Annotated in this window: 47 protein-coding genes, 1 tRNA gene and 2 pseudogenes (1 of these 50 running past the window's edge); 32 read left to right on the top strand and 18 right to left on the bottom strand. The window is 51.7% G+C overall.

All coding sequences use genetic code 11. The features are described 5' to 3' along the window. From ABLU73_RS21315 to ABLU73_RS21295, 5 genes are all read left to right on the top strand, one after another. Positions 1 to 1,026 carry the 3' portion of an efflux transporter outer membrane subunit gene (locus ABLU73_RS21315; protein ID WP_064178660.1) on the top strand. 360 nt of this gene lie to the left of the window's left edge, so only the last 1,026 of its 1,386 coding nucleotides appear in the window; the start codon falls outside the window, past its left edge; it ends in the stop codon at positions 1,024 to 1,026. Positions 1,027 to 1,043: 17 nt separating this feature from the next. Continuing rightward, a complete protein-coding gene (cusF, locus tag ABLU73_RS21310) occupies positions 1,044 to 1,388 on the top strand; it encodes a cation efflux system protein CusF (protein WP_017900885.1) in 345 nt (114 codons plus the stop codon). Between the two features lie 44 nt (positions 1,389 to 1,432). Next, the gene (locus ABLU73_RS21305) at positions 1,433 to 2,704 is read left to right on the top strand and encodes an efflux RND transporter periplasmic adaptor subunit (protein WP_062914085.1); all 1,272 of its coding nucleotides are present in this window, start codon (positions 1,433 to 1,435) and stop codon (positions 2,702 to 2,704) included. A gap of 11 nt (positions 2,705 to 2,715) precedes the next feature. Then, positions 2,716 to 5,865: a CusA/CzcA family heavy metal efflux RND transporter gene (locus tag ABLU73_RS21300; RefSeq protein ID WP_264924798.1), complete on the top strand. Its 3,150-nt coding sequence runs from the start codon at positions 2,716 to 2,718 to the stop codon at positions 5,863 to 5,865. A gap of 72 nt (positions 5,866 to 5,937) precedes the next feature. Beyond that, positions 5,938 to 6,285, top strand: coding sequence for a DUF1294 domain-containing protein (locus ABLU73_RS21295; RefSeq protein WP_017900888.1), 348 nt, complete (start codon positions 5,938 to 5,940; stop codon positions 6,283 to 6,285). A 9-nt stretch (positions 6,286 to 6,294) separates the two neighbouring features. On the opposite strand, the gene ABLU73_RS21290 is transcribed toward ABLU73_RS21295, so the two are convergent. Beyond that, positions 6,295 to 6,828 (bottom strand): lipocalin family protein, encoded by a 534-nt coding sequence (locus ABLU73_RS21290; RefSeq protein WP_002887259.1) that lies wholly within the window; start codon positions 6,826 to 6,828, stop codon positions 6,295 to 6,297. Positions 6,829 to 6,945: 117 nt separating this feature from the next. On the opposite strand from ABLU73_RS21290, the gene ABLU73_RS21285 reads away from it, so the two are divergent. The 10 genes from ABLU73_RS21285 to ABLU73_RS21240 all read left to right on the top strand — a co-directional run bounded on the left by ABLU73_RS21285 (position 6,946) and on the right by ABLU73_RS21240 (position 14,760). Then, the gene (locus ABLU73_RS21285; RefSeq protein ID WP_004206722.1) at positions 6,946 to 7,674 is read left to right on the top strand and encodes a MerR family transcriptional regulator; all 729 of its coding nucleotides are present in this window, start codon (positions 6,946 to 6,948) and stop codon (positions 7,672 to 7,674) included. A 231-nt stretch (positions 7,675 to 7,905) separates the two neighbouring features. Further along, the gene (locus ABLU73_RS21280; protein WP_016946719.1) at positions 7,906 to 8,340 is read left to right on the top strand and encodes a nuclear transport factor 2 family protein; all 435 of its coding nucleotides are present in this window, start codon (positions 7,906 to 7,908) and stop codon (positions 8,338 to 8,340) included. Further along, positions 8,337 to 9,056 (top strand): SDR family NAD(P)-dependent oxidoreductase, encoded by a 720-nt coding sequence (locus ABLU73_RS21275; protein ID WP_023342511.1) that lies wholly within the window; start codon positions 8,337 to 8,339, stop codon positions 9,054 to 9,056. Before ABLU73_RS21280 ends, ABLU73_RS21275 begins: the two co-directional genes overlap by 4 nt. Next, complete coding sequence (locus ABLU73_RS21270) at positions 9,053 to 10,312, top strand: FAD-dependent oxidoreductase (protein WP_264924799.1); 1,260 nt, start codon at positions 9,053 to 9,055, stop codon at positions 10,310 to 10,312. The genes ABLU73_RS21275 and ABLU73_RS21270 overlap by 4 nt, the downstream gene beginning before the upstream one ends. Position 10,313: 1 nt before the next feature. After that, positions 10,314 to 11,036, top strand: a complete 723-nt coding sequence (locus ABLU73_RS21265; RefSeq protein ID WP_004888758.1) for a DUF1365 domain-containing protein — start codon at positions 10,314 to 10,316, stop codon at positions 11,034 to 11,036. Beyond that, the gene (locus ABLU73_RS21260; protein ID WP_023319628.1) at positions 11,033 to 12,253 is read left to right on the top strand and encodes a cyclopropane-fatty-acyl-phospholipid synthase family protein; all 1,221 of its coding nucleotides are present in this window, start codon (positions 11,033 to 11,035) and stop codon (positions 12,251 to 12,253) included. Before ABLU73_RS21265 ends, ABLU73_RS21260 begins: the two co-directional genes overlap by 4 nt. After that, complete coding sequence (locus ABLU73_RS21255) at positions 12,250 to 12,735, top strand: DUF2878 domain-containing protein (protein WP_023317475.1); 486 nt, start codon at positions 12,250 to 12,252, stop codon at positions 12,733 to 12,735. Before ABLU73_RS21260 ends, ABLU73_RS21255 begins: the two co-directional genes overlap by 4 nt. Continuing rightward, positions 12,732 to 13,256 (top strand): hypothetical protein, encoded by a 525-nt coding sequence (locus tag ABLU73_RS21250; protein ID WP_032412917.1) that lies wholly within the window; start codon positions 12,732 to 12,734, stop codon positions 13,254 to 13,256. Before ABLU73_RS21255 ends, ABLU73_RS21250 begins: the two co-directional genes overlap by 4 nt. Further along, positions 13,253 to 13,804, top strand: a complete 552-nt coding sequence (locus ABLU73_RS21245) for a DUF3833 domain-containing protein (RefSeq protein ID WP_119620992.1) — start codon at positions 13,253 to 13,255, stop codon at positions 13,802 to 13,804. Before ABLU73_RS21250 ends, ABLU73_RS21245 begins: the two co-directional genes overlap by 4 nt. Beyond that, positions 13,801 to 14,760 (top strand): DUF523 and DUF1722 domain-containing protein, encoded by a 960-nt coding sequence (locus tag ABLU73_RS21240; protein WP_119620991.1) that lies wholly within the window; start codon positions 13,801 to 13,803, stop codon positions 14,758 to 14,760. The genes ABLU73_RS21245 and ABLU73_RS21240 overlap by 4 nt, the downstream gene beginning before the upstream one ends. A gap of 293 nt (positions 14,761 to 15,053) precedes the next feature. Here the strand turns inward: ABLU73_RS21240 and ABLU73_RS21235 are convergent, their stop codons facing one another. Further along, positions 15,054 to 16,436: a carbohydrate porin gene (locus ABLU73_RS21235; RefSeq protein WP_101994203.1), complete on the bottom strand. Its 1,383-nt coding sequence runs from the start codon at positions 16,434 to 16,436 to the stop codon at positions 15,054 to 15,056. 330 nt (positions 16,437 to 16,766) lie between these two features. After that, positions 16,767 to 18,086 carry a xylose isomerase gene (gene xylA, locus ABLU73_RS21230; RefSeq protein ID WP_017900971.1) on the bottom strand — a complete coding sequence of 440 codons (1,320 nt, stop codon included), beginning with the start codon at positions 18,084 to 18,086 and terminating at the stop codon, positions 16,767 to 16,769. Positions 18,087 to 18,512: 426 nt separating this feature from the next. Between xylA and ABLU73_RS21225 the strand changes: the two genes are divergently transcribed. Beyond that, positions 18,513 to 19,952 carry an MFS transporter gene (locus tag ABLU73_RS21225; protein WP_072206957.1) on the top strand — a complete coding sequence of 480 codons (1,440 nt, stop codon included), beginning with the start codon at positions 18,513 to 18,515 and terminating at the stop codon, positions 19,950 to 19,952. Between the two features lie 58 nt (positions 19,953 to 20,010). Continuing rightward, entirely contained in the window at positions 20,011 to 21,690 is a 1,680-nt protein-coding gene (locus ABLU73_RS21220) for a glycoside hydrolase family 43 protein (protein WP_080841799.1), read from the top strand. Positions 21,691 to 21,772: 82 nt separating this feature from the next. On the opposite strand, the gene ABLU73_RS21215 is transcribed toward ABLU73_RS21220, so the two are convergent. Next, on the bottom strand, positions 21,773 to 22,411 hold the full coding sequence (locus ABLU73_RS21215; protein ID WP_264924776.1) for an HNH endonuclease: 639 nt from the start codon (positions 22,409 to 22,411) through the stop codon (positions 21,773 to 21,775). Positions 22,412 to 22,590: 179 nt separating this feature from the next. On the opposite strand from ABLU73_RS21215, the gene ABLU73_RS21210 reads away from it, so the two are divergent. After that, positions 22,591 to 23,460: a phosphorothioated DNA-binding restriction endonuclease gene (locus tag ABLU73_RS21210; protein WP_264924777.1), complete on the top strand. Its 870-nt coding sequence runs from the start codon at positions 22,591 to 22,593 to the stop codon at positions 23,458 to 23,460. A 496-nt stretch (positions 23,461 to 23,956) separates the two neighbouring features. Here the strand turns inward: ABLU73_RS21210 and ABLU73_RS21205 are convergent, their stop codons facing one another. Then, positions 23,957 to 25,837 (bottom strand): DUF4209 domain-containing protein, encoded by a 1,881-nt coding sequence (locus ABLU73_RS21205; RefSeq protein ID WP_117363022.1) that lies wholly within the window; start codon positions 25,835 to 25,837, stop codon positions 23,957 to 23,959. Positions 25,838 to 26,251: 414 nt separating this feature from the next. Between ABLU73_RS21205 and ABLU73_RS21200 the strand changes: the two genes are divergently transcribed. The 3 genes from ABLU73_RS21200 (at position 26,252) to ABLU73_RS21190 (ending at position 30,062) form a co-directional block, all read left to right on the top strand. Beyond that, positions 26,252 to 27,262: a LacI family DNA-binding transcriptional regulator gene (locus tag ABLU73_RS21200; RefSeq protein ID WP_165708263.1), complete on the top strand. Its 1,011-nt coding sequence runs from the start codon at positions 26,252 to 26,254 to the stop codon at positions 27,260 to 27,262. Positions 27,263 to 27,369: 107 nt separating this feature from the next. Beyond that, complete coding sequence (locus tag ABLU73_RS21195; protein WP_348850428.1) at positions 27,370 to 29,094, top strand: GH32 C-terminal domain-containing protein; 1,725 nt, start codon at positions 27,370 to 27,372, stop codon at positions 29,092 to 29,094. Positions 29,095 to 29,096: 2 nt separating this feature from the next. Then, complete coding sequence (locus ABLU73_RS21190) at positions 29,097 to 30,062, top strand: carbohydrate kinase (RefSeq protein ID WP_165708259.1); 966 nt, start codon at positions 29,097 to 29,099, stop codon at positions 30,060 to 30,062. Positions 30,063 to 30,152: 90 nt separating this feature from the next. On the opposite strand, the gene ABLU73_RS21185 is transcribed toward ABLU73_RS21190, so the two are convergent. Continuing rightward, on the bottom strand, positions 30,153 to 31,505 hold the full coding sequence (locus tag ABLU73_RS21185; RefSeq protein ID WP_165708257.1) for a NosD domain-containing protein: 1,353 nt from the start codon (positions 31,503 to 31,505) through the stop codon (positions 30,153 to 30,155). A gap of 80 nt (positions 31,506 to 31,585) precedes the next feature. After that, positions 31,586 to 33,019, bottom strand: a complete 1,434-nt coding sequence (locus tag ABLU73_RS21180; RefSeq protein WP_165708256.1) for an MFS transporter — start codon at positions 33,017 to 33,019, stop codon at positions 31,586 to 31,588. A 324-nt stretch (positions 33,020 to 33,343) separates the two neighbouring features. Between ABLU73_RS21180 and ABLU73_RS21175 the strand changes: the two are divergent. Continuing rightward, a pseudogene (locus ABLU73_RS21175) lies at positions 33,344 to 33,958 on the top strand (LysR substrate-binding domain-containing protein); the annotation flags it as partial. A 111-nt stretch (positions 33,959 to 34,069) separates the two neighbouring features. On the opposite strand, the gene ABLU73_RS21170 reads toward ABLU73_RS21175, so the two are convergent. The 6 genes from ABLU73_RS21170 to ABLU73_RS21145 all read right to left on the bottom strand — a co-directional run bounded on the left by ABLU73_RS21170 (position 34,070) and on the right by ABLU73_RS21145 (position 37,570). Beyond that, on the bottom strand, positions 34,070 to 34,903 hold the full coding sequence (locus ABLU73_RS21170; protein WP_165708254.1) for a DUF4942 domain-containing protein: 834 nt from the start codon (positions 34,901 to 34,903) through the stop codon (positions 34,070 to 34,072). Positions 34,904 to 35,017: 114 nt separating this feature from the next. Continuing rightward, the gene (locus ABLU73_RS21165; RefSeq protein ID WP_130951580.1) at positions 35,018 to 35,359 is read right to left on the bottom strand and encodes a TA system toxin CbtA family protein; all 342 of its coding nucleotides are present in this window, start codon (positions 35,357 to 35,359) and stop codon (positions 35,018 to 35,020) included. Between the two features lie 23 nt (positions 35,360 to 35,382). After that, positions 35,383 to 35,709, bottom strand: coding sequence for a type IV toxin-antitoxin system YeeU family antitoxin (locus ABLU73_RS21160; RefSeq protein WP_040189932.1), 327 nt, complete (start codon positions 35,707 to 35,709; stop codon positions 35,383 to 35,385). Positions 35,710 to 35,722: 13 nt separating this feature from the next. After that, a complete protein-coding gene (radC, locus tag ABLU73_RS21155; RefSeq protein WP_045411015.1) occupies positions 35,723 to 36,199 on the bottom strand; it encodes a DNA repair protein RadC in 477 nt (158 codons plus the stop codon). A gap of 11 nt (positions 36,200 to 36,210) precedes the next feature. After that, a complete protein-coding gene (locus tag ABLU73_RS21150) occupies positions 36,211 to 36,657 on the bottom strand; it encodes an antirestriction protein (RefSeq protein ID WP_048964040.1) in 447 nt (148 codons plus the stop codon). Between the two features lie 223 nt (positions 36,658 to 36,880). Then, positions 36,881 to 37,570 carry a hypothetical protein gene (locus ABLU73_RS21145; RefSeq protein ID WP_165708252.1) on the bottom strand — a complete coding sequence of 230 codons (690 nt, stop codon included), beginning with the start codon at positions 37,568 to 37,570 and terminating at the stop codon, positions 36,881 to 36,883. Positions 37,571 to 37,890: 320 nt separating this feature from the next. On the opposite strand from ABLU73_RS21145, the gene ABLU73_RS21140 reads away from it, so the two are divergent. Beyond that, entirely contained in the window at positions 37,891 to 38,244 is a 354-nt protein-coding gene (locus ABLU73_RS21140) for a hypothetical protein (RefSeq protein WP_165708250.1), read from the top strand. Positions 38,245 to 38,280: 36 nt separating this feature from the next. Here ABLU73_RS21140 and ABLU73_RS21135 read toward each other — a convergent pair whose 3' ends face one another. Then, a complete protein-coding gene (locus ABLU73_RS21135) occupies positions 38,281 to 39,171 on the bottom strand; it encodes a YfjP family GTPase (protein ID WP_165708248.1) in 891 nt (296 codons plus the stop codon). Positions 39,172 to 39,253: 82 nt separating this feature from the next. Next, a complete protein-coding gene (locus ABLU73_RS21130) occupies positions 39,254 to 40,342 on the bottom strand; it encodes a hypothetical protein (RefSeq protein WP_165708246.1) in 1,089 nt (362 codons plus the stop codon). 369 nt (positions 40,343 to 40,711) lie between these two features. Between ABLU73_RS21130 and ABLU73_RS21125 the strand changes: the two genes are divergently transcribed. The 9 genes and pseudogenes from ABLU73_RS21125 to ABLU73_RS21085 all read left to right on the top strand — a co-directional run. Further along, positions 40,712 to 40,954, top strand: coding sequence for an AlpA family phage regulatory protein (locus ABLU73_RS21125; RefSeq protein ID WP_038434587.1), 243 nt, complete (start codon positions 40,712 to 40,714; stop codon positions 40,952 to 40,954). A gap of 306 nt (positions 40,955 to 41,260) precedes the next feature. Continuing rightward, complete coding sequence (locus ABLU73_RS21120) at positions 41,261 to 41,860, top strand: inovirus-type Gp2 protein (protein WP_165708244.1); 600 nt, start codon at positions 41,261 to 41,263, stop codon at positions 41,858 to 41,860. Positions 41,861 to 42,116: 256 nt separating this feature from the next. Further along, positions 42,117 to 45,530 (top strand): DEAD/DEAH box helicase family protein, encoded by a 3,414-nt coding sequence (locus ABLU73_RS21115; protein ID WP_098947930.1) that lies wholly within the window; start codon positions 42,117 to 42,119, stop codon positions 45,528 to 45,530. Between the two features lie 63 nt (positions 45,531 to 45,593). Then, a complete protein-coding gene (locus tag ABLU73_RS21110; protein WP_098947932.1) occupies positions 45,594 to 47,228 on the top strand; it encodes a class I SAM-dependent DNA methyltransferase in 1,635 nt (544 codons plus the stop codon). Then, positions 47,225 to 48,394, top strand: coding sequence for a restriction endonuclease subunit S (locus tag ABLU73_RS21105; protein ID WP_117065130.1), 1,170 nt, complete (start codon positions 47,225 to 47,227; stop codon positions 48,392 to 48,394). The genes ABLU73_RS21110 and ABLU73_RS21105 overlap by 4 nt, the downstream gene beginning before the upstream one ends. Positions 48,395 to 48,406: 12 nt before the next feature. After that, a complete protein-coding gene (locus ABLU73_RS21100) occupies positions 48,407 to 51,688 on the top strand; it encodes a DEAD/DEAH box helicase family protein (RefSeq protein WP_100097721.1) in 3,282 nt (1,093 codons plus the stop codon). A gap of 12 nt (positions 51,689 to 51,700) precedes the next feature. Further along, on the top strand, positions 51,701 to 52,885 hold the full coding sequence (locus ABLU73_RS21095) for a hypothetical protein (RefSeq protein ID WP_348850427.1): 1,185 nt from the start codon (positions 51,701 to 51,703) through the stop codon (positions 52,883 to 52,885). A gap of 182 nt (positions 52,886 to 53,067) precedes the next feature. Then, positions 53,068 to 54,390: a hypothetical protein gene (locus tag ABLU73_RS21090; RefSeq protein WP_117093123.1), complete on the top strand. Its 1,323-nt coding sequence runs from the start codon at positions 53,068 to 53,070 to the stop codon at positions 54,388 to 54,390. 40 nt (positions 54,391 to 54,430) lie between these two features. Beyond that, a pseudogene (locus ABLU73_RS21085) lies at positions 54,431 to 54,640 on the top strand (5'-nucleotidase); the annotation flags it as partial. A gap of 77 nt (positions 54,641 to 54,717) precedes the next feature. On the opposite strand, the gene ABLU73_RS21080 reads toward ABLU73_RS21085, so the two are convergent. The 3 genes from ABLU73_RS21080 to ABLU73_RS21070 all read right to left on the bottom strand — a co-directional run bounded on the left by ABLU73_RS21080 (position 54,718) and on the right by ABLU73_RS21070 (position 57,331). Beyond that, a complete protein-coding gene (locus ABLU73_RS21080) occupies positions 54,718 to 55,593 on the bottom strand; it encodes a phosphorothioated DNA-binding restriction endonuclease (RefSeq protein ID WP_098947939.1) in 876 nt (291 codons plus the stop codon). A 201-nt stretch (positions 55,594 to 55,794) separates the two neighbouring features. Then, a complete protein-coding gene (locus tag ABLU73_RS21075; protein ID WP_098947940.1) occupies positions 55,795 to 57,060 on the bottom strand; it encodes an integrase arm-type DNA-binding domain-containing protein in 1,266 nt (421 codons plus the stop codon). Positions 57,061 to 57,246: 186 nt separating this feature from the next. Next, positions 57,247 to 57,331 (bottom strand) — tRNA-Leu (locus ABLU73_RS21070). Positions 57,332 to 57,671: the final 340 nt, after the last annotated feature.

The following is a 57,671-nucleotide window of genomic DNA, read 5'->3' as shown; positions in this document are numbered from 1 at the left end:
ACCAGCAACGATTACGCTGCCGGCCTGAATCTCAGCTATGACCTCGACTTCTTTGGCCGGCTGACAAACCTTAGCGAGGCCGACCGGGAGAACTTCTTCGCCAGCGAAGAGGCCCGGCGCGCAGTGCATATCCTGTTGATTGCTAACGTTTCACAAAGCTACTTCAACCAGCGGCTGGCGGCAGCGCAGCTGCAGGTGGCCAACGATACCCTGCAAAACTATCAGCAGTCTTACGCGTTCGTTGAAAAACAGCTGCTGACCGGGAGCACTACCGTGCTGGCGCTGGAGCAGGCGCGGGGGATGATCGAGAGCACCCGCGCCGATATCGCCAGACGGCAGGGCCAGCTGGCGCAGGCTAATAACGCTCTGCAGCTGTTGCTCGGCAGCTATCAACCTCTGCCGGACGATAGCGCCAGCAGCGCCGTCGATCTGCAAGGCGTTACCCTGCCGCCATCGCTCTCCTCAGCGATCCTGCTGCAGCGGCCGGATATTTTAGAGGCCGAACACAGCCTGCGGGCGGCCAACGCCAACATCGGCGCCGCGCGGGCGGCCTTCTTTCCGTCGATCACCCTGACCAGCTCGCTCTCCGGTAGCAGCAGCGAGCTCGCCAGCCTGTTTAACGCCGGCAGCGCGATGTGGAACTTCATCCCCAAAATCGACATACCGATTTTCAACGCCGGGCGCAATCAGGCCAACCTCGATCTGGCGGAGATCCGCCAGCAGCAGCAGGTGGTCAACTACGAGCAAAAAATCCAGTCCGCCTTTAAAGAGGTAGCCGACGCGCTGGCCCTGCGCCAGAGCCTGGCCGATCAAATTGCCGCACAGGAGCGCTATCTCGCGTCGCTGAATATCACCCTGCAGCGCGCCACCGCGCTCTATCGCCACGGCGCGGTCAGCTACATCGAAGTGCTGAGCGCCCAGCGCGATATTTTCACCACCCGACAAACCCTGCTGGAACTCAACTATTCCCGTCAGGCAAATGAAATCACCCTGTTCACCGCCCTCGGCGGCGGCTGGATGGAATAACCCAAGGAGTCCCGATCATGAATTCACTGTCTAAAGTCGCCCTGTTCACTCTGATTTCTGGCGCGGTGTTCGCCGTCCAGGCCGCCGACCCGCACGCCGGCATGGCGATGCACGAACAGCCCGCCGCCGCGCAGACGCAAAGCATCAGCGGCAAAGGGGTCATTAAAGCCATTGATATGGATAGCAAAAAAATCACCATCGCCCACGAAGCCATCCCGGCGGTGAACTGGCCGCCGATGACCATGCGCTTCACCATCACCCCGCAGACCCAGCTCAACAATGTGAAGGACGGCGACAGCGTGGACTTCACCTTCGTTCAGCAGGGCAACCTGTCGCTGCTGCAGGATATTCGCGCCCACTAATGGCCCGGCGACGGCAAGCCTCTCAACGACGGAATGGACAACACATGGCATCCCTGACACTGAAAAACACGGCGCTGATCCTCGGCAGCATGGCGATCGGCGGCGCGCTCACCGCAGCGCTGTATACCCGGACTGCGGCGCCCCACGATGCTGCCGCAGCCGCCCCGACGGCCGAGCAGCAACGTAAAGTGCTGTTCTGGTACGATCCGATGTACCCGAACACCCGCTTTGATAAACCGGGTAAATCGCCGTTTATGGATATGGACCTGGTGCCGAAATACGCCGATGAGGAGAGTGCCGCCGCCGGGGCGCCGGGGGTGCGTATCGACCCGACGCAGACCCAGAATCTTGGGGTGAAAACCGCCGCCGTCACCCGCGGGCCGCTGCGCTACGCCCAGACATTCCCGGCCAACATCAGCTACAACGAGTACCAGTACGTGATTATGCAGGCGCGGGCGGCGGGCTTTATTAATAAAGTCTATCCCCTGACCGTCGGCGACAAAGTGCAACAAGGTACGCCGCTGCTGGAACTGACCATCCCGGACTGGGTGGAAGCGCAGAGCGAATACCTGCTATTGCAGGAGACCGGCGGCACCGCCACCCAGGTCGAGGGGATCCTCGAGCGGCTGCGTCTCGCCGGAATGCCGGACGACGATATCCGCCGCCTGAAAGCCACGCGCAAGATCCAGACCCGTTTCACCCTCAAGGCGCCCATCGACGGGGTGATCACCGCCTTCGATCTGCGCGCCGGAATGAACATCGCCAAAGATAACGTGGTGGCGAAAATTCAGGGCATGGATCCGGTGTGGGTCAGCGTGGCGGTCCCCGAGTCCATCGCCTGGCTGATCAAAGATGCCTCGCAGTTCGCCATTCAGGTTCCCGCCTGGCCGGACAAAACCTTCCGCATCAGCAAATGGACGATCCTCCCCAGCGTCGATAGCGCCACCCGCACCCTGCAGCTGCGCCTGCAGGTCAACAACCCGGATGAAGCGCTGAAGCCGGGGATGAACGCCTATCTGCAGCTGACCAGTGAAAGCGAACCGATGCTGCTGATCCCCTCCAAAGCGCTGATCGACAGCGGCAGCGAGCAGCGGGTAATCACCGTGGATAACGAGGGCCGCTTCGTGCCGAAGCGGGTCCAGGTCTTCCATGAATCCAATGGCGTCACGGCCATTCGCAGCGGGCTGCAGGAGGGCGAGAAAGTGGTCGCCAGCGGCCTGTTCCTGATCGACTCGGAAGCCAATATCGCCGGCGCGCTGGAGCGCATGCGCGCGCAGGCCCCGGATGCCGTTGCCCCTGCCGCCCACGCGCACTGAGGAAAGGAACCATGATTGAATGGATTATCCGCCGCTCGGTGGCCAACCGCTTCCTGGTGATGATGGGCGCGCTGTTTCTCAGCCTCTGGGGGACCTGGACCATCGTCCATACGCCGGTGGACGCCCTGCCGGATCTCTCCGACGTACAGGTGATTGTCAAAACCAGCTACCCGGGACAGGCGCCGCAGATCGTCGAAAACCAGGTCACCTGGCCGCTAACCACCACCATGCTGTCGGTGCCCGGCGCCAGAACGGTGCGCGGCTTCTCGCAGTTTGGCGACTCTTATGTGTATGTGATTTTTGAAGACGGCACCGATCCTTACTGGGCGCGCTCACGGGTGCTGGAGTATCTCAACCAGGTACAGGGCAAACTGCCCGCCGGGGTGAGCGCCGAAATGGGCCCGGATGCCACCGGCGTCGGCTGGGTCTTCGAGTACGCGCTGGTCGACCGCAGCGGCAAGCACGATCTCGCCGAACTGCGCTCCCTGCAGGACTGGTTCTTAAAATACGAGCTGAAAACCATTCCTAACGTCTCAGAAGTGGCGTCGGTGGGCGGCGTGGTCAAGGAGTACCAGATTGTCGTCGACCCGATGAAGCTGACCCAGTACGGCATCAGCCTCGGCGAGGTGAAATCGGCGCTGGACGCCTCTAATCAGGAGGCGGGCGGCTCTTCGGTCGAACTGGCGGAAGCCGAATATATGGTGCGCGCCAGCGGCTATCTGCAGACCCTCGACGACTTCAAAAACATTGTGCTGAAAACCGGTGACACCGGCGTGCCGGTGTATCTCGGCGACGTCGCGCGGGTACAGGTCGGCCCGGAGATGCGCCGCGGTATCGCCGAACTGAACGGCGAAGGCGAAGTGGCCGGCGGGGTGGTGATCCTGCGCTCCGGCAAGAACGCCCGGGAAGCGATCTCGGCGGTCAAAGAAAAACTGGCGTCGCTGCAAAGCAGCCTGCCGGAAGGGGTTGAAGTCGTCACCACCTACGACCGCAGCCAGCTTATCGACCGCGCCATCGACAACCTCAGCCACAAACTGCTGGAAGAGTTTATCGTCGTCGCCCTGGTCTGCGCCCTGTTCCTGTGGCACGTACGCTCGGCGCTGGTGGCGATTATCTCCCTGCCGCTCGGCCTGTGCTTCGCCTTTATCATGATGCATTTCCAGGGACTCAACGCCAACATCATGTCGCTGGGCGGGATCGCCATTGCGGTGGGAGCGATGGTCGATGCCGCCATCGTGATGATTGAGAACGCCCACAAGCGGCTGGAGGAGTGGGCGCATCAGCATCCGGGAGAGAAGCTCGGTAACGACAGGCGCTGGAAAATCATTACCGACGCCTCGGTGGAGGTTGGCCCGGCGCTGTTTATCAGCCTGCTGATCATCACCCTGTCGTTTATCCCCATTTTCACCCTCGAAGGCCAGGAGGGCAAACTGTTCGGCCCGCTGGCCTTCACCAAAACCTGGTCGATGGCCGGGGCGGCGCTGCTGGCGATCATGGTGATCCCGATCCTGATGGGCTTCTGGATCCGCGGCAGGATCCCGGCGGAGAGCAGCAACCCGCTGAACCGCTTTTTGATCCGCATTTATCATCCGCTGCTGCTGAAGGTGCTGCACTGGCCGAAGACCACCCTGCTGATCGCGCTCCTGTCGATCCTGACGGTTGTCTGGCCGCTTAACCGGGTCGGCGGCGAGTTTCTGCCGCAGATCAACGAGGGCGATCTGCTGTATATGCCGTCAACGCTGCCGGGGATCTCCGCCTCGCAGGCGGCGGATATGCTGCAGAAGACCGACAAGCTGATCATGACGGTGCCGGAGGTGGCGCGGGTGTTCGGCAAAACGGGTAAGGCAGACACCGCTACCGACTCCGCGCCGCTGGAGATGGTGGAGACCACCATTCAGCTCAAGCCGCAGGATCAGTGGCGGCCGGGGATGACCCTGGAGAAGATCGTCGACGAACTGGACAAGACCGTGCGCCTGCCGGGGCTGGCGAACCTGTGGGTGCCGCCGATCCGCAACCGCATCGACATGCTCTCCACCGGCATCAAGAGCCCGATTGGCATTAAGGTTTCCGGCACTAACCTGGCCGATATCGACGCCATCGCCGGGCAAATTGAGGTGGTGGCGCGCAGCGTGCCGGGGGTTACGTCAGCATTAGCCGAGCGGCTGGTGGGCGGGCGCTACCTCGACATTGATATCCAGCGTGAGAAGGCGGCCCGCTACGGCATGACCGTCGGCGACGTGCAGCTGTTCGTCTCGTCCGCTATCGGCGGGGCGATGGTCGGCGAAACGGTGGAGGGCGTCGAGCGCTATCCGATCAACATCCGCTACCCGCAGAGCTATCGCGACAGCCCGCAGACCCTGCGCCAGCTGCCGATTCTCACCCCGCTGAAGCAGCAGATCGTCCTCGGCGACATCGCCGAGGTGAAGGTGGTCAGCGGGCCATCGATGCTGAAGACCGAGAACGCCCGCCCCACCAGCTGGATCTACATCGACGCCCGAGACCGTGACATGGTGTCAGTGGTGCACGATCTGCAGCAGGCCATCGGCAAAGCGGTGAAGCTGAAGCCGGGCATCAGCGTGTCGTATTCCGGGCAGTTCGAGCTGCTGGAGCGCGCCAATCAGAAGCTGAAGCTGATGGTGCCGATGACGCTGATGATTATCTTTGTGCTGCTGTACCTGGCGTTCCGCCGCGTCGGCGAGGCGCTGCTGATCATCGCCAGCGTGCCGTTCGCCCTTGTGGGCGGGATCTGGTTCCTCTACTGGATGGGGTTCCATCTGTCGGTAGCCACCGGCACCGGCTTTATCGCCCTGGCCGGGGTGGCCGCGGAGTTTGGCGTGGTGATGCTGATGTACCTGCGCCACGCCATCGAGGCCGAGCCATCGCTGGAGAACCCGCGTACCTTCAGCGTCGAGAAGCTCGACGAGGCGCTGTATCAGGGGGCGGTGCTGCGCGTGCGGCCGAAGGCGATGACCGTGGCGGTGATTATCGCCGGCCTGTTGCCGATTTTGTGGGGCACCGGCGCCGGGTCGGAGGTGATGAGCCGCATCGCCGCGCCGATGATTGGCGGAATGATCACCGCCCCGCTGCTGTCACTGTTTATTATTCCGGCGGCTTATAAGATGATGTGGCTGTCCCGGCATCGGGGCAAGCGCGGCCGATAGCCCGCCGCGTTTACGCCGGTCCGGGAAATTGGCTATAGTGGCGCCATTCTTCTGGCCGGCGTGAACGTCTCTATGAATCTGAACCTGGTATGTTATTCCCTGCTGCTGCTCACCGCCGTGGGCAGCGCCCTGCTGCCCTACCCGCTGGCGATGTGGTTTTTACTGAGCAGCCTTCTGACATGGCTTATCTATGGCGCCGACAAGCTGGCGGCACGCAAAGCCTGGCGCCGGGTACCGGAAACCACGCTGCTGGTGCTGGGCCTGGTGGGAGGCTGGCCGGGGGCCATCCTCGGCCAGCAGTGCTTTCGTCATAAAACGCAAAAGCAGCCCTTCCGGACGTGGTTTTTCATCAGCGTGGCGCTGAACGTGGCGGCGCTGGCCGGGCTGTACGTGGTTTATACCCACCTGCTCAGCCGCTAAGGGGCGAGGCTAGCGCGGCGTCTGGCGGATCCACACCAGGCGATCGACGTCAAAGCCCAGCTCGCGCGCGGTATTCAGGTAATCCTGCTTCACCGCCGCCGGAATGGTGGGGGTGCGCGACAGGATCCAGAGATAGTCGCGGTTGGGGCCGCTGACCAGCGCGTACTGGTAGTCGTCGTCCAGACGGATAACGTTATAGCCGCCGTAGAATGGTCCGAAGAAAGACACCTTCAGCGCCGCGGTGGTGGGGGCGCCGGTGAAATAGGCTTTCCCGTCGCTTTCATTCCAGCGTTTTTTAACCGGGTCATAACCGCGATTGACGACGCTGATCCCCCCGTCGCTGCGGGCGCCGTAGGTGGCGGTCACCTGCTCCAGGCCTCGCTCGAAGCGATTCTCCAGGCGAGCGACCTCATACCATTTTCCAAGATAACGGCTGGCGTCAAACCCGCTAATCGGCTGTACGCCCTTCGGCGGGGTGGGCGATTTGCAGGCCACGAGGGTCAACGCGATAGCGACGCCAGTGACAACAGGCCATAGCTTCATGAGAACTCCTTTCATTTACGCGGTTGGGGGAAAGTGTAGTGCAAAGCCGCTACACTTCACGCCAGCCGACGTGATTCGTAGTATATTGAGAATATTCTTTGTTAACAGGTGGCCTCCATGCCTTACTCCATCGGCGAATTTGCCCGACTTTGCGGGATAAATGCGACCACGCTTCGCGCCTGGCAGCGCCGCTACGGCCTGCTTAAGCCGCTGCGCACCGATGGTGGACACCGTCTGTACAGCGATGACGACGTCCAGCAGGCGCTGAAGATCCTCGACTGGGTGAAAAAAGGGGTGCCGGTTAGCCAGGTGAAGCCCCTGCTGTCGCGCCCCGGCGCGCGGCGCACCAACAACTGGCTGACGCTGCAGGAGACCATGCTGCAGCGGCTGAAAGAGGGAAAAATCGAGTCCCTGCGCCAGCTTATCTACGATGCCGGGCGCGAATATCCGCGTCAGGAGCTGGTGACCGAGGTGCTGCGTCCGCTGCGCAGCCAGGTCTCCGCCAACGTACCGGCCATCATGACCCTGCGCGAAATCCTCGACGGCATCATCATCGCCTACACCTCGTTTTGCCTCGAAGGCGATAAGAAGGCGCCCGGGGATAACTTTCTGATCACCGGCTGGCACCTGACCGACGCCTGCGAAATCTGGCTTGAGGCGCTCAAGCGTACCGGCCAGGGTCATCGCATCGACGTCCTGCCGGTGCCTCCTGCCGCCCTGGCGCCGGAGATTTTTCCCCAGCGCAACTGGCTGCTGGTCACCAGCGGCAAACTCTCCGCCGCTCGTCAGAGGCAGATCGAACTCTGGCAGCAGCAGGTCGTCTCCCTCGAGGTGATCCCGCTCTAACCCCCTGTTTTCACTTACCTCCACGCTCTGTTCCGCCAGCGCCCGGTGGCGCGGCGGGCGCACGCTTGCCCTTTGCGCCACGCGTGATTTTCACCCTTTAAAACACCAATCATAACCAAATGATTTTTAACATAAATAAAATATATTTTTCCACAAACTTGGACAAATAATTTTATTTGTGTAAGTTTTAAGTATGCCATTACGCCACCGTGTTTAGCCAGGATGTGATCCATGAGCACCTCGCCGTCCGTGATTCGTCGTTTCGTTGAGTACTACGCCGGGCTGGATGCGCAGCCGCCCTCGGCGCTGGCCGCGCTGTACCATCCGGACGCGACGCTGAGCGATCCTTTTGGTCAGCACCAGGGGCTGTTTGCCATCCAGCGCTACTTTACCCATCTGCTGGCCAACGTAGAGCAGTGCCGGTTCACCATCGACACGCCGCTCTGCGACGGTCAGCGGTTCGCCGTGACCTGGACCATGCACTGGTCGCATCCGCGCATTGCCGGCGGAGAAACGCTGGCCCTGCCGGGCTGCTCGGTGGTGGACATCGCCGGGGAGCAGATTCTCCATCAACGCGACTACTACGACGCCGGGGAGATGATCTACGAGCATCTTCCCCTGCTGGGCTGGGCGGTACGCGGCGTGAAACGGAGGGTGCGCTCATGATGACGGTGCTTATCACCGGCGCCAGCTCCGGAATTGGCGCCGGCCTGGCGAAATCCTTCGCGACGGATGGCCACCTGGTCATCGCCTGCGGGCGCGATGCGTCGCGCCTGACGGCGCTGCAGCAGTTCAGCCCCAACATCAGCGCGCGCCTGTTCGATATGACAGACAGGGACGCCTGTCGCCAGGCGCTGACGGGCTGTTTTGCCGACCTGATCATTCTCTGCGCCGGCACCTGCGAATACCTCGATCACGGACAGGTGGATGCCGCCCTCGTGGAGCGGGTGATGGCCACCAACTTCCTTGGGCCGGTGAACTGCCTGGCGGCGCTGCAGACGCAGCTGGAGGCTGGCGATCGGGTGGTGCTGGTCAGCTCCATGGCGCACTGGCTGCCCTTCCCGCGCGCGGAAGCCTATGGCGCCTCCAAGGCGGCGCTGACCTGGTTTGCCAACAGCCTGCGTCTTGACTGGGAGCCGAAAGGGGTCGCCGTCACGGTGGTCTCTCCAGGCTTCGTCGACACCCCGCTGACGCGCAAAAACGACTTTGCCATGCCCGGCCGGGTGAGCGTGGATCGGGCAGTGGCGGCGATCCGTCACGGCCTGGCGAAGGGAAAAAACCACATCGCCTTCCCCACCGGTTTCAGCCTGGCCCTGCGGCTGCTGGCCAGCCTGCCGTCAGGTATGCAGCGCCTGCTGTTGCGCAGGATGGTGCGCTCATGAACATCGCCATCATCGGCAGCGGCATCGCCGGGCTGACCTGCGCCTGGCGGCTGGCCGGACACCATCAGGTGACGCTGTTCGAAGCGGGCGCCACGCCGGGCGGCCACACCGCCACCGTGGATGTCGCCACGCCGCAGGGCACCTGGGCCATCGATACCGGATTTATCGTCTACAACGATCGCACCTATCCGCGCTTTATGGGCCTGCTCAGCGAGCTGGGGATCGACGGGCAAAAAACGCAGATGAGCTTCTCGGTCCACAACCCAGTCAGCGGCCTGGAGTACAACGGCCACAGCCTGACCTCGCTCTTCGCCCAGCGACGCAATCTGCTGAAGCCGGCCTTCTGGGGGCTGCTGAGCGAGATCGTCCGCTTCAACCGGCTGGCAAAACTGGCGCTGACCGAGGCGCTGGATCCGGGCGCGACGCTGGAGAACTTCCTCTCCCGCCACCGTTTTAGCCCCTTCTTCGCCCGCCACTATATCCTGCCGATGGGGGCGGCCATCTGGTCGTCGTCGCTGCAGGAGATGCGCCGCTTCCCGCTACCGCTGTTTTTGCGCTTCTTTGAGAACCACGGTCTGCTGGATATTCGCGATCGTCCGCAATGGTACGTGGTGCCCGGCGGTTCCCGGGAATACGTCCGCGCCCTGCTTGCCAGGCTCGGCGATCGCCTGGACCTGCGGCTCAACGCGCCGGTGCAGCAGGTGGACCGTCACCCGGCGGGAGTTATCCTGCGGCTGGCGTCCGGGGAGGCGCATTTTGACCAGGTGATCTTCGCCTGCCACTCCGCGCAGGCGCTGGCGATGCTGGCGGCGCCCACCGACGCCGAGCGTGAGGTGCTGGGGGATATCGGCTGGCAGCGCAACGAGGTGGTGCTGCACAGCGATCCGCGCTGGCTGCCGGAGCGCCAGCGCGCCTGGGCCAGCTGGAACTATCGCCTGAGCGACGGGGATCGGGCCCGGGCCTGCGTCACCTACAACATGAATATTCTCCAGGGGCTGCCTGCGGGCGCCCCCCTGTTCTGCGTCACTCTGAACCCGGACGCGCCGGTGGACGATCGCTTTGTCTGGCAGCGCTTCGTCTATGAGCATCCGCTGTTTAACCCGCAAAGCTGGTCGGCCCAGCTGCGGCGCGAAGAGATTAACGGCCAGCAGCGGAGCTGGTACTGCGGGGCCTACTGGTACAACGGCTTTCATGAGGACGGGGTACGCAGTGCGCTCGACGTGGTGCAGGGCATCGCCGCGGCGGAGGACAACTGAAATGAACAGCTGCCTCTATCAGGGCGTCCTGCGCCACCGTCGCCTGCAGCCGAAGGCGCACCACTTCGTCTACCGCCTGTTTATGGCCTGGCTCGACCTCGACGAACTGGACAGGCTGCCTGAGGCGGGCATCCGTCGCAACCGCCTGGCCGCCGCCGCCTGGTACGACGCCGATTATCCGCTGGGCGCGCCACTGAAGGCTCAGGCGCTGAACCGGCTGGAGAGCCTGACCGGCTGCCGCCCGGCGGGCCGCGTGATGCTCCTGACCCAGCTGCGCTACTTCGGCTTCCATTTTAATCCGGTCAACTTTTACTACTGCTATGACGAGGCCGACACCCTGCGCTGGGTGCTGGCCGAAGTGCGCAACACGCCATGGAATGAGCGTCATTACTACGCGGTGGACGGCCAGCAGGCGCGCCCGCTGGAGAAAGCCTTTCACGTTTCGCCGTTTAACCCGATGGACATGGTCTATCACTGGCGCTTCAACGCGCCGGGCAAAACGCTGCACATGCACATTGAAAACCATCAGGCCAGCAAGGTGTTCGACGCCACGCTGGCCCTGAGCCGCGTGCCATTGACCCGCGCCAACCTGCGCGGGCTGCTGCTGCGTCTGCCGATGATGACCCTGAAAACCGTCCTCGCCATCTACTGGCAGGCGCTGCGGCTGTGGCTGAAGCGCGTGCCGCTGTACAACCATCCTGTCAGCAGGAGTGAACGCTCATGACCGATCCCGTCTTTGCGCTTGAACCCGATGTGCCGCGCAACGTGCGGCTCGCGCGCTGGCTGCTTTTTCGTCTGTTGAGCGGCCTCCGCGAAGGCTCGCTCACCGTGCGCGAAGGGGCGCAGACATTTCATTTTGGCGACCCCGCCGCCGCGCTGCGCGCTGAGGCGCGGGTCTGCACGCCGGAGGTGTACTGGCGTCTGCTGACCGGCGGCAGTCTCGCGGCGGCCGAGGCCTGGATGGACGGCGACTGGGAGAGCCACCAGCTGACGGCGCTGTTGCAGATCCTCGCGCGCAACGGCGAGGTGCTGGGGCGTCTGGAGCGCGGCTTTCGTCTGCTGGGTAAGCCAGTCGCCCGCCTGCGCCACTGGACTCGCCGCAACACCCGCGCCCAGGCGCGGGAGAACATTGCAGCCCATTACGACCTCGGCAACGAATTTTATGCCCACTTTCTGGATGACGACCTGCTCTACTCCAGCGCGCTGTTTACCGACGACCAGCAGGATCTGACCCAGGCCCAGCGGGCCAAGATGGCGCGTCTGTGCGACCAGCTGGCGCTCAACCCCGGCGATCATCTGCTGGAGATTGGCACCGGCTGGGGGGCGCTGGCCGAATACGCCGCCCGCCATTACGGTTGCCGGGTCACGACTACCACCCTTTCCCGGGAGCAGCACCGCTGGGCTACCGAGCGCATGGCCCGCGCCGGGCTGCAGGATCGCGTCGAGGTGCTGCTCTGCGACTACCGCGATCTGCGCGGCGAGTACGACAAACTGGTGTCGGTGGAGATGATTGAGGCGGTGGGCCAGCGCTACCTCCCGGCCTTCTTCCGCACCTGCCAGGCGCGCCTGCGCCCGGGCGGTAAAATGGCCCTGCAGGCGATCACCATTCAGGATCAGCGCTATCGCGACTACAGCAAAAGCGTCGATTTTATCCAGCGCTACATCTTCCCGGGCGGCTTTTTGCCCAGCATCACGGCAATGAGCGAGCTGATGACCCGCCATACCGATTTTGTGGTGCGCAACCTGTTCGACATGGGCCCGGACTATGCCCGCACCCTGGCGCACTGGCGGCAGCGTTTTACCCACGCCTGGCAGGATATTGAAAAGCTCGGCTTTGATGAGCGCTTCCGCCGGATGTGGCTCTACTACTTCGGCTATTGCGAAGCCGGATTTAACGCCCGCACCATCAGCGTGGTGCAGCTCACCGCGGAGCGGGTATGACACGCCCGGCGCAGCACCTGCTGATGGCCCTCGCGTTCGATGTTTACTGGACGCTGGTGGTGATGTTGCGCGAGCGCGGCCTGCTGATCTGGCTGACGCTGGCCATCTTCGCCTGGCTGCGGTTGCCGGCGGCCAGTCGTCCGCCCGCCCTGCTGCTGGCCGCGGCGGGCTGCGGGCTTGACGCCTGCTGGGCGCTGGCGGGGCTGATTGATTTTCCCGGCGACAGCCTGCTGCCCCTGTGGATGGTGGCCCTGTGGCTGATGTTCGCCGTCGTCTGGACCCGACTGACCCGCGCCGCGACGCTTCCCGGCTGGGTGCTGGCTACGGCGGCGACCCTCGGCGGCCCGGTGGCCTACCTGATCGGCGCTCGCCTCGGAGCCATGACCCTGCTGGTGCCGACGGCGCTTGCTGTGGCCGCCATGGCCTGCGGCTGGCTGGTGATCATGCTGCTGTTCCATCTGGGGATGGGGAGGCAAAAATGAGATTCGCCCTGTTACTGCTATGGCTGACCGTCCTCGCCCCGGCGGCCCACGCCGCCGACTGGCTGGCGTGGCGCCGCGTCGGCGAGGCGACCCTCACCTGGGGGCCGTTCACCGTCTATCACTCACAGCTGCGCACGCCCAATGGTCGGTATGACGGCCCGCAGCAGGATCGGGCGCTGATCATCACCTACCAGCGCGACATCGATCGCGAGGCGCTGGTGGACGCCACCCGCGACCAGTGGCAGGCGCAGGGTATTCTGCAGCAGGAGCCACGCAGCGAAGCCTGGCTGCGCATGCTGCAGGGGCTCTGGCCGGACGTCGCGCCGGGCAGCCAGCTGGCGTTCGTGGTCCGCGGCGGCGAGGGGCAGTTCTGGTACCGCGCCAGCGCCGCACAGACCGCCTTTACCCCGCTCGGCCCGCGCCAGTCGGCGGCGTTCAGCACCCGCTTTCTCGCCATCTGGCTCGATCCACGCACCACTTATCCCGAACTGCGTCAGCAGTTGATCGGAGGTACTCCATGAAACGCATTCTGACCCTTGGCCTGGCGCTGCTGATGCTGATGCTCGCCGGCTGCAGTACCGAGGTCACCGAATACCGGCAGCAGCAGCCCACCCTCGACATCTTTCACTATTTTCAGGGCCGAACCGAGGCGTGGGGGATGGTGCAGGATCGCGACGGCAAGCAGCTGCGCCGCTTCCATGTTGAGATCGATGGCGACGTCGTCGGCGACACCCTGACGCTCCATGAGCGCTTTGTCTATGACGATGGCGAGAAGCAGCAGCGGGTATGGCGCATTCGCCGCACCGGCGATAACCGTTATCAGGGCACCGCCGGGGATATCGAAGGCGTGGCCAGCGGCCAGGCGGCAGGCAATGCCTTTCACTGGCGCTACAGCATGAACGTCGAGGCCAGCGGCAGCCGGTGGCTGCTGCACTTTGACGACTGGATGTACCTGCAGGACGGCAGCCATTTGTTTAACAAAACCGAGATGAAGAAATTCGGCATTACGGTCGCCACCGTGACCCTTTTCTTTACCCGAACCACAGCAGAAGAGAGGACAGCGCCATGAACACGCAACCTGTCATTGGGATCAGCGGATGTTTAACCGGCTCAGCCGTGCGATTCGACGGCGGGCATAAGCGTATGGGCTTTGTGATGGATGAGCTCGCGCAGTGGGTGGCGTTTAAGCCCGTCTGCCCTGAGATGGCGATCGGCCTGCCCGTACCACGCCCGGCGCTCCGCCTGGTGCAGACTCCGGTCGGGGAGATCCGCATGCGCTTCAGCCACGCCCCGCACGAGGATGTGACGGAGAAGATGGCCGATTTTGCCAACGCCCATCTGGCAACTCTGGGCGAGCTGTCGGGCTTTATCGTCTGCGCCAAATCGCCGAGCTGCGGGATGGAGCGCGTGCGGCTGTATGACGAAAAAGGCAATCGCGGGCGTAAGGAAGGCGTGGGGCTGTTTACCGGCGCCCTGATCGCGCGCTACCCGTGGCTGCCGGTGGAAGAGGATGGCCGGCTGCACGATCCGCTGCTGCGGGAGAATTTTGTCGAGCGCGTTTTCGCCCTGCATGAACTCAACGCCCTGCGCGCCCGCGGCCTGACCCGCCACGGCCTGCTGGCCTTTCACAGCCGCTACAAGCTGCAGCTGCTGGCTCACCACCAGGCGGGCTACCGCGAGATCGGCCCGTTCGTCGCCTCGCTGCATGAATGGGAGGATCTGGAGGCTTTCTTCGAGGTCTACCGTGAGAAGCTGATGGCGATCCTCAAGCGGCCCGCCTCGCGGAAAAACCACACCAACGTGCTGATGCATATTCAGGGTTATTTCCGCGACCAGCTGAACAGCCGCCAGCGCGGCGAGCTGCGGGAGGTGATCCTCAACTATCGCGCCGGGCTGCTGCCGATCCTCGCGCCGCTGACGCTGCTTAAGCACTATCTGGCCGAGTATCCGGATCGCTACCTGCAGGCGCAGAACTATTTTGACCCCTATCCGCAGGATCTGGCCCTGCGCCTGACGGTGAACTGAGGGGGGATGGGCCAGCTGCCCGGCGGCGCTACGCTTGCCGGGCCTGGGGGGGAGCCCGCAGGAAGGAACGTAGGCCGGATAAGGCATTTATGCCGCCATCCGGCGCAACCGCGGGTATGGCGCCTGACCGCCCGGCGGCGCTGCGCTTGCGCGGGCCTACGTGTGTGAGCCTGCGGGAAGGAACGTAGACCGGATAAGGCGTCAGCCGCCATCCGGCATAAATGGAGCGCACCAGTCGTAGCCCGGCTAAGCGTAGCGCCAGCCGGGAACGCTCCTTCGGCAACGCTATCGCATCAGAACCACGCCTCAAACATCCCGCCGACGTTCAGCGAATCCAGCTGCTGGTCCTGGGTGCCGTTCACCTTCGCGGTATGCTCATTGTCCACCTGGCCGCCGGTCACGTAGAAGCGCAGCATCGGGCGGAACTCCGGCCCCATGCCGATGGCGATGTTCTGCGACAGCGTCAGCTTCCAGCCGTGGTTATTCCCGCCCTGGTCGTAGTCCACGCGCTGGTAGCCCGCTTCCAGCCAGGTGGAGTGCACGTCGTTCCAGAAGTACATCGGCCGCACGATGGCGCCGTAGTTTTTACGGTTGTCGGTGTTGTCCCTGCCGTTGTCGTAGTCGTGGAAGGCCAGCAGATATTCCACCTGCGCCTGCTGGGTGAACTTATGGCTGCCCTCGAAGCTGGCGTAGACCGTGGTCAGGTCGTCGGTTTTGTTGTAGACGCTGTTATCCGAGTTGTCGGAGTAGCGCAGGATCACCTTGTTCACCCCGCTGTCGTTGGTGTGGCTCAGCACCAGCCCGCCCTGCCAGGCTTCGAGGCGCGCGTCGCTGTCCACCGCCTTCGAGTCAAAGCCGTAGTTGGCGTACACCTCGACGTCGATCGGCCCGGCCTTGATGTTGTGGGTTTTGGTGGTCAGCGCGTAGTGGCCGTTGTCGCCGGTGTCGGAGCTGCCGGTACAGGTGATGCGCGACGGGTTGGTTTCATCGGCCATCACTTCCGGGCTACAGGATTTCACCTGCGAGACCGCCGCCACGTCGAACTGCACGCCGCCGATATCAAAGTTCTTCACCCCGGCGCCCTGGCCGTCGTGGTTCATCCAGAAGTAGTCGTTGATCCCCTGTTGCGGACGCTGGTGGAAGTCGCGGCCGGCCCAGATATAGGCGTTGGGGTTGGATTCCAGCACGTTGGTGACGCCGACGTAGGCCTTCTTCAGGTTAACCTCGTCGCTCCAGTGGTCGAACATCACGTTAAGATCCCAGATAGCCCCCTGCGCGCTTTTGAAGGCCTTGCTGATCTGGAATTCGCCGCCGTTGCTTTCGTTGCCCAGGCGGCCGATCGCCGAGGCGCCGTTATAGGAGCCGTCGACTCCGACATATTTCTGGTCGCCGGTCTGGAAGTGGGCGCCATAGCGGGCGTAGCCGCTGAACTTGAGGCCGAACGGAATGGCCATATCCGGCGAGGCGGCGGTGGTCTGCGGGTTGGTGATCACGTCGACCTTTTTGTCGGCCGCGGCGTCGATTTTCGCCTGGCGGTCGGCCAGCGCTTTATCAACGGCTTTGGCGACGATGGCGTCGATCTGTTCCTGAGTAAATTCTTGCGCCATTACAGAGGTAAGCGGAAAAAACGCGGCGATAACCGCCATGGTTAATGGAAGTTTTTTTATCATTGTCATGAGTTTCTCAATATAGGTTAATTTTATTCAGACAATAACCAGCCTATTCTGAGCTGACAGAATATATCGCTATCATCAGAACAAGTTATTTTTTATTTTGTACGGTCACAGAGGCATTACACAATTATCGCGACTCTTCCTCCTTCACTAATATTAAACAGGTGGCACAATAGCAGAACCATCCGCACAGCGGATTGTTCATCTATAGACAGTCAAACAGATAGCCTTGCGGCGCAGACAGCATAAATACAACACGAACCAATAAAGGCTATTTCCCGGCAGCGGGCAGATGGCGGAATATATGCCCCCGCAGGGGCATATCAGCCAAATTTAACCAAAGATATAGGTATTGACGAGATTTTCGAGTAATTCCTGACGCCCGCTGTGATGCTGCGGATTCAGATTATGCTGCTCAGCGTACCGGGCAATATTATCCAGCGACATGCGGCCGGCCATAATTTGTTGCCCCAGCTCGCCCTGCCAGCCGGCATAGCGTTTTGCCAGAGCCCGATCGAGCTTGCCATCCTCAATCATGCGCGCGGCCAGCTTGAGGGACAGCGCCATCACGTCCATAGCCCCAATATGGCCATAGAACATGTCGTATTTGTCGGTGCTTTGCCGGCGAACTTTGGCGTCAAAGTTCAGGCCGCCGGTGGTGAATCCCCCGGCTTTGAGGATCTCGTACATCACCAGAGTATTTTCTTCCACGCTGTTCGGGAACTGATCGGTATCCCAGCCGAGCTGCGCATCGCCGCGGTTGGCATCAACGGAGCCGAAAATGCCCAGCGCGATGGCGCTGGCGATTTCATGATGGAAAGAGTGCCCCGCCAGGGTGGCGTGGTTGGCTTCAATGTTCACCTTGATCTCATTTTCCAGACCAAACTGCTTCAGGAAGCCATACACCGTCGCGACATCGTAATCGTATTGATGCTTGGTGGGCTCCTGCGGTTTCGGCTCGATAAGCAGCGTGCCGCCAAAGCCAATCTTATGCTTGTGCTCCACCACCATCTGCAGGAAGCGGCCAATCTGCTCGCGCTCCTGGCGCAGGTCGGTATTCAACAGCGACTCGTAACCTTCGCGGCCGCCCCACAGCACATAGTTTTCGCCGCCGAGCTGGTGGGTGGCGTTCATGGCGGTCACCACCTGCGTGGCCGCCCAGGCAAACACCTCCGGATCGGGGTTGGTCGCCGCCCCGGCGCCGTAGCGCGGGTGGGTAAAGCAGTTGGCGGTGCCCCACAGCAGTTTCACGCCGGTTTGCTGCTGTTTCTCCGCCAGCACTTCGGTCATCACGGCGAAATTATGCAAATACTCTTTCAGCGACGCGCCTTCTGGCGAGACGTCGACATCATGGAAGCAGTAATACGGCACGTTGAGCTTGTAGAAAAATTCAAACGCCACGTCCGCTTTGCGTTTGGCCATTTCCAGCGCATCGCCCGCGGCCTGCCAGGGACGCTCAAACGAGCCGGCGCCAAACATATCCGCGCCATTCCAGCAGAAGTTATGCCAATAACAGGCGGCAAAACGCAGATGATCTGCCATGCGTTTTCCCAGCACGATTTCATCCGGATTATAGTGGCGAAACGCCAGCGGATTATCGGTTTTAGGTCCGGCAAAAAGAACGCGTTCGAGCTGGTCAAAATAAGTTTGCATGATGAACTCCGAAATTGAGGAAGCCGAAAATTAACAACTGTGACACATCGTGTATTCTCATCGTCGGTTGCTCAATTACGTTATTTCACTCAGCGATTAAGAAAATGCTCAAATGTGAGCCATCTCGCAAATAAAACTATTTTAAATATCTCGCTTCGCGCGCGTATAGCGTACACTTCCTGGGGAATTCAGGTGAACATAGCGAATTAAAATGCCGGTTTTGTCACATTGCATATCTGGCAGAAAATTAGCGGCGGATAACGATTCAACGCAGGTGATACAGGCCTTTGCTTCGAGGATCACAGAAGTAAAAAAACATAATTACTTAATTTAAAAACGTAATAGATTCTTCCAGGTCAACTGTGTCAGAAAGTGTTTCACCTACACAAAACAAACCGGAGTCTGCTTAGAATGAGTAAAAACATAATGCACAGTCGGCATGATGAATATCATAAATTAACCCGCGGAGAACGAATTGGTTATGGCATGGGCGACTTTGCGCAAAACCTGGTTTTCGGCACCATTGGGGGTTTTCTGGCTTTGCATATGCTGACGGTAAATACCATCAGCACGGCAACGGCAGGCTTTATTTTTCTTTTTGTCCGCATCATTAATGTGTTTTGGGATCCGATGGTCGGAACTTACGTGGATAAACGAACCTCGAAGGCAGGGAAATATCGTCCCTGGCTGTTACGAGCCGGCGTGCCGCTGGTGATCCTGTCGGCATTACTGTTCGCGCCCATCCCCGGAGTGAAAGGTTCGGTGGCTTTCGCCTTTATTATTTATCTGGCGCTGGACCTGGTTTATTCCTTAGTCAATATTCCCTATGGCTCGCTGAATGCGTCGCTGACCCGCGACCCGGAATCGATCGATAAGCTGACCAGTACCCGTATGATGCTGGCCAACAGCGCCAACCTGCTGGTCTATACCCTGTTCCCGATGTTTGTGCAGATGGCGGCGCCGAAAGATCGCAGCCTGAAAGACACCGGCTTTTTCGGCCTTGAGCTGAATCTGGGCAACTATACCGATCCGTCGGCGAACTACGCTTGGTTCGGCGTGTACGCCATCTATATGATCATCGGCGCGGTGGCCCTGTTTATCTGTTATAAATTCACCAAAGAACGCGTTGTCGCGACCGCCGAGCAGACCGCCAACGTCAAAACCACCGACCTTTTCCACGAGCTCAGACATAACCGCCCGCTGGTTATTCTCGGCATGTTCTTTATGCTGGCCTTTACCTTCATGTTCTTTATGAACACCGTTAACGGCTTCTTCAACCAGTACGTCGTCGGCCACTCCGAATGGATGGGCGCGGTGGGTCTCGTCGCGTCTATTCCCGGCATCGCCTTCCCGATTTTCTGGCCGAAACTGAAAAAAATCTTTGGTAAAAAAGGCTTCTTCCATCTGTTCCTCGCCATGTTCATCGTCGGCGAACTGCTGACCTACGTCTGGTCCCGCGAAGGGATGCACGACGCCCTGTGGCTGGCCTACATCGCCACCTTTATTAAACAGTGGGGCTTAACCTCCGCCACCGGCTTTATGTGGGCGCTGGTACCGGAAGTTATCGCGTACGGCGAATTAAAATCGGGCAAACGCAATGCCGCCATTATCAATGCCATTATGGGACTCTTCTTCAAGATCGGCTTCACCATCGGCGGCGCTATCCCGCTGTGGCTGCTGGCGGTGTATGGATTTAATGAAAGCGGCGCCGTGCAGAGCGCCAGCGCCATCGACGGGATCATTATGACCGCGGTGTGGATCCCGATTGCGCTGGCCGCTATTTCGATGGTGATCATGCAGGTTTATCCGATCTCCGATAAACATGTTACCGACATCAACCGTCAGCTGGATGAGATCCGCGTGTAGTTAAAAAAATTATAAATCAGACCGATTCGTCACTTTCCATTTTAAAAGGTGTAATGAAATGTCACTTATTCAAAACCCGATATTACGCGGCTTTAATGCCGACCCCAGTATTATTCGCGTCGAGGATACGTACTATATTGCCAACTCGACGTTTGAGTGGTTCCCGGGCGTGCGTTTACATGAGTCGAAAGACCTGAAAAACTGGAACCTGCTGCCTTCGCCGCTCTCCACCACCACCCTGCTGGACATGAAGGGCAACCCCTCCTCCGGGGGCATTTGGGCACCGGCGCTCTCCTGGGCCGATGGGCAATTCTGGTTAGTGTATACCGATGTGAAGGTCACCGAAGGCGCCTTTAAAGACATGACCAACTACCTGACCACCGCGAAGGATATTCGGGGGCCGTGGAGCGACCCGATCAAGCTGAACGGCGTCGGGTTTGACGCCTCGCTGTTCCATGACGACGATGGCCGGAAATATATCGTCCAGCAAACCTGGGATCACCGGGAGTACCATCACCCCTTCGATGGCATTACCTTAACGGAGCTAGATACCAAAACGCTGAAGTTAATGCCGGAAACCGCGCGCACCATCTACCGCGGCACCGCCGTGGCGCTGGTCGAGGGGCCGCACCTCTATAAACTGAACGGCTACTACTATCTGTTTGCCGCCCAGGGCGGCACCGTGTTTACCCACCAGGAGGTGGTGGCGCGGTCGAAAACCCTCGAGGCCGACAGCTTCGAAACCGAACCGGGCGACGTGTTCTTAACCAACGTCGACACGCCGGACAGCTACATCCAGAAACAGGGCCATGGCGCGCTGGTCTCCACTCCGGAAGGCGAATGGTATTACGCCTCGCTCTGCGCCCGCCCGTGGAATCGCCCGGGGGAATCCATCTACGACCCGCGCGGCTGGTCAACCCTCGGCCGGGAAACCTCGATCCAGAAAGTGTACTGGGACGACGAAGGCTGGCCGCGTATTGAAGGCGGTCACGGCGGGAAGACCTTCGTCGAAGGGCCGAAAGACGCCATCTTCACCGAAAGCCCCAGCGATAATAGCCAGCAGGATGACTTTACGTCGCCAGCGCTCGACCCGAACTGGAATACCCTGCGGGTGCCGTTTACGGCCAAAATGGGCACCACCGGCAACGGCAAATTAACCTTAATCGGCCAGGGTTCGTTAGCCAATACCCATGACCTGTCGCTGATTGCCCGTCGCTGGCAGGCCTTCTATTTTGACGCCGCGGTGAAGGTGAAATTCGAGCCCTTCAGCTATCAGCAGATGGCCGGATTAACGAATTACTATAACGACCGCCACTGGAGCTTCGTCTTCCTGACCTGGAATGAAATTAACGGCAAGGTCATCGAAGTTGGCGAAAATAACCGCGGAAAATACACGTCGTACCTGAAAGATAACGCCATCAAGGTGCCGGACGGCGTGGAATACGTCTGGTTCCGGACCAAAGTCCGCAAGCAGACCTACAGCTATGAATACAGCTTCGATGGCGTGACCTTCACCGAGATCCCGGTCCAGCTGGATGCCGCAGTGCTGTCCGATGACTATGTGTTGCAGAGCTATGGCGGGTTCTTTACCGGGGCGTTCGTCGGCCTGGCGGCGGTAGACTACGCCGGGTACGGCACCCAGGCTGAGTTTTATCAGTTCGAGTATCAGGAACTGGGCGATAGGTTAGCGGCCGATGGCAGCTACAGCTGGGAGGCTGGCGAGACGCGGGATAAGTAACAGTGTGTGAGCCCACGCTACCGGTAAGGTAGCGTGGGGTTAGTGGTGTGTTTGATGTAATTAAAGCGAGAGCTGTCGGATGTCAGTCTGCAGGGCGCAGCCGGGCCTTCAGCTCTTCGGGAGTAAACGGCGGATCTCGCCGGTGCAGCATTGCATGGCAGTTGGGACATACCGGGATCAGATCGGTTTCTGGGTTCAGACGGTAGTCCTGCTTTATCCCGGACAGCGGAATGAGATGGTGGATATGGATAAAGCCCTGGCCGATATCGCCATAGCGGCTGGCCATATCCAGACCGCATACCTTACACTGGCAGCCGTGCAGGCGAAGCGCCGCCTGACGAGCCTGACGGTCGCGCTCATAGCGATTGACCACCACCTGCATCGCCGCCCCTTCCACGTACTCCATGGTCGTCTGCCCCTCATCGGGGAAACGCGCAACCTCGTCATCGCCAGCGCCCTGCGACGCGATCGTAAATCCTTGCTCCAGTAACAGACGCACGCATTTGGATTTAATCCCCCCGCTGAAATCCGCCGGGGTAAATTCCGTCCCCGTCTCAAGCGTGGCCGCTAACCCGACGATGGCTTTTGAAGGATACCGACGCCCCTCAAACTCGATCTCATACAGACGCGCGCTTTTAAACTGATGCGCAACGCCTGCATCGTAAGCGCGAATGGCGGCGATGATGCATTCCTTGGATAAATGGTCCGGTAGTTTTTTCATAAGACATAGCTATCTGATGGCGCGAAGCTTGAGTATAAATAGAAAGCTATGGGCTTTTCGAACAAATAACTGGCAGTGATAGTTAAATAGCGATCCACGTAGAATCGCCGCATCTGGTAGGTTGATCGGCAAGGATTTTGCGAGCATCATCGCATTTATTTAGCTGCCAATGTAACGCTATGCCCTCCAGCACGACCCTGCAACACGCGATCGAGAACATCACCATCTGGCGCAAAGGCGAACAGCGTGCACCGCATAAGCCACTGCTGCTGCTGTACGTCCTCTCACAGTACCAGCGCGGCCATGCGCGGATGTTCGACTACGCCTCGGAGATACGTGATGAGCTGCATAGCCTGCTGGAACGCTTTGGCCCGCAGCGCCGCCAGTACCGGCCGGACATGCCCTTCTGGCGCCTGAAAGGCGACGGCTTCTGGGAGCTGCACAACAGCGAACAGTGTTCAACCCAGGGCAGCCGACAGCCGTCCGGCAAAGAGCTGGAGCTCTGCCACGTCGCCGGCGGCTTTGATGAGCCGCATTTTGCGCTACTCAACAGAAATAAGAAGCTGATCAATACCCTCGCCCATCAGATCCTCGAGGCGCATTTCCCGGAGAGTATTCAGGAAGAGCTGGCTGAAGAGATGGGGTTTGATCTGCAGCAGATCCGTAAAGAGCGCGACCCGCATTTTCGCCAGCAGGTGCTGCGCGCCTATAACTATGAGTGCGCGATCTGCGGCTTCAATATGCGCCATGATAATACCTCTGTCGCCCTGGAAGCGGCCCATATTAAATGGAAGCAGCACGGCGGCCCCTGCGAAATCCCTAACGGCCTGGCGCTCTGCGCGATTCACCATAAGGCTTTTGATAAGGGATCCATTGGTCTGGATGAGGATATGCGCATCCAGGTTTCGCCGGCGGTGAACGGCGGGGGCATCGTTGGCAGGCTGTTCTGGGATTTTGATGGTAAGCCGATTACCTTGCCGCAGGGGAAAGAATGTTATCCCCAGGAGGGGTTTGTGGCGTGGCACCGGCGGGAGGTGTTCAGGGGATGAGGGGGATGGTGTGTGAGGTTTAATGTTGAGCGTAGGGTTTAGGGATTTTGAATGTGTTTCGGAGAGGATTTCGGGGTTGATCAATGATTGGTCATTGTTAGATTAAAAGACTTACTTAATGATTTTTTAGATATTGATGTTTGTGAGTTGGTACGAAGGCCGGACTCGCACATAAATATTAACCTCATGATTTAAAAAATATAATTAAAAACACTTTCATTTTATACCAACACAGATACCAACACGAAAATTCATTGTTCTTGGGTATCGAACCCGGACAAACATGACTGAGTTGTATTAGCTCAGATGTGGCCTGACACAGCTATGACACAGATCTAAACCTAATCTGACGGGCAGCTCTGTGCCAGGAGCGGACCTTAAAACATCACAGTGTGGTATCGAATGAAAGGGGCAAATGTATACATGTAAGCCCCCCTGCATTTTTAGGATAATAAAGAATTCTATTTATACACACTCCACTTTTCAGCGGCACGAACTAGTCCACAGCTTGTTCTTCACTACCGTCTTGAGTGGCAGGAATAGGGTTAACTGAGTTCCACCATGTATTGAATGTTATTTTTAAAGCTAACCACCATGCATAAATAGCGAAGGGGGAATTGCATCCATCCTCATCTAGCAGCCCATGAGCCAATTCGTTCCGCAAATTTGGACCAAAGGCGTTACAGAACAACGATTCGAATTCAAAGACAAGATCTTTGCCAAATACTTGCACGGCCTCTGGCAATCCCATCAACGTGCTCATACCATTTTCGTTCTCGATACCATCCTTGTCGAGATTAGTGGTCTTGGCTCCTGCTTGTTTAAGATGCATTCGCACCAAGTGTTCTATCTGAGGGATCAATAAATGAAGCGCGGTAACAAAATCACGTTCGTAACCTGCAAAGAGTGCCTTTCCAAAAAGGCCAACTCGGTCTTTAGGCACAATGGGAGAAGAGCGAGCTAACTCGATAAAATCACTTTCGCGCAACCGATGCTCAAGCAAAAGTATTTCAAGAGCAGGCCAGATGTCGGCTTGAACGACAATATTAACTAAGATTCCATAATCACGAATCATCTCAGCTCGAATAGCAATTTCATCTTCCTCTGACAATTCCTTACCGAGCCCCATAGCTGGACGTTTAGCAATGACTCTACCATCACCACTCATCACTGTTGCCGCAAACAATGATTGTAAGGGATGTTGACGCATTCTTTCCAATGCACTTTTGCGCATTTTATCTGCATTTACGCCACGATATATGTTCGCAAATGCGAGCAACGCATTTTCTGCAGATTTCCCTGTGACAGATTCCCTCGCGTTTTCGATGAGCTGAGTAAGATCTACTCCACGAGTTTGAAATACACTCATCTCTCCTAGAGCTCTCTCTCCAGAATAATTTAGGTGGGTTCGCAACTCGGCAATTCGCTCATCGACCTGATAAACCGAGCGTACGGCCCGAGGAACTGTTCTGTATATCTGAATGGCATTTTCATAAAAGCTCGCCGCCACCATGTGGCTAGGGCTTTCAGATGCGGTTCGCTCAACGGCTTCTTTTACCCATCCTTCAGCGAGTAATACTGTCATTTCTGCAGCTTTTGCCTCGTCAGGAATCAACTTATACCAACTGGCAGCAGCAGAAAAATACTCCCTCGACTTATGCAAATCCCCCTCATCATCAAACTCGCGAGCCAGTATTTCTAGCTTCGTAGAGATATCCGTCAGATTTGACAACCCTAAACGGTTCGATTTTAGAAGGTCAGCCAACCACAATCCAAGAAAACCGTCGGCTCGGATAGACGCATTAAACGCAGCAACAATTGCCGTCTCTATTTGCTGGAGTCTATCACCAGCTCCGTCTCTAAGCATTCGGGCCAAGACTATGGCGCGAGGCCAACAGTCTCGTCCTCCATGTAGCCATGTTTCAGTGTCTAGAGGAAGACTGCGGTAAGCATCGATAGCCTTCAGGGCGAATCGGATATTACGTGGTTTGCTCTTCAACCAAACTAAATCACTGAGTCGTGCTTTCAGCCAATCATTGTCTACCTCATCAATGATATCAGCGAAGAATTGAATATCTGAATTAGAAAGATCATCAGGAATAACTGACCTGCGGTCATGGTAGACAGCATAAGGTTTGAAGGGTTCATTAGGACTTGATAGCGAAAGCATCATCGAACAGGCATCTGCAAGCAACCATAATACCTTTCCATTTTCAATTCTCCCCTGATCAATAGCCTCACGCGCAGCACTCGACAGTGCTTGCCACATAGCTGGATAACCCTCACGGGTAGCTTGCGCAATTGAATCCTTCCAGTTTGAAGCATTGAAGTCCTGAAGCGAAATAACTAAGTCCACTGGGTAGCGTTCGTTCATCATCAGTAATCTCCTTTGACCGATGCAACATTCATTCGTAGTACACCAAAAATTTGTTATGAATTGCAGATAATCATCTTGCCACTTCAGAGTCATTTGCTCCAAGAAAATGTCCGCTCCTCGCTCTCAGCGGACCTACAGCTCAGTTAGATCGTCCGCTCTGTGCCAAAAGCGGAAGTTGGAGATTATCTGCATACCGAAAAATGGCTACGTAAACCGTGGCGATTCAGACAGTTGAATGCGAGCTGAGATATAAACTAACAATTTGTTTTAGCTGGTTAAGAAACGTTCTGGCAATGCGAATCTGTGAACCCGAAGCTATATCTATGTAACAATCAAACATGAGATCTACCAGATATTTTTTGTCAGGTGCTGAGTTACAATGCATGTAACTTATGTAATCGGTAACATGACTTAATGGCTTCGATCAGAGATGTAGCAACGAAAGCGGGCGTTTCAACCGCCACGGTATCAAGGGTGATTAACAACCACCCTAGCGTGACAGCACAAACCCGCCGGGCAGTACACGAAGCGATGGATTTTCTCTGCTATGTTCCCAACAGAAATGCCGTTTTACTGAGTGGAAAATGCTCTGGTCTGATAGGGGTCGTGGTGCCGAATTTAATTAACCCGCATTTCTGCGAACTTCTGGCCTCCCTTGAGGAAGAAGCGCGATACGTCGGGAAATCGGTCATTATTAAAACTCATCAAAACCAGCCATTTCAGGACAAGCAAATAGTCAGAACATTGGCCGGGATGGGCATTGAGGCATTGATTTGGGTGCCGACTGAAGCCGAATCCTCCTTGTCGGAGTGGCTGATAAACACCGGTATTCATACCGCAGTGGTAACACAAAATTCGCGTTTCTTTAATTCGGTTTGCAACAATCAGGAACGCGGAGCAGAAACAATAGCCGAACATTTTATCGATATCGGCCGTATCCGCCCAGGTTTTATTGGTCAGGATGGCGTAGACAACCGTAAAATGTCAGCCTTCTGCAAAAGAGTACTCAGTCACGGTCACTTGGTGGAAAAACACCATGGTTACTGGATACCGAAAGGTGACGGCGAAATTAACCGGGGACATATCCACTCGCTGGACAATATTGTGGACAAAATAATTTCTCAGGGCGAAAAAATAAACTGTCTGTTTATTTATAACGATGTTGCCGCAAGCTACGTGATTGAGCGTCTGAGACGTAAAGGGATTAATATTCCTGAAGATATTGCGGTGGCTAGTTTTGATAATACTATTATTGCGCAAATGATGAACATCACCAGCATTGCCCAGCCTATTAATGAAATGGGCAAACTAGCATTCGAATTGATCAACCGCAGAGAAACAAAAGACAGCATCGATTCAGTGGAGTTAACGACCCGACTGATTGTCCGTGAAAGTAGCCTGGGTATGACAATAATCAAGAATTAACTCGAGTTTTTTACACATCAAATATTAATCGACTTTATAAATTCTGCCGAAGGTGGAAGGTATGCACCTGAAAAAAATTCATATCTATTAAATAAAGAGTAATCACCATGAAAAAATTAGTATTGCCCGCAGCATCAGGCACGCGGTTTGATCTGTGGCTGAAGAAAAATCACGACTTGCGTTCGCCGTTACTACAATTTTCGGTGGGCGGAAAAATAGTCTATGCCATTAAAAAAGCGGCTGAATATTATCAATATTTCACCTGGACTCACTATTCTGATGAACCGATATCGATTGAATGGAATGATGACGCTGCAGATATTTCGTTATTTTACTTTTGGCAACCCGAAACGGTGCACCGGGTTGGGATAACGTACCTGGTCGGCGAAGCCGATACGTTACGTGCGGTGGGACAAGGTGAGATGGCGGCCTGGTACGGGCAAGAGCCGTTGCGCCCGGCGCTGCACTTTTCACCTTTTAGCCGCTGGATGAATGACCCTAACGGGTTGTGCAAAATTGGCGATACCTATCATCTTTTCTATCAATTTCATCCGCATAGCACCGAATGGGGGCCAATGCACTGGGGGCATGCCACCAGTGACGATCTCTATCATTGGCGTCACTATCCTGTGTTTTTACAGCCAGAGCAGAATCTTGAAGCTCTTGGCGCGACCGGAGGGGCATTTTCCGGTACCGCTTTTCAGGATAACGACGGCAATACCCGGTTCTACTTCACCGAACGTTTACCTGCTTACGATCTGTATGCCGGTTATCGAGAAGTTCAGAAGTGCGCCCGACCTGGCCGCTGGCTGGATAAAGTGGAATCCGTTAAGCAAGTGTTGAGCGAACTGCCCGAGGGAGTTAGCTGCGATTTCCGCGATCCGAAAGTCTGGTTTGACAAACAACAGCAGCGTTATTTTATGTTACTGGGTGCTGCGGTGGACAACGATCCTGCGGTGTTGCTTTTCACCTCGCCAAACGGCGATGACTGGGTATTTGACCACGTGCTCTATCGGGCAGATAAAACGTTCAGCCATCACGGAGGGCGTTGTGTGGAATGCCCTGACTTTTTCCCGATTGGGGATAAATGGGTGTTAATCATGGGGATCGTGGGCTATACGGAAGCGAAAACCGGCCGACATAACCTGCTTTATGCTCTGACCGGCGAGTTCAGTCAGGGGCGCTTTATCCCGGATGATAAAGCATTGCAGACGCTTGACTTCGGTACGGATTTTTATGCATTGCAAACATTCCGCGATGAGGGAAAGACCCTTGGTTTTGCGTGGTTGTACAACTGGGCCAGCAAGAAGACCGCTGATTCAGTCTACAACGGTGAAATGTCGCTGCCGCGCCAGTTTACACTTAATGATGCCGGTCAGGTGTGTATGCTCCCCGTGTCGCCGCCACCCTCTTGTGTCATCCAACAACACGAACATCTCCACGCATGCTCTGAAGGACAGTTACAGCTCCGTCTTGATGTGTGGCAATCATTCTCGCTACAGCTTAAAGGAGATGAGATCACCCAGTTACGCCTGACGTTGCAGGGCGAAAATGACCAGCATATAACGCTGCGCTATAACGAAAATATGCTGACGCTACAGGCAGTAGGCCTGGACGATATGCGCTACAGCGTTTACGTGGATGAGCTCAACGAACTGGTGCTGTTCTTTGATGCGGGCATTGTTGAGGTATTTGCCAACCAGGGTAGCCAGTGTGGCACGCGTCGCTATTTCCATATCAGTGCATGCCAGCACCTCGCCCTGGAATACAACTCGTCCGCGACGCTCACTACAGTGTTGCTATCACAATATCGTACGACATGGAGTCAGTAATAATGAGCTTAGAAACAACCATTAATTGTCAGAGTATTGTCTGCCTGGGCGAACTGTTGATTGATTTTGTTTGTACCGACATCGATCAGGGGCTGGTAAAAGGCGAGAACTTCCTCAAGAAAGCAGGCGGTGCACCGTCAAACGTTGCGGTAGCGATTACCCGTCTGGGGGGGAATGTTCGGCTGGCTGCACAGGTAGGAAACGATCCTTTTGGCGAGTTTTTGATAGAGACGTTGCGTCAGGAATCAGTGGATACCACTCTGATTATTCGCGATAACGCCCTTCCCACAACGCTGGCTTTTGTGGGGATCCAACACGACGGCGAGCGCGATTTTGTATTCTGCCGTGGGGCTGATCGCAATTTATCACTGCAAAGTTTGCCTGCTGACTTTCTCAGTGGTAGTAGGATCGTTCACCTCGGGGCGGCCACTGGCTTAATGGACGGAGAGTTTTATGAGACCTACGCCACGATCGCACGTCGGGCGAAAGAGCAGGGAAAAATGCTCTCTTTCGACCCTAACTTTCGCAGTGGATTGTGGGGAGGTAACGAAGCAGAATTTATTCGCCGCTGCGACCCCTTCCTGAATATGGCCGATATGGTCAAAATGAGTGAAGAAGAACTGGAACTTATTACCGGCCAGACTGACAGGGTTCAGGGATGTCGATATTTACACGACCGGGGAGCCAACTTTGTCACCATCACCCTCGGCAGCCAGGGAACCTGGGCCAGTCATCGAAACGGGGAGCAAACACTGGTTCCTTCTATTTCGGTTAAATCTGTCGATTCAACGGGAGCTGGAGACGCTTTTGTTGGCGCACTGCTACTGCGCTTTACGCAGCGGGATAGCCGAGCGATAACCTTTGATGATTTCACGGCGGATGTCACATGGGCCAACAAAGTTGGTGCCTTAACCTGTACGCGCTTCGGCGCAATCGACGCTATTCCAACGTTGGCTAAACTGGTGTAAACGTCGAGAATAGTCCGGTATTTTTTTCTGGCATAAAAAAGGGGAGCTTTTAAAGCTCCCCTTTTTTCATCGATAGACTCAGATAAAAATCTATACGCCGCCAGGAACAGGGGTTGGTCGGAATGCATTTACCGTCTTGTCGAGAACGACCTGAGCATCACTCCCCGAGTCCAGAACAATATTTTGCACCGACTCTGTCTCGACCTGCACCATGGTGACCTCAAGCTGTGTCAGGTCCCTGACCGACAGCATAGAACTCACCTGTGCCTCGAAACAGGAATTTGTTTTCGCCGTCTGGTTACCTGCCGCAGTGGTCGTCGCCACAATACGGTTGTCAGAAATATAATTTCCACTGCCTGAAATCACACGGATGATAACCGGTTTGGCCCCGAGTGGCTTAATATACTGCGCGTCGATAGATTCTGAAATATGATTAGCAATCAAAGAGTTATTATTACCGTTAATATACAGAAGGCCATATAAATCATCTAAACCGTTATCATAGGCTTGCATCGGTTCCCAGGGCTCATGCTCACGGAAGAAATGGTTAGAAGACACCAGAACTTCGGCGCATTGATTATCAAGCACCAGCATACCGGGATAAAACGAGTGCAGCCTGTTGCTGCTTATTGTCGAGCGCACCACGTTGGAGAAATGAACACTGCTTGAACCACGAGGGAAGACATTATTGGCGGTGACTAACAGGCCTGCAAAGTTCTCAGCATAAATAGAATAACCTTTGTACCCGGCACCGATCAGGTTATCAGTGATTTTTGACGCCTGCCCTGACCCACGCAGTTCAATACAGTTTCCGCATTCGGCAATAAAATTATCATGTACTGACAGGGCATCAGCATCATAGCTTGTGAAGCCGTGTTCTAAATACACAAAGCCCATACCATTTATGCGGAATGAGTCCTGGGCGCTGGCGATATAAATACCTGTTTTACCATTCACATAAGTATTTTCAGGATCGTCATTACCTGAGCCATCATCGACAAAGTGCAAACCATCAATACAGAAATTGGTGAATTCAACGGAGCTGATACGTGGATCGCCATCGCGTTTTACGTAAAACGCAGCCCCCAGATATTCTTCATCACCCGCCTGCGGCGACAAATCAACCATGACACGACTGCCTCCTGGCCACACTTCATGCCAGTTTGAGGTGTCAGGGGTATTGAACCGAATACTTGAGGAGGTGAAACCATGGCCGGAGCCCATGATTTTAAGAAAACTGATGTCAATTAAGACCTGCGTTTTCAGATGGTAATCTCCCGGTGGAATATAGATAACCGCCCCCGGTTTCCCGCTTTCATCAACATCAACCGCCGTTTGTTTCGTTTTAATATCAGCGATGATACTGTTGATAACTTCGCCAATATCGCTAAATGGATTGCCAACATCCCATTCTGTTACATCATAATAATTTTCACTGGACATCAATTGAATTCTCCTGAATCACTAACACACAATTAAACCGCGCGGCACCCTACATAAAGGATGCCGCTTGTTTTTCAAAATTATTGTGAGGGTTGATTTGCCGGGGTGCTAGTCGGTACCGCAGGTTGTGCACGGCCATTTTCCAGTCCGCGCTTTGCCAGATCGACTTTTATTCTTTCGAGGAAGACATCGTTTAACTTAAAGTAACGTGCCATATATGCGCTGACAAAATAGCTTAGCATTGGCATGAGCGAGAACATGATGATAATCCACTGGATCGTCTCATGATTTTGCTGCGGCTGATTGGCAACGTAACCGGTTGATGCCAAAACCCAGGCAACGATAGCCCCAGCCACGGCCAGACCCATTTTCAACATAAACAGATTGCCCGCAAAGGAGATGCCGGTCAGGCGTTTGCCAAATTTCCAGTCACCGTAATCATCCACATCAGACATCATGGCCCACAGAATCGGTCCTGACTGAATTAAATGCAGAATATTAATGATGATAAACAGTGTTAACAACGGTGTCAGTGACGCAGGGTTAACAAACCACAATGCGAACGACAGTATCCCCAGAATAACGTTGAGTACGCGAAAGAGCTTAATTTTATCGAAGCGGTCGGTAAGTGGCTTGGCAATGACGCTTCCCAACATATTGCACGCGACCCCCAGCGCCATAAAGAAGGTAATAAACCCAACAGAGGCATGCATGACATAGGTTGCATAATAAATTGTCACCGCCCCGCGAATAAAAGCCGGGAAGACGTTAAGGAAGGTGATGGAGATCATCAACAGCCATTGATCATTTTTAATGATATCTTTCAGGTCACGCTTTAACGAATCATTGGCATTAACTGAAACAACGCGTTCCTTAATGCTGGAGAAACAGAAAAGGAACATTAAGGTTGCAGCCCCCCCCATAATCACCATTGTCATCTGAAAACCAGAAGCCCGACTACCACCTCCCAGCCAGTCGGTCAGGGGTAAAATAGTTGAGGAGACGATAAGGGTTGCCAGACCATTAAGGAAGAAACGCCATGACAAACAGCTCATCCGCTCTTTCTGATTAAGCGTAATCACACCCGCGACAGAGCAATATGGAATATTGATGGCGGTATAGATTAAGGACATGACTAAATAGGTCACCCAGGCATAAATGATTTTCCCGTTCATGCTCAGATCGGGTGTAGAGAACATCAATACTGCACCCAGGCCAAAGGGAATAGCCATCCACAATATCCAGGGTCTGAATTTACCCCAACGGCTTTGGGTACGATCGCAAATTGCACCCATGACGGGGTCGCTAAACGCATCAATAACACGAATGACCAAAAATAACGTTCCTACAATCGCGGGATCCAGCCCGTAAACATCGGTATAGAACCAGGTCAGATAAAGTGCCAGAACGCTCCAGATCATACAGGAACCTGCATCACCCATGCCGTAGCCGACCTTTTCTCTCAAACTCAGCTTCCCATAAGCACTCTGCTTTTCAATAACTGAAGCAGGCATACACACCTCATTGCATAGACATGAATATGAGGTACTGACCGTGACGGCAGTACCGACGAAATAAAGGAGAGTTTGACCATTGCGGATATGTAAAAACGCATGATGCCCTAACAATAGCGTCTACTATAGAGAGGGATGAAAGCGAAAAATGTAAGCAAGAGCACATGTCTTTTCGTTACATAAAAAACGGATGCTGGTCACTATTGGGCAGGATCATCTACCGGGACGGGGCAGTCCATAGACTTGTGTAAGTTGATGCTAATGGCCTAATCATTTAACTTCCGCTCATCGCTCCCCGTCAAAGCGGTTAAGCTTTACCATATCGTGCGAATCACGCTCTCGCGTTTTGCCTATTTGTTAATTCTTAAGCCTGCAATGGCGAAATTCTGTCAGCAATACCCGGGTATACAGCTGGAAATATCGGTCTATGACGGTACCGTGAATATTATCGAAGAGCGTTTTGATCTGGGGATCCGTTTTGGCGATATTCTTGAAGGCGGGGTGGTGGCGCGGCCGTTGACGAAACCCTTTCGTGAAGGATTATATGCATCCTCAGCTTATATCAGCGAGCATGGAATGCCTGAGGTGCCGGCAGACCTCAGTCAACACAAGCTGATTGGCTACCGTTTTATCACTAACAACCGCATCCTTCCGTTGCTCCTGAACGACCACGGAGAGCAACTGACGGTTGAGATGCCCGGGCAGTTAATCAGCAACGATATTGATGTTATGGCTGACGGGATCAGTAACGGACTGGGAATTGGACGCCTGTTTGAACCCATTTGGCAGTTACAGCCCGACAGGGAACACTTTATCCCCGTGATGGAGAGCTACTGGAAAACCTACCCGCCAGTCTATCTCTATTACCCCAAAAACGCGGGTAAAACGAAAAGAGTGAAGGCCCTGATTGATTTTTTGATAACCACTTCAATGGGGTGATTCACAGGCTTACCCTAACGTCCGCTTCTCGCTCAAAGTAGACTGTCAGATTTGATTGTGTGCTGCCAGCGAAAACCGTCAGATCAAGTCGCGACTAATACACATTATCTCTCATTTGGCAGGCAACATACCTGGATAGTGCTTCGCCACAATGTCATTCATCTTCTCCACCAGATCCAGACGCTTAAACGTGATATGCCCACTACCCTTCTGAAAGTAGCGAATGATGAACAAATCGTCCTCGAAAACCTGCTCAAGGGGATTGTCGCGCACAAAGTTCATAAACCGAATAGAGATATCATGCCGGTTGTCGGGAATGGTTTTACCATCCAACAGGTACAGCATCCGCTCCAGCTCGGCGAGCTGATCACGCCGCCAGCCCCAGTTCAGACTAAAACCCCATTTGTCGTACTTCACCAAGCTATTAACGATAATCCTCTTACCGAAGTAGCGGGGATTATTGGTTTTATAGTCCCAGCTTAGTCCTTTGAACACATTGATAATGCCGCGTTCAAAAACGTCCTGCTTGTTATGGTGCAACTGCTCAAAGGTACTCATGATATTGGCTTCACTAATGGCCGGAAGATCGCCCTCCTCCAGATCCTTTGCCCACTGGTTGCGAGCCTCGGCATCCATCAACGACAACATCCCCGATTTCAGCATCAAGTCACGCCAGATGCTGCGGTCAATATTGCGGGTGATGACTGGCATCGCTTTGTTCACCGGCTGCATCAGCCAGCAGTCGTATGAATGCCCCTGACGCATGGCCCAGTGGTTTGCCACGTTTCCACCAATGCTGGAAGTTAGTCGGGAGATCTCATCAAGTTTTTGGATCAGCGTTTCTATCTGACCCAGCGCAGCATTACGTCCTGTGACGATGCGTTCAATACTGGTGGAGCAAATCAGCTCATTATGATCGGTTAAAATTTCAGCTTCTGTTTGCATGGTATTTTGTCCGTAAAAAGCAAACACGCCCGCCGGGAATGGCAGGCGCATTATGCAATGAGTTAATAAGGAAATAAGATTGGTGATGTAATTCGGGAAGACGGCTCGCAAGATTCAGCGTATCGAAGGATGAGGGCTTTGCCGCAACAGGCCGGTTACCTGCCGCGCCCGCAAAATATCCACTGCGCCCAGATAAGGGGACTGCTCCTGACAGTTAAACCCTCTGCGATCGATACGAACCAGTTCGTACTTTTCCACCAGAAAGTTAACAGCATCAGCCAGCGTAATACCGGCGTTGATATGTTCCTGAATAACGGTTTCATCGCTGAACGGCGTGTCATTCAGGGTAAGGCCATAATGTTGCTCCAGCAGACGGGTAAGTAGCATCTGCCAGACCGTCACGGGAGAGGGGCACGGCTTAGCCGCCCGCTGAGTTGTTGCAGGTAAGGTTTTCATTTTTTCTCGCGTGTGAAAAAGGTTTAACGTTGAGTGGGATAAATAACGATGTAGACGTAACCACAACTACCGAGAGTATCGGCTTCACAGGTGAAAGCGTTGTGGTAGAGAGTGACGCTGTGCGCATGACGGGGATTAAGTTCGCCAGTGCTCAGCATCAGTTCCATCTGGCGGATAAAATGCGGGAATGCTTCTTCCAGCTTCTGACATTCGGCATCAACAAATTTACCGGTGATATTGGCCCGGTCAGCCAGGTAGTGCAGTCGGTTGCCTTCCTGTACCAGCCTTGCGCCAAAATTCGGTGTGAAACTTCGCTTTAATCCCCACTGTATGGCATCAGTCAGTGGCATCTTTTGCCCTCCTTCATAACCAGCCTCGTTCGGCAAATGAAACCACTGTCATGCCTCCGACTATGCAGTGATCCAGCACCCGGATTTCTACCAGCGACAGCGCCTTTACCAGTCTGGCGGTAATCTGTCTGTCGGCCTGGCTGGGCTCAGCTTCACCGGAGGGATGGTTGTGGGCAAAAAGCACGGCGGCTGCATTATGGCGAAGGGCTGATTTCACCACTTCACGGGGATGCACTTCCGTACTGTTGATAGTGCCGGTAAACAGGGTTTCGTGAGTAATTAACTGATTTTGCTGGTTAAGGTACAGCACTAAAAACACCTCGCGCTCCAGCCCGGTCATTTTCAGGCGCAGCCAGTCCCTGACAACCGTTGTGGACGTGAACGACGCGCCAGGCTCGCGCAGATGGTGTTCAAGCAGCGACAGAGCACGCTGAACAGTTCGCCGGGTTGTCAGCGGTAGTTCCTGCGGTATTGATAAATTGAAAGTCATACCTTGTATCCTCAGTCGATAATGCGCATGATGGCGGAGCATTCCTGATGGCGCAGAGCATACTCACGCAGACGATAAAAGTGCGCTGTCATGGCATCGCACCCGGTACGGCAGGCATGATGGCTGTACTCGATAAGACAGACGGTAATTCCGGCGGCCTCTGCACTCATTTGCGCATCATTGCCATTCATGCTGTTAAAGAGTTGCCATTGCGCATCGCGGACAGTATCCGGCACCATAAAAGCGCCGCCATTGCTGAGCGTGTAAAAATTCCAGATACCCCCGATGTAATCCGCACAGAAACGGTCCATCCAGGCGAAGATGCGCGGCTCCAGTAATATCCACTGTGGAATCGTGCCAAAATGCTGCGGCCAAAAGCCGGGGCGTTGTTCATCTGCGACAGGCGTGGCGAAAATAGTGTCTGACGATAAGGTGGCGTCAGTAATTGCAGTATTCATGATTAATCACTCCTAAAATAAAAAAGCCAGCCGGTCAGGGCTGGCGTGATGATGAGTCGTTAAATCAGGTCGTTAAAACGCGGTGAGACCGTCATCTCTGCCTGCGTTTACGGATAGTGTTGTGGTGGGTGATGCAATGAGTAGGACGGCATAAAAGCAAAAAGGCCATGCTTCCCGATGGAGGCACGGCCTTTATGGCTGAGTCAGAAACAATACCAGGGGGTTATTGCCCCATGTACTCCACCTTTGCACCGGTGGCGTTACCATCAGATCCTACAGTAACAACGATTTTATCGTAGGTGCGGTAAGCGGCATTGTAGACTTCATATACCACCGTATTTCCCTTCACTTCATAGCTGCCAAAATCAGCGGCGTCTGCCGTTTCACGGTCATATTCTTTCGTGTACGCCTGTCTGGCCGCTTTCATTACCGAACCTTTGTTTACTTTCAGCGGCTTGTTCCCGGTGACTTCTGCTGATACGCCTGCAAGGGCGCTGACATATTTCGGGCAAACCTGGAGCATATCGCCACGAGTAAATTTCATTTGTGTGCCAAAGACCTGTACGCTGGAAATATCCTGACCGGCAATTGATTCAATGGCTTTCCTGGCTGCGGCGGGAGCCTGCCCACCTTCGATTTCAACAGCTTTATAGCCGGTCTGTTGATTACATATCTGAGAGGTGCGGATCAGATTCCCATTAATGCTGATACGGCTTCCCATCAGTTCCTGCTGGCCGTTGGGGCAAACCTGCAACTGGCCGAAGATACCAATAGTGTCTTTTTTCAGCATAACCAGCGCCTGACCGTCTTCCGTCATGGTCTGACACCATCCGTTTTTCACCATCCAGTTGCCTGCTTGCGCAGAGACAGAGGCGGCGGAGAGAAAAAGAGCAATTATTGTTCTGGTTTTCATAAATCACCTGTGGCTTGGCAGCAGAGGTCAGGAGAGAACCACTGCATAAGTTATTAATCAGTCAACATCTGTCAAAAGAGCAGGAAAACGGCGCTAAACGAGCCAGGATATCCTTACTTTTTGATAGGTTAAGACGATCAATTCATGGATATCGAAAGTTATTATTGATAGATAATAACGATCAATTTCTTATTATTGATCGTTTATACAGATCGATATATTCTTTTATGACATACACTGCCCCTGAAAAAGTGGAACGTTTGACCATAAGGCGCGTGCCCAGGGAAATTCATAGAGTCCAGGAAAGAGAGGAACAACGGATGTCAGGAACAGTACAGATTGAGCCGTTTAATGCAGAATTTCTGACCAGAGAGAAACTGCACGACCTGATTTTTTACCGGAAAAGTTTTGATATCACGAATGTTGCCGATATCAGTGAAACCGTCAAAAGAGTGGAGTACGCGATTGAACATCAGCAGAAGAAATTAACCTGCCGTGTATACACCGAATACAGAAGCACAGCGGTCGCAGGCTCCCTGTGGTCACCAACAGCACTTCTGGGAGCAGTGAGCGCCGCTGCAATCGGTGTCCATAATCTGGCGACATGGAACCCGGACTATGAAATTGGTAAGAATTACGTTAAACGAACCTTATCCGTAAGGTATAAAAAGTAACGGGTTTACATCTGTCCGTGGCTGAGTCTGTCCGGTTCAGCCAAAAATCCTCTCCCATAATTCAGACGCAAGCTGTACCAGTTTTTCCCGCAACCTCCTCAGCAACAAGCTCCAGCCAGCAGGCAGACGCTCAGAAGCGATCACCGTGTCAAAAGCCGAACCGGCTATTTCACCAAAACGCTGGCGTACTGCAACATCACTCTCCTCCGTATGATTTTCTGGCTTTAACTGGCAATAAAAAGCGCTACTGGCCTGTACAGGTAACGCATGTATCATTAGTTCCACCAGAGCATGCAGGTTGTAGCCGGTATGTGCTGAAACGGCCATCACAGGGAAAGAGGATGGTAACTGACCAGCAATCTGCGAACTGATAACCGCAAGTGAAAGGCACTGCTCAGTTGAAGGAACTGTCTGTCCGGCAAGTTCTGGCAATGGAGGAATGCGGTCTGCCTGGCTGATGACAAACAGGAAACGGGAAGCATCCGCGCCATAAGCAAGCAGTGACCGGTGCGTGACGATATCGACCGCACGCGCACGATCATCAGCACGCAGGACCCAGATAATCAAATCCAGCTCCGTCAGCAACTTCTGATACAGCGCCGAATATTCCGCATCGTATTCCGGTGTCTCGCCCACACCAGGCAAATCCACCAGTGTCATACTACGCTCGCCCACGGTGAGCACTATCCGCTGGGGTTCACGGGTACAGCCCAGCAAATCGCTGGTCAGACATACCGGTTGTTGAAACAGGGCGTTGCAAAGCGAACTCTTACCCGCTCCACTTTTGCCCATAATGCCAATCACGGGCTCGTAGTTGATGGCGTGTTGCAGGCGGGAAAGAATACGTTCGGTCGTTTGTTGGGGTAAGAAATTAAGGCAGGCACGCAGGATATCACTGGTATCCTGCGATTCGGGGGTTTGGGACATGTTTTACTCCTGTGAAAAGCAAAGCCGGAAGGAAATCAACCGGCTATTCACATAAGTAATATAGACATGAAATTTAGTGGGGCTATTGTTTTTTCTTTAATAAAGATATTTTATATTCATTGGGATTGTTTTTATATTTTACATATTCATCATTAATCAGCCCTTCAATAAATTTATTTATATTGACACCATGCAATTTAACCAACTCTTTGAGTTCCCTACGGGTTTTTATAGAAATCTCAGTATTAAGGTTGAAGCTTTTCTTTTTATCTCGTCGCCCGCGCTGCTGAAACGCTTTTTTCATGTTATCCAGAAGTAATTTTTTATCCTGACAATCAATTTTATTCCCCCGTATAACCCAGCAATCAATTGCCCCCATGATCGCAATATATTTCTCATTTGCATCTGTGGGCTTAAACCAAAAAAGGATGTTATCATTGACATCCTTCCTTTTTAATAAATAATCCCACGCCCATTCAATACCCTCATAGTCTTTTTTCTTTAACCATTTAAATTGTCGAACAGGGCTAATCAAGTGAAGCCAGATACTACGAATATGTTCGAATGACTCTTTAATTTGGATAGGATTGAAGAAATCCGAGAGTTTATTGAAGAAGGTAATAATTAATCGACTCCTTTCAGCGGAACTGACGGGATTATCCGGAAGCCCAAAAAAAGAGTATAAACAAGGAACCCCTGAATCCCAGCCATTTTGCAACTTTAATTCTGGCAAATTGAGACGGCTATTTGATGCAGTGCGGATATATATCCAAAACCAGAAAATAGCTCGCTCATTGGCATCTCCTTTTAACCACCTAAAATCAACATCACTAAGGTAGGGATCTTCACCTCCATTTAAGACTTGCTTTTTAGGAATAGTATTTTCCTGAGCCAATATCTGCCGCATTACACGTTCTATCGCAGGGTCATTTTGATTTCCTTCAGCCACCAGAGTAGCAGGAGAAAGATCTACATCTGCGCACTCATGCTTACTATCACCGCCAGGAAGTTGCTTCACCTCTGATGCCTGCAATAAAGAACTTTCCTTGTTATTTTCAGGACTGGCAGAAGTTGATGGCCGCTCAGTCGAAATCATTTCTTTCTGTGATAATTCATTAGAGAATAATTTTCCAAAAGCATCTAAATGACTATCCTTATCATTCTTATTCATGATAAATACCTGTATTTAAATACACTATACTAAGTATTTAAAATGTATTTTTACTGGAGTCAACAAGTTAGTTTAATGTAATGCTAATTCTGAGGGTAAGCCCACAACAGAAGGGTTAAAATCTAAAAAAACACCAGGCCATTATGGTTTTTCGCTCTCGTAATCATCGGCAAACACTATACGCATTCTTCAAAAGAATTTTCAGGCATATCAGCGAGGGCATCATGCTAAAGGCGACATCAATGGGTTGTAGGTTTAGGCAGATGTAACTTTCTACTTCCGAGCTCATAGTATGAGATAGATGCCCGTTACTCTCCCATCGACAACAGGCTCTCTCCCAACTCAACACCACCATACGGGAGCATCGCTATGACCAGCCAAACGACTTTGCCATTAACTAAAATCCTGGATTCAAAATCAGTATTGAATGATCAGCTCGTCGACATGGCATTTATCACTGCCTACACCAATATGACCGACAAATGGTTCTATAGATTAATTTCTGAAAATGCGTTCCCAGCACCAATTAAACTTGGCCGAAGCTCTCGTTGGCTAAAAAGTGAAGTTGAAGCCTGGATGACAGAACGGATTAAAAATTCAAGAGGACAGTAATTATTAATCTTTAGAAAAGACCTTGAATCTTAGTTACGAATGAAACATGCAAAAATCAATTAAATATCGATTTCAAATGACAGAGGTTACATAGAAACAAAACTAGCTGCATCTAGAATTGCATCAAATAATTTAATTTGGGTTTTTTAGTATAATTAATACTCTCCCCAGACTTACATTTAGTATCTATCCAATCTATTCACTAAACATCATTACGTATCGTACTTACCCTTATCACGTACACTGAAGATATTTTATCTGCACTCCCCCATCATCTAACAACGTTAAAAAAAACAGGTCTAACCTATGAATAATAGTCACCAATATAACCCATCATGGAATCCAAACTGGTTTCTTTCAGTAATTCTAGATAATCATATCGATGCAATGGTAGCCAGATATTCTTGTTTACTAACATTACGCCTAGACTTCTTTTATAAAAAGGATACCCCTCGCTACTTACATCAAGATCATCATGCACTTGAGCGTAACCTGCGATTATTGATGAATAAAATGATGCAAAAAGATGCTATTGTGGGCTATTTCTGGGTCATTGAATGGACAGCCGATCATGGCTTCCATGCACATGCTGCATACTGGCTGGATGGGCATCAAACGCAAAGATCCTATCCTTTTGCACAGCAGGCAGGAGAATTCTGGAAGCAATTAACCCAACAGGAGGGCTATTTTAATATATGCCAGTTTAAAGAACCTTATAAAGCCGATATCAATATTCCCGTGCGTTATAATGAACCCGCCAGCATTCTAAATATTCGTCGAGTATTGAGCTATCTGACAAAAGAGGAGCAAAAAGAGGGGCTCTGTTCATACGGATGCAATGAAGTCCCACAACGTCCAATGTCAGGGAGGCCTCGTAAAGCGATGGGCACTATTTCTGAAAATTAGTACCGAACCGTTCAATCGCTTGTTCCACAAACACATAGAAAGGCTCGCAGGTATTTGAGTTTCAGGTAAATGTTAACAGTCTGAAACGTATGCTTTCATCTGCGCCTTCTGTATCATTGCTGCCAGTGCAGTACCATGAGACAACATTCAACAGTAATGTTGTTTAGTGAATAAATCTGGGCTCACTTTGTCAGCCAAATTAGTGTGATATCCTTTCCAGAAATCCTGTTGTATCCACGACATAAGGCGATGATTGATGGAGCAGTCTCTCAATTTTGAAATGTTGCGCAGCCAGTGGCCGGAACTGGCAGAACTCGCGTGTATGGCGGAACGATATGTTCACTCCGATCCGGAAAGCTGTCTGGTCAAGCTACGCAACTACACCGAATTGATGGTACGTTGGTTATACCGCCAGGAACGGCTGCCTGAAGGCATCAAAGCAAATCTGTATGATTTAATGAACGCCGATGTCTTCACCAGCATGATGCCGGAAGCCATCATCATGAAAATGGATGCGCTGCGTATCCACGGCAACCGCGCCGCGCACGGTGGACGTATCAAAGCCAAAGATACCTACTGGCTGCTTAAGGAAGCGTATTTATTAGGTGTCTGGCTGTATGTTCGTTATGCCCATGGTAATGTTGATGACTGCCCCAAATTCTCTCTCCCTCCGTTAACACAATCTTCAGGTCGTGCAGATGAAAAACGTCTGGAAGATGCAATCAGAGCTCAGGATGAAAGCCGTGAGCGCGAATTGGCATTACAACGCGCACTACAGCAGGAGCAGGAGAAGGCTGAACACCTCACCCAGCGCCTGAATGAAGCCAGAGCTCGCAACCAGCATGTTGCCGATATTCTTTCTATTGATGAAGCGGAAACCCGCCGCCGCCTGATTGATTCTCGCCTTCTTGCCGCTGACTGGAATGTAGGGGAAGAGCTTAACAATACCGATCAGGTTACGCAGGAACACCCGGTTAAAGAACAACCTACTGCAACCGGCGACGGTTATGCGGATTATGTCTTGTGGGATGAGGCGCATAAACCGCTGGCAGTGGTGGAAGCAAAAAAAACCAGCGTCAATGCCGAACAAGGACGAATTCAGGCCCGACTGTATGCAGACTGGCTGGAAAAAGAATATGGTCAGCGTCCGGTCATTTTCTACACCAACGGCTACGACATCTGGCTGTGGGACGACCATAAAACTCATGGTTATCCTCCGCGCCGGGTATTTGGCTTCTACAGCAAGGAAAGCCTGCAATATCTTATTCAGCAGCGAGAAACCCGTCTGCCACTGAACAGTGTGCCGCACGTAAAAGACAACGAAGGTAAGGCCGTTGCTGGACGTTTGTACCAGCTTGAAACCATTGCCCGCGTCAGCGAACGGTTTACCAATAAATATCGTCAGTCATTAATCGTTCAGGCCACCGGCACTGGTAAAACCCGTGTAGCGATTGCACTGAGCAAACTGATGATTGATGCCCGTTGGGTAAAACGCGTTCTGTTCCTTTGCGACCGTAAAGAGCTGCGCAAACAGGCGGCGAATGCCTTCAATCAATTCACCAATGAGCCGCTGTATGTGGTCGGGAAATCGAAAAAAGCAGACAGGCAGAATGCCAGGATCTACATTGCCACTTATCCCGGCATGATGAAAATCATGGACCATTTCGATGTCGGTTATTTCGATCTGATCATTGCCGACGAATCCCACCGCTCGATCTACAACGTCTACGGCGATCTGTTTAAGTATTTTGATGCCCTCCAGATTGGCCTGACGGCCACGCCGATCGACATGGTGAGTAAAACCACTTTCGGCCTGTTTGGTTGTGAAGGACGTATCCCTACCGCCAACTACAGCCTGGAAGATGCCATCGCCGATAACAATCTGGTTCCCTATGAGGTTGTCACGCACACCACAGAATTCCTGCGCGAAGGCATCAAACGGGAGAAATTAAGCGACGAACAAATCCGCGAACTTGAAGAACAGGGTATCGATCCTAATACGCTGGAATTTGATGGCAAGGCGCTGGATGAGGCAATTTATAACAAAGACACCAACCGCTATATCCTGCGTAACCTGATGGAAAATGGCCTGAAAGATCGGGACGGCCAACTGCCAGGTAAAACCATCATTTTCGCCCGTAACCACAAACACGCGCTGCTGTTGAATGAATTGTTCGACGACATGTACCCGCAGTTTGCCGGACGCTTCTGCCAGGTCATCGACAACTACGATCCCCGCGCCGAGCAACTGATTGACGATTTTAAAGGGCTGGATGAAAGCACCAACAAAGAGCTGACCATCGCTATCTCTGTTGACATGCTTGATACCGGTATTGATGTTCCGGAAATTGTGAATCTGGTCTTTGCCAAGCCGGTCAAATCAAAAGTGAAGTTCTGGCAGATGATTGGCCGTGGTACGCGCCTCTGTGCGGGGCTGTACGGCTACGACGATAACGGCAAACCGCTGGATAAGCAAAAATTCCGTATCTTCGATCACTGGGGCAATTTTGAGTATCACGAGCTGCATACCGAAGAAGCCGAAGTGAAAACGACAAAATCGCTGGCGCAAAAACGCTTCGAAGCGTGGGTTATGCTGGGGGCTGCCGCGCAGCGTAAGTTCGACAAACAGGCGGTGGATTTAGTCGCTCACCAGCTCCGCGAGCAGATCAACGCGCTGGATGAAAAGTCGATTGCCGTGCAGGAAAAGTGGCAGCAAAAAGCGCAGTACAGCGATGAAAAAGTGCTGCGCCAGCTTTCCCCAAAAACGCAGCAGGATCTGCTGTCCATTCTGGCCCCGCTGATGCAGTGGCTGGATGTGCGCGGGCAAAGCGATGCCATGCGCTTCGATATGGATATTCTGGCGGCGCAAACTGCCCGTTATTCCAACCCGGAAGAGCTGGATGTGCTCTGGCCGGTCATCATCGAGAAAGTGGAACGCCTGCCGCCGCATCTGGCTCAGGTGCAACAGCAGGGACAGCGGATTAATCAGCTTCGTGATTTAGGCTGGTGGAAGCAGGCCAGTCTGGAAGAACTGGAAGATATCCGCATTCACCTGCGCGGCATCATGCACCTGATGGAGAAAGATGCGACGCCGAAATTTGGTTCGATACAGGTGGATATTACCGAAGATGCGAACCTGATCCAGACGGAAACCCGTAAAACCAATATCCGCTCGATTGATTTCAAACTCTATCGCCAGCAGGTTCAGGGAGCGCTGGAGCCGCTGTTCCAGCAAAATCCGGTGCTGAAAAAAATCCGCAACGGCGAGCCGGTCACGCAAAACGAGCTGGATGAACTGGCGAAGCTGGTGCTGATCCAGAATCCTAACGTTGATATCCGGGCACTGAAAGAGTTCTACCCGCAGGCGACCGCCAGCTTGGATAAACTATTGCGTACCATCATCGGGATGGACAGCGACGCGGTGGAAGTGCGCTTTGCTCAGTTCGCCGCTGATAACAGCCTGACCAGCCAGCAACTGCGCTTCCTGTCATTGCTGAAAAACCACATCCGCGATTACGGCACCATTGAAATGCGGCAGCTCTTTGAACAGCCGTTTACGCATATCCACAACGAAGGCGTTACCGGTGTGTTCCCGGATATAGAGCAGATCGTCCGGTTGCAAAAGATAGTCGAAGAGCTGGGTGTTGTGACCGACGCAGCGACGGTATAATACACACATGACAAGCCCCGGCAGCGGGGCTTTTGTATTTATAACAGGGTATAGACGTTAACAATGATTACCGGTGACTTAAAAAGTAAAATCGACGGCCTGTGGGAAGATTTCTGGGTAGGTGGCATCACTAACCCGCTGACCGTAATCGAACAAATCACCTACCTGATGTACTCCCGTATGCTGGATACCCAGGAACAGCGGGACGAGAAACGTAAGCAAATCGCGGGCATTGATTTTAAACCACGCTTTGCGCCTGAGCAGCAGGAGTTCCGTTTCAGCCACTACAGCAACCTTGGCTCGGACGAAATGATGGAAGTGGTGCGCGACGGCGTATTCCAGCATTTCCGTCAGCTTGGGCAAGCTGAAGATACGAAAGTGACGCTGCTGGGCAACTTTATGAAAGATGCTCGCCTGGAGATTGTTAAACCGTCACTGCTGACCAAAGCCGTGGAGGTGATCAAAAACCTGCCGCTGGATCGTGGCGACACCAAAGGCGATCTCTACGAATATCTGTTAAGCAAGCTGACCACCGCCGGGATCAACGGTCAGTTCCGCACGCCGCGCCACATTATCCGCACAATGGTTGAAATGATGGAGCCAAACCCGGCACGTGGTGAAACGATCTGCGATCCGGCCTGTGGTACGGGCGGTTTTCTGGCAACCAGTTATGAGTACCTGCTGGAGAAATACAGTTCACTAGAGTCCATTCATACCGAGATTGGCACCAACGAACGCGGCGAATTAGAAGAGCAAAAAATCTTTACTGGCGATTTGCTGACGCCGTGGCGTGACCATGTGGATAACAACATGTTCCACGGTTACGACTTTGATACCACCATGCTGCGTATTGCCGCCATGAACCTGATTATGCACGGAGTGGAAGAGCCGGATATTCACTATCAGGACACCATGAGCCAAAGCTTCAGCACCAACTTTCCGCAGGCCAGTAAAAACGCATTCAACCTGATTCTCGCGAACCCGCCGTTTACTGGTTCTCTGGATGAGGAAGATATCGACGCCACGCTGTCGGCGATGGTGAAAACCAAGAAAACTGAGCTGCTGTTCCTGGCGCGCATTCTGCAAATGCTGAAAGTAGGTGGACGCAGTGCCACTATCGTGCCGCAGGGTGTGCTGTTTGGCTCCAGTAAGGCGCACCAATCACTGCGTAAAACGCTGGTAGAAGATAACCAGCTGGAAGCGGTGATTAACCTCCCTTCCGGCGTATTCAAGCCTTATGCGGGCGTGGCGACGGCGATCCTGATCTTTACCAAAGGTGGTCAGACGGACGAGGTCTGGTTCTACGATCTACAAAATGACGGCTACAGCCTGGATGATAAGCGTAACCCGATAAAAGATAACGACCTGCCGCATTTACTGGCAAGCTGGAAGCATTACCGTGCTTTGCGTGGTTTGCCGGTAGATAACTTTATGGGTGAGAAGTTTGCTTCGTTGCTGAAACAGCAGAGCCCGGAAGGGATTGAGGCTGATGTTGACTTTAAGGATCGCACACAGGCGACTTTTGTGGTGCCGAAAGCGGATATCGCTGCGCAGAAATACGATCTCTCCATCAATCGTTACAAAGAGGTGGTGTATCAGGCCGATGAGTATGAAGATCCGAAGGTGATACTGAAACGATTAAAAGATCTGGAAAAAGAGATTCTGGCGGATCTGGATGAGCTGGAGGGTATGCTGTGAGTAAATATCAATTAGTCACTCTTGGCAAACATATAGATATATTGTCTGGATTTGCATTTCCTTCAAGTGGGTTCAATCAGAAAAATGGTGTTCCACTAATCCGTATTAGAGATATTCTTTCTGGAAGAACCGAGACCTATTATGAAGGTAGTTATGACTTAAAATACCTTATTAAAAAAGGCGATTTACTTGTTGGGATGGATGGAGATTTCAATCGTGAGTATTGGAAAGGTACTGATGCGTTGTTGAACCAACGGGTATGTAAAATTACGCCAAATCCTGAAACACTTGATAAAAATTTTCTATATCATTTCTTGCAAAAGGAATTGGATAAAATTCATGCCACAACAGATGTTGTGACTGTAAAACATTTGTCAGTAAAAAAGATACAAGATATTAAAATTAGGCTTCCCTCGTTAAAAGAACAAAAACGCATTGCTGCTATCCTTGATAAAGCCGATGGTATACGCCAAAAACGCGAGCAAGCCATCAAACTGGCTGATGATTTTTTGCGCGCTACGTTTTTGGAGATGTTTGGCGATCCGGTAATGAATCCTAAGGGTTTTGATATTAAGGTATTAAGTGATTTTTTTATTGATGAAAAAAATGGTACTAAATGCGGCCCTTTTGGCAGTGCTTTGAAAAAAGATGAGTACACAAGAGAAGGAGTTCCTGTATGGAACATGGATAATATTACCTTAAAAGGAGGCTTTATTGACTTACCTTCTCTTTGGGTAAGTGAATATAAATATCAAGAGCTTGAATCCTACTCTGTATTAGATGGCGATGTAATTATTTCCAGAGCTGGTACTGTTGGTAAAATGGGTGTTGTAAGATCGAGTACGGAAAAATCTATTATTAGTACAAATCTTATTCGGGTTCGTTTCGGCGAAAAATTGTATCCAGAATATTTCGTATCTCTTATGACGTACTGCAAAGGTAGAGTCGGTAACCTCAAAACTGGGCCGGATGGTACATTTACCCATATGAACACCGGAGTTTTGAGCAATTTAGAGTTTCCTTATCCACCACTAGAGCTACAGAAGAAATATATTAAAATTCGTCAGTCTGTTATGCTTCTCATTGATAAATATCATCATTTTGGATTTGGAATCGATGAGACATTTTGTGCTATAAACCAAAAAGCTTTCCTCTGTCAACCATAGGAGCAATAGCAATTGGACCTCTTTGACCTATTAACAATTAAATTTACCTTACCCACGAAAACAGCCCCTGCAAAAAAAGTGGGTGGGAATTTTGTTCATAAGTTACTTTGCCGAGCAACGACTGTGAAGGCTCAAGTCAGAAATGCACGTTTCCCAGGATATTTTGAACTTGTTACGGGTCTAAAGCCTCCTCTAGACTATATCTATCTGAAAGATCCAAATTCCAGAGGGAAATGCGCAAATGGTGTGGCTTCTCTTAAAGCTAAGAAACCATTTACATTCGAAAAATGGCGAGAAGATACGGAATTAATTTGGGAGCAATTTCCAGAGCAAGCATTTAGTACTTCACCAGATGAAATTAATGAACAATGGCATCATCAATTTCAGTTTAGAGAGGACGATCCAGAGCGCAATTCTCCTGGTCTTAGAAAACCCCAACTGGGTGCACTTCATGCAATTGCAGGCTATTTCGCTACTGATTTACAGGTAGAACCTGCTACCGTCGTACTGCCCACTGGAACGGGAAAAACGGAAACAATGCTGGCTACCATGATATACCAGCGATGTGAGCGAATTTTGCTCATAGTCCCATCTGACTCTCTCCGAACACAAATATCCAAAAAATTCATTGAGTTGGGATATTTGCCAGAGCTAACAGTCGTTCCGCCTAACATTGCACTCCCTAATGTCGCCATTATTAAGAAGGGAATTCAGGTAGCGGAAGAAGCTAAGCAATTAGCTTGTGAATCAAACGTCTTGGTTGCTACGACCAGCGTTTTGTCTGCCTGCTCCGAAGCAGCATTAAATGCACTTTGCGAGTCGTGTAGCCATCTTTTTGTTGATGAGGCCCATCATATCTCAGCCTCATCATGGCAGACAATTCGCGAACGATTCACAGACAAACGTGTAGTGCAGTTTACAGCTACTCCCTTTAGGAATGATAAAAAGTCCCTTGGTGGAAAAATTATCTATAACTATACGATGGGGGAAGCCCAACGAGCAGGCTATTTTACAAATGTAAATTTGCTGCCTGTAGAGGAGTATTACTCTGACCTTATGGATCATGCAATCGCGGATACAGCTGTAGGTCAACTGCGTATAGACTTAAATAATGACCTTGACCATTTGCTCATGGCGCGTACTAGCAATAAGCAGCGAGCAGAAGAAATACTTACTATTTATCAGAAAATTGCACCAAACTTTAATCCAATCGTTGTTCATTCTGATTATCCTAAAACGGAAATAAAAAAACGTCTTAATAAATTATTATCAAGACAATCAAGAATCGTTATTTGCGTAGACATGTTGGGAGAAGGCTATGATCTACCCAACCTGAAAATTGCCGCTTTGCATGATCATCATAAGTCTCTTGCAGTAACTTTGCAGTTCATTGGCCGATTTACTCGTGTCAATAAAGCACAGAAAATTGGTCAAGCCAGTGTAGTCATGAATGTTGCGGACCCTAATGTTGAAGGTGAATTACAGCATCTATATTCAACAGATGCCGATTGGGATAACGTATTAAGGCGACTCTCTGAAGGACGAATTGCCAGAGAGATTAGGTTGCAAGAGGTCGTGGATGCCTTAAAAAGGAAAGGTGATTTACACGATCAGATTTCTCTCTGGAATATTGAGCCAAGTTGTTCTGTCATGTTATTTAAAACGTACTGTGACAATTGGGAGCCTGAAAGATACAAGGAGAAACTGCCCAGATTCGATGAATCCTGGCATGCAATAGCTGAAGATGAGAATTTGCTTGTTGTGCTAGCTGTCCAGGCAACTTCAGTCCGATGGGGAAACTACAAAGATCTTAAAGATACCAATTATAAAATTCTAATTGCTCATTGGGATCAAGACAGATCCGCCTTGTTTGTATTCTCAAATGACTATAAAGCATTCCGAGTTGAGAATCTAGTCAGTACTATTTGTGATGATAAATTTGAAGTTGTCAGTGGTGAAAAAGTCTTTAATGTATTTAATGGTATTGAATATCCTTTGGCAAGAAATTTAGGCGCATCCCAAATTGGGGCAATCAGCTTTACTCAATACTTTGGCCCAAATGTCACTGAGGGGCTATCACTAATTGAAGCATCTCAATCAAGCTTAAGCAATATTGCAGCATTAGGTTATGAATCCGGAAACCGTGTAATCTGGGGATGCTCGCAACGCAGAGGTAAAGTCTGGTCACCACAAAAAGGTGGCAGCATTGCTGATTGGTGCAACTGGGTTAAGAAAGCATGGGACAAGATTTTTAGTTCTGAACCGGATCCAAACAATCTTACGCGTAACTTTTTGCGTCCAGTCCCATTACTTGAACCCTATAATGAATATCCAATATCAGCTCAATGGGGTGAGTATTTGCTTACTGCGTTCGAAGATAAAGTTATTTTTCATTTTGATGCTGTATCTGCGCATTTATATTTAGTAGAGGTTAGGACTGCTGGAAAGTTTGACGATGGTAATGTACGACTCATTTTCTCTACAGATGAAACGTCATCTGAATATAAATTATCTCTCACGGGAAGTGCTACAGCAAAAGGTTATGCCTATCAGTTGATATCTGGCCCTGAAGTTTTTGTACAGCGTGGTGAATCTGAACCGGTATCACTATCAGAGTATATGGAAATTGATCCAGTAATGATTCATTACTCCGATGGTTCATTTTCATACAACGCTCATATAGTCCATGTAAGCCAAAATATTGGCCTTTATGACAAAGACGAAATTGTAGCTTTTGATTGGCAAGGAACTGATGTTCGAGTGGAATCAATGGGCTATACTCGTGATCCATCATCCATCCAATGGCGTTGGTACTGTGAAATTAAAGATAATTACGATGTCATTATTAATGATGATGGGAAAGGTGAGTCAGCAGATTTAGTGGGGTTGAGAATAGTTGATGACTGTATTGTTCTCTCCTTAATCCATTGCAAATATTCAGGTTCAGAAGAAGCAGGGGCCAGACTTAAAGACCTTTACGAAGTATGTGGGCAGGCACAGAGATGCATTCGTTGGAAACACCTGAATCTTTCCTATTTATACCACCACATTAAGCGTCGTGAGGAACAGTGGCGATCGCGTGGTTATTCTCGCTTTCTGAAAGGCACTATAAAAGACCTTGCCGCTATGAAAGAGCGTTCCAGAATCACACCTCTTAAATTCCAAGTTGTTATTGTTCAACCAGGGCTTAGAGTACGCAAAATTAATGAAGAAGGCCTTAAGCTACTTGGCAGCACGGCGCTATTTATAAAGAAAACAACGATGGCAGATTTAGTTGTTATTGGTTCTAAATAAAATGGAAAAATAATGATGATCGACCTAAAAACTATAAAAAAAAGAATTGAGCATGCTATAAAACCGATGGAAAAAGCAGGAGTAGATGAATACTTCTGGGGCATCCGCTCGGAGGCAGGAGACTTTCTACCTCCTTATTACCTAGTATATTTTCTTTTGGTTGACTTGCTTGACTTTAATTTTAATGGCCCAGAGGAAAAGGTGGCCTTTTCAATACCTGTAAAAATAGAAAACACTACTCTTATTGTAGAATATAGAAAAATGGGGTTAGGCATTTTTATAAAAAATAAAAACGATGAGGATAAAGCAAAAGCTATTTTGAAATGTATACAATCTGGAGTTAAAGCAGGCACGGAATATTTTAATTATATTGCCGATGAAGCAGCCAAAACTTCTAACTTGAATGTTAATAATAATAGCAATGAGCTTTATGATCGCTTCTGCCATTTTTTTAATTGTTACGATAACATTAACAAACAAATTATAGGAATAGAAGCCAAACCAGAGGTACATGTACAAAACACCCCTACCTTAACTCTTGATAATAAAAATTTATTTTCCATTCGGACTAGTGATATTTTTGAAAATTATAATAAAATAGCTCATCTTCGTAAAGAGGCTATTTGGTATGCAATATCTGCTATAGAATCTTTTTTCAATTGGACGGAACATGTTTTCATTTTGATAGCAATTTTAAATGGAAAAATAAAAACAGGTGTTGATGTTTATGATAAAATTGGAGAAGAGTGGAAAACAAAGTTTAGACTAGCTATCGATATTAACACTCCCGAAATGAAAGTTTTTTATGATCGTTTGATCATACTTAGACAGAAAATAAGAAATTTTGTTTCTCATGGCTCATTTGGAAAAGATGGACAAACATTGGAATTTCATTCTTCGGTTGGTGCTGTACCACTTTTGATGCCACATCGTCGAAACAAAGAACATTTTAAATTTGGAAACGGTATTGATTTTGTTGCACCTGAAGCTATGGAGCTATTACAGGAATTTGTAAAAAATATGTGGAGTGGCAATTTATTACCCGCTAAAATTTATATTGAGTCAGGAAATCCATTAATTCTTTCTTATGCGATTAACGGTAAGTATGCTAATGCGATGTCATCCGAGGATGACATGAACAATTTTGTCGAATATTTGACACGTATATTTGATGATGCTTCTAATATGGATTGGTGATGAATAAAAATAAATCGTTTACTATCTCTCCAGATGAGGAGATAGCAAACGCCACGTACTTCTACTGACTCTCCCCACGAACCATAGTGAGAAGTTTCAGAGAATAAGATGTAAAGTCTGGACAACGGAATATCCCCGGAGCCCTATTGAGCATAGATATTCAATTCGATTGAGAGTAAATTATGATCCTATTCTTTTATCCCTACATAATGATTTGTTACAGCGCTGGATACGCCTTATTACAAACACTGGATGGGATGGGAGTGATTAGTACCAACTTTGTAGAAACAAACGCACAGGGTATTCTTTTGAGCAGTTACTGGTCTCCCAGTAAAGTTGCTGTAGCCTTAGGGGGATACTTTCTTGAGCTCTTTATTCTATTATTACCCTTTGTTTTCTTGAGCTCATGGATACTTGCCAGAAAAAAGGGACTCATCATTTGTTTTGTTCTTCTTATAGCCCCAGGTCTATTATCGCTCTGTCATCTTTTTCCATCTATCCAGTGGTTGCCATTGACCTATGAAATAGGAGGTACAGGTGCAACGGGTAACGCAGCTGGACTCGGAAGTCTTAGCTTCATAGGGCTATTGAGTGGTTGGATTTTGGCAGTAATCATTAGTGATATTTTTGCTACAGGAGAGAAATTCAGACAGTGGACAGATATTTTCCTAATACTGACAGCAGTTGGCAACGGTATTTTCTGGGTATCCGACAGAGAGGTAGCTGTCGGTAAAACCGCATATGAGAAAACAATTACGGATATTAATGATGCAGCCAAATACCTTCTTTTTCAGGTGAAAGACTACAGCCGCATGTGTGACAATAACGGGCTTACCGAAATGTCATCTTGTCAGTGGGCATCGTACATTCAAGAAACGCTAGAAAATATTGCTAGTACAAAATCATCTGTTATTGAATATGTAATACCTGAAAATCTTGACACCTTCTACCGAATTCCTGAGTACTATAGCAATCAAGTATCTCCAGATAAAATCAGACAGGAATTTCAAGACTTCAATAAAAAACTATGCCCAAATAAATCTCTTTCCAAAACAATAACACAATTGCCATCACCTTCTCGATGGTGCCAGACACCCCCCCCAGCTTACTGCAATGCCATTCAAGAGGGAAAATATAAAACAGGCATGTCAGACCGTTTCGCTGTCGCCAATGAGTGTGTAACCACATCATTATTAAGGTACCGCCAAGTTTTATTAAAAGAACAAGCTCGTTTATCCTTAAGTAAAAATGCCCCTCATTATAGATGGATGTGGTTTATTGCTATGTCTTTTTTTATTGGTGGGAAAATTGCCAATGTAATGACAAAAATAGGTAATGTAGAGAATCGACTCATAACTGAGAAATATAGAGTTAAATTCATCCTTCTAAAAATATGTGGTTTTATTGTGCGTGCATTAATAAGATGTACCATCTTATGTCGAAAAGTGTTTTTTTCAACGATCGATTATATCAAAAGATTGAAGAAAATAAAGCATGATACGTAAATAGAATAGTGACAAACACTCAATTGCAAGGTCATTTTTTGTGTTGAAATGAATAAAGAACAAGGGGTACTTCCTCCTGTACCCTTGGAGTTTACGTTAGATGATACATCTGAAAGTCCTGAAGGCGTTTAAGCCACAAATTTTCTTTGACGATCAGGATGTGCATTTGATCGCGGCTGCAAAGGTTGTACCTTCTGGAAAAGTCCCTTATGCCAGTAACTCCGAACTTGCAGAACGTGAAGCATCGTGATTATCGCTGACAAACCATTTAGTCATTAAGGCTGAATGGTTTGTATACCACATGCAAAATAACTGCCCCACCTCAGATCAATGCTCCCCTCTAAACACCTCTTTCCTGTGCCATTCCACAAACTGCTCACCCGGATGATTACCCGTAACCGGTGGCAGCGCGATCGTCTTCCCTGCAAAATCCCAGAACAATCGCTGCACCACCCCACCGCCATTAACTGCACCTGAAACCACCACACGCATATTTTCATCTAGACCAATCGAGCCGCGATCGAACGCTTTATGATGAATCGCACACAGTGCCAGGCCATTGGGTACTTCACAAGGGCCATGATGCTGCTTCCATCTAATATGGGCAGCGTCCAGAGCAATCGGCGCATTGTCGTGGCGCATGTTGAAGCCGCAGATCGCACACTGATAATTGTAAGCACGTAGCACCATCCGGCGGAACTTCGGATCGCGTTGACGGAGAGAGGTGCGAATATCAAAGCCCAACTCGTCAGCGATGTCTTCCTGAATACTGGCCGGGAAATGCGCCTCCAGGAGCTGCTGCGCCAGCGTATCAATTAACCTGTGATTTTTTGCCACCAACGCAAAATTGTCGGCATCAAATCCACCCGCGACATTATATTCGATGAGTTCACGTCGGGGCGGCTGGCGGCTACCATTGGTTGAGCACAGTTCCGCGTTTTGTAGTTCCCAGAAGCCATCGCCCTTCAAACGCCAAAACGGCATGTCCGGGCGCTGGTCACGGCGCTGCGGTCCATAACGTTCCAGAAGATCCAACAGGGGCTCGTAGATTTCAGAACCATAGTTAAACAGGCGATCGTGACCCTGCCGATAGTCTGAGAGGACGTGCAGCAGCAATAAAGGCTTATGCGGCGCACGCTGTTCGCCTTTGCGCCAAATAGTGATATTTGATATCGCTTGCTTTAGGGTTTTGTCAGAGGTCATTGCATTGAAGAATCCATGAGCACATATTTGCGATGATGCTCGCAACTATATGTACATTCAAGACATTATTGCAGACATCTTTTTTGTCTCGCGGATGGAATTCTGATAACAACGGTAAAAAATTAAAGGGACCAATCAGCCCTAATTTGGCTGATTGGTCCCTTTAATTTAAGCATCAACCGAGAAATAAAGGCACTCAACTCAATCGCCATTACCCCGGTTGATCTTCGCATAGTCAAACGGCGTAATTCCTTTCTCCCGATTTGCATTCAGAAAATCAGCCCACCACTGCAACATCAGCTTGCGCTCATCCAGATGTTCCGCTTTATGGATATACGCTGCCCGCACAGAGTTACGTTCCATGTGGCTCATCTGCCTTTCAACCGCATCCTTCGACCATAGTCCTGACTCAATTAGCGAGCTACAGGCCATTGTGCGGAAGCCGTGACCGCAAACCTCAACTTTAGTGTCATAGCCCATCACCCGGAGCGCACTGTTTACGGTGTTTTCACTCATTGGCTTACGCGGATCATGATCGCCAATAAAGATCAGCTCATGTTCGCCGCAGAACTGCTTTATCTGCTTCAGGATCGCCAGCGCCTGCTTTGAAAGCGGCACCAGATGCGGTGTACGCATCTTTGAACCTCGCTGAGAATGTTTCACATCAGGAATGGGCTCTCGCTCAGGTGGGATGGTCCACATTGACGTTTCAAAATCGATTTCTGACCAACGAGCAAAACGCAGCTCACTGGATCGAATAAAGATAAGCAGAGTGAGTTCTGTCGCCCAGCGGGTTAGCGGTCTGCCGGTATAGCTATCTATTTTCTCAAGCAACTCAGGGATGCGCTTTAATTCCAGCGCCGGACGATGTTGTCGATTACCGGAAGCAACCGCCCCAGCCATCTCTTGTGCCGGGTTATAATCAATTAACCCACTTTGTACTGCATAACGCATGATGGCCGTAGTGCGCTGTTGAAGACGAGCAGCAACCTCAAGACGTCCGGATATCTCTACGGCTTTAATGGGCGCTAATAAATCGCGCGTTTTTAACTCAGTGATATTACGTTCACCAAGCGCTGCAAAGAGATTATCTTCCAGACTTTTTAGCACACGATGGGCGTGATCTTCAGACCACTTTTTATTGTTGCCATGCCACTCGATCGCTACCTCTTTAAAGGTTCGTGCTTTACTCTGTTCAACCTTATCATTTTTCTTTTTGTCTCCCGGATCGACGCCATTCGCTAGTAGCTTACGCGCTTCGTCACGACGTGCTCTGGCATCCGCCAGTGTGATTTCAGGGTAAACCCCAAGTGCCAACATCTTTTGCTTGCCGTCATAACGGTACTGCAAACGCCAGTACTTAGAACCATTTGGATGGACAAGAAGGTGCATACCGCTGCCATCGGTCAGTTTGTATTGCTTATCCGTTGGCTTGGCTGTTCTGACCTTGATATCTGTTAACGCCATGCTTATCCCCTCCCTGTTGGTACAAGCATTATCGAACCGGAAATACCATCATCTGTACCAACATGTGTTGGTAGATGTACATTAATGTCGGTTGACCTTGAGAGAGTTAATATAGCGGGAAAGGTAGATAAATACTGGATTTTAGACATAAAAAAAGACCTCAGTTGAGGTCCATTTACATGCTTTTGGTGCCGAAGGCCGGACTCGAACCGGCACGTATTTCTACGGTTGATTTTGAATCAACTGCGTCTACCGATTTCGCCACTTCGGCACTGAAGGGGATGCGGAAACGTTCTGGATTATACCTGTCGGCGGCGGTCATGCAAGCGACAGCGTGTCGGCATTGCGCTAAGTGTTGAAAAAAACAGCGCTATCCTGCGCGGCGTCACCTTTTGCTGCCGTTCCATAGCGCGACTGCCATCAGCACCTCTCCTCTCACAACCCCCGCAACCCCAGCACCACCTGCCAGCCACTCCCCTTCCCCCTTGCCCCCCAAACTTTACTCAAAGTAATCTCTATTTTTTCTCACACTATTCTCACCCGAATCACTCAACCCAACCCAACCCAACCCAACCCAACCCAACCCAACACAACCCAACGCCCCCCACCCA

Source organism: Klebsiella sp. GG_Kp175 (genome assembly GCF_040062325.1).
GTDB classification, from domain to species: domain Bacteria; phylum Pseudomonadota; class Gammaproteobacteria; order Enterobacterales; family Enterobacteriaceae; genus Klebsiella; species Klebsiella quasipneumoniae.
Note: the sequence above shows the minus strand (reverse complement) of the source record. Positions and strands in the feature narration are given on the sequence as shown.

Bases quoted from the DNA above. Each gene is read 5' to 3' on its own strand.
- cusF (WP_017900885.1), top strand. From the start codon at position 1,044: ATGAATTCACTGTCTAAAGTCGCCCTGTTCACTCTGATTTCTGGCGCG.
- ABLU73_RS21305 (WP_062914085.1), top strand. From the start codon at position 1,433: ATGGCATCCCTGACACTGAAAAACACGGCGCTGATCCTCGGCAGCATG.
- ABLU73_RS21300 (WP_264924798.1), top strand. From the start codon at position 2,716: ATGATTGAATGGATTATCCGCCGCTCGGTGGCCAACCGCTTCCTGGTG.
- ABLU73_RS21295 (WP_017900888.1), top strand. From the start codon at position 5,938: ATGAATCTGAACCTGGTATGTTATTCCCTGCTGCTGCTCACCGCCGTG.
- ABLU73_RS21290 (WP_002887259.1), bottom strand. From the start codon at position 6,828: ATGAAGCTATGGCCTGTTGTCACTGGCGTCGCTATCGCGTTGACCCTC.
- ABLU73_RS21285 (WP_004206722.1), top strand. From the start codon at position 6,946: ATGCCTTACTCCATCGGCGAATTTGCCCGACTTTGCGGGATAAATGCG.
- ABLU73_RS21280 (WP_016946719.1), top strand. From the start codon at position 7,906: ATGAGCACCTCGCCGTCCGTGATTCGTCGTTTCGTTGAGTACTACGCC.
- ABLU73_RS21275 (WP_023342511.1), top strand. From the start codon at position 8,337: ATGATGACGGTGCTTATCACCGGCGCCAGCTCCGGAATTGGCGCCGGC.
- ABLU73_RS21270 (WP_264924799.1), top strand. From the start codon at position 9,053: ATGAACATCGCCATCATCGGCAGCGGCATCGCCGGGCTGACCTGCGCC.
- ABLU73_RS21265 (WP_004888758.1), top strand. From the start codon at position 10,314: ATGAACAGCTGCCTCTATCAGGGCGTCCTGCGCCACCGTCGCCTGCAG.
- ABLU73_RS21260 (WP_023319628.1), top strand. From the start codon at position 11,033: ATGACCGATCCCGTCTTTGCGCTTGAACCCGATGTGCCGCGCAACGTG.
- ABLU73_RS21255 (WP_023317475.1), top strand. From the start codon at position 12,250: ATGACACGCCCGGCGCAGCACCTGCTGATGGCCCTCGCGTTCGATGTT.
- ABLU73_RS21250 (WP_032412917.1), top strand. From the start codon at position 12,732: ATGAGATTCGCCCTGTTACTGCTATGGCTGACCGTCCTCGCCCCGGCG.
- ABLU73_RS21245 (WP_119620992.1), top strand. From the start codon at position 13,253: ATGAAACGCATTCTGACCCTTGGCCTGGCGCTGCTGATGCTGATGCTC.
- ABLU73_RS21240 (WP_119620991.1), top strand. From the start codon at position 13,801: ATGAACACGCAACCTGTCATTGGGATCAGCGGATGTTTAACCGGCTCA.
- ABLU73_RS21235 (WP_101994203.1), bottom strand. From the start codon at position 16,436: ATGACAATGATAAAAAAACTTCCATTAACCATGGCGGTTATCGCCGCG.
- xylA (WP_017900971.1), bottom strand. From the start codon at position 18,086: ATGCAAACTTATTTTGACCAGCTCGAACGCGTTCTTTTTGCCGGACCT.
- ABLU73_RS21225 (WP_072206957.1), top strand. From the start codon at position 18,513: ATGCACAGTCGGCATGATGAATATCATAAATTAACCCGCGGAGAACGA.
- ABLU73_RS21220 (WP_080841799.1), top strand. From the start codon at position 20,011: ATGTCACTTATTCAAAACCCGATATTACGCGGCTTTAATGCCGACCCC.
- ABLU73_RS21215 (WP_264924776.1), bottom strand. From the start codon at position 22,411: ATGAAAAAACTACCGGACCATTTATCCAAGGAATGCATCATCGCCGCC.
- ABLU73_RS21210 (WP_264924777.1), top strand. From the start codon at position 22,591: ATGCCCTCCAGCACGACCCTGCAACACGCGATCGAGAACATCACCATC.
- ABLU73_RS21205 (WP_117363022.1), bottom strand. From the start codon at position 25,837: ATGATGAACGAACGCTACCCAGTGGACTTAGTTATTTCGCTTCAGGAC.
- ABLU73_RS21200 (WP_165708263.1), top strand. From the start codon at position 26,252: ATGGCTTCGATCAGAGATGTAGCAACGAAAGCGGGCGTTTCAACCGCC.
- ABLU73_RS21195 (WP_348850428.1), top strand. From the start codon at position 27,370: ATGAAAAAATTAGTATTGCCCGCAGCATCAGGCACGCGGTTTGATCTG.
- ABLU73_RS21190 (WP_165708259.1), top strand. From the start codon at position 29,097: ATGAGCTTAGAAACAACCATTAATTGTCAGAGTATTGTCTGCCTGGGC.
- ABLU73_RS21185 (WP_165708257.1), bottom strand. From the start codon at position 31,505: ATGTCCAGTGAAAATTATTATGATGTAACAGAATGGGATGTTGGCAAT.
- ABLU73_RS21180 (WP_165708256.1), bottom strand. From the start codon at position 33,019: ATGCCTGCTTCAGTTATTGAAAAGCAGAGTGCTTATGGGAAGCTGAGT.
- ABLU73_RS21170 (WP_165708254.1), bottom strand. From the start codon at position 34,903: ATGCAAACAGAAGCTGAAATTTTAACCGATCATAATGAGCTGATTTGC.
- ABLU73_RS21165 (WP_130951580.1), bottom strand. From the start codon at position 35,359: ATGAAAACCTTACCTGCAACAACTCAGCGGGCGGCTAAGCCGTGCCCC.
- ABLU73_RS21160 (WP_040189932.1), bottom strand. From the start codon at position 35,709: ATGCCACTGACTGATGCCATACAGTGGGGATTAAAGCGAAGTTTCACA.
- radC (WP_045411015.1), bottom strand. From the start codon at position 36,199: ATGACTTTCAATTTATCAATACCGCAGGAACTACCGCTGACAACCCGG.
- ABLU73_RS21150 (WP_048964040.1), bottom strand. From the start codon at position 36,657: ATGAATACTGCAATTACTGACGCCACCTTATCGTCAGACACTATTTTC.
- ABLU73_RS21145 (WP_165708252.1), bottom strand. From the start codon at position 37,570: ATGAAAACCAGAACAATAATTGCTCTTTTTCTCTCCGCCGCCTCTGTC.
- ABLU73_RS21140 (WP_165708250.1), top strand. From the start codon at position 37,891: ATGTCAGGAACAGTACAGATTGAGCCGTTTAATGCAGAATTTCTGACC.
- ABLU73_RS21135 (WP_165708248.1), bottom strand. From the start codon at position 39,171: ATGTCCCAAACCCCCGAATCGCAGGATACCAGTGATATCCTGCGTGCC.
- ABLU73_RS21130 (WP_165708246.1), bottom strand. From the start codon at position 40,342: ATGAATAAGAATGATAAGGATAGTCATTTAGATGCTTTTGGAAAATTA.
- ABLU73_RS21125 (WP_038434587.1), top strand. From the start codon at position 40,712: ATGACCAGCCAAACGACTTTGCCATTAACTAAAATCCTGGATTCAAAA.
- ABLU73_RS21120 (WP_165708244.1), top strand. From the start codon at position 41,261: ATGAATAATAGTCACCAATATAACCCATCATGGAATCCAAACTGGTTT.
- ABLU73_RS21115 (WP_098947930.1), top strand. From the start codon at position 42,117: ATGGAGCAGTCTCTCAATTTTGAAATGTTGCGCAGCCAGTGGCCGGAA.
- ABLU73_RS21110 (WP_098947932.1), top strand. From the start codon at position 45,594: ATGATTACCGGTGACTTAAAAAGTAAAATCGACGGCCTGTGGGAAGAT.
- ABLU73_RS21095 (WP_348850427.1), top strand. From the start codon at position 51,701: ATGATGATCGACCTAAAAACTATAAAAAAAAGAATTGAGCATGCTATA.
- ABLU73_RS21090 (WP_117093123.1), top strand. From the start codon at position 53,068: ATGATCCTATTCTTTTATCCCTACATAATGATTTGTTACAGCGCTGGA.
- ABLU73_RS21080 (WP_098947939.1), bottom strand. From the start codon at position 55,593: ATGACCTCTGACAAAACCCTAAAGCAAGCGATATCAAATATCACTATT.
- ABLU73_RS21075 (WP_098947940.1), bottom strand. From the start codon at position 57,060: ATGGCGTTAACAGATATCAAGGTCAGAACAGCCAAGCCAACGGATAAG.